This is a genomic window from Candidatus Leptovillus gracilis (assembly GCA_016716065.1).
GTDB classification, from domain to species: Bacteria; Chloroflexota; Anaerolineae; order Promineifilales; family Promineifilaceae; genus Leptovillus; species Leptovillus gracilis.
Map to the genome: position 1 here is coordinate 1 of JADJXA010000005.1, position 57,671 is coordinate 57,671.

Below are 57,671 nucleotides of genomic sequence, written 5' to 3' on the forward strand. Positions count from 1 at the left end.
GTAAACTGGTGGTTTTAATAGATGTTCAACACGGCGTTAAGGGGGGGATAAGAAGCTGTTAATGGTTGATTAAGACCAGGGAAAAAGATTCAGTAGATCGAATTGGTTTGGGAGCGCAGGCGTCTCGCCTGCCAGTGCGGGCAAGATGCCCGCGTTCCGTTTTGGTCTGCTGAGATGGAGATTGGTTCAATCTCTTAAACGATCGCTGCCAGTTCACGGGGCCGGCTGTGGTTTATAGCGCGGCGGTGGGGATACGGCCGTTCCCCACCCCGCTTCTCCCACGGCAGCCACACCCAAAACGTAGACCCCACACCCGGCGCGCTTGTCAGCCAGATTCGCCCGCCGTGCATCTCTACCAGCCGTTTGGTAATGGGCAGCCCTAACCCAGTCCCTTCATAAACGCGATTCGACGCCCCATCCACCTGCATAAACTCCCGGAAAATCGCCTCCTGCTGCGCCGGTGGGATGCCAATGCCGGTATCGGCCACCGAAAAAGTCAACCCGTCTTCGCTGTCGCTGACAGCCAGGACGATGGCTCCTTCGTCGGTAAATTTGGCGGCGTTGGCGACCAGATTTAACAAAATCTGCCGCAGACGGAGCGGGTCGGCGGAAATGGGCGGCAATCCGGCCGGTACGCTGACAGTCAGCGAGATGGGTTTGCCTTTGAGCAGCCCCTCGGTCGTGGCGGCCGTGACGGCCATCATCTGCGGCACGTCCACTGCTTCGTAGATCAGTTCCACTTTACCGGCTTCGATTTTCGACAAATCGAGGATGTTGTTGATGAGGCCCAGCAGGTGCTGGCCGTTGCGATGCACGGTATCTATGCTTTCGTACTGGTTTTCGTTCAGCGGCCCGTCTATGCCTTTGAGCAGCAGGCGCGAAAAGCCGATGATGGAGTTGAGCGGCGTGCGCAGTTCGTGGCTCATATTGGTTAAGAACTGCGTCTTCATTCGATCCGCTTCGGCAAAGCGTTCGGCGACGGCGATTTGTTCGGCGTAGAGCCAGGCGTGCTGCACCGCCACCGCCACCTGGTTGGCGACGGTTTGCAGCAACGCTACCACGTCTGGGGGGAAGGCGTCGGTGCGTTTGCTTTGCACATCCAACGCGCCAATTACCAACTCGCCCACCAGTAATGGGAAGACGGCTTCGGCGCGGGTGGTTGGTAACAAGGGATGCTTAAAATGCATGGGGTCTTCGGCGACGTTTTGGGCGACGTAGGGTTGGCGGCTGGCCGTTGCCTGCCCCACCAGTGATTGCGATCCGACGTGGAGTTGGTGGCCGCTTTTGCGGAAGATGGCGCCCACCTCACCGTAGGATTCGCGGAGAACGGCCGTATCCGACCCAGGCTCAATCAAAAAAACCGACGCATGATAATAACCAAACCGCTCACAAATCAACGCGACCGACGTGTGCAGCACCTGGTCCAGTTCCAGGCTGGCCGAGGCCGCCTGGGCCACTTCGGCGCTGGTTGCCAGCATGTGGGTGCGCCGGGTGAGGGCCGCCATCGTTTGCTGCAATTCGCCGGTCATGTGGTTAAATGTGGTCGCCAGCAGGCCAATCTCGTCCTGGCTGGCGACGGGGGTGCGCGCATTGAGATCGCCCTGGGCGACGCGGTTCACTGTTTGGCTGAGGCGGGTGACAGGCTGCACCAGATAGTGGGCGACAATCAGGGCCATGACGCCGGTCAGCGCCAGAGCCACCAGACTGGTGATGAACGTGGTGCGGCCGGCGGCGCTGACGGCTTGCAGGGCGGCGGCCCGGTCTTCGTGGGCGATGATCCGCCAGTTCAGCCCGGCCACCGGCAGGCGTGAGCCGGGGTCGGTGGTGAACACAGGCGATTGGCTGATGAGACTGGTACGGCCGTCGTAAACTGCTTCGGAAAAGACAAGGTCGCCACTGGCAAGCTGCGCCAGACGGTTACCTAAAGTCGCGTCGGGGGTCACATGGTTCAGGCCATTGGCCTGGGGGATCATCAGGCCGCCATCGGGCAGGTATAAATCCACCCGACCGGCCCGCCCCATCTCTTCAAAGAGCAACATGTCGGTCAGGGCGTCCAGGCTAAATGTGCTGCGTAAGACGCCCACGACACGCTGCGTCTGACGGCCGTACACCGGCTGCGCCAAAATGACCGCGTCCGCTGCCGCCGTTGGTCCGATAAACAGCGTGCCCCGGCCCTCTTTGTAAGCCGCCCGCCACCATGTTTCATCGCCAAAATAGCTGTCGGGCGTGGGATTGGTGGCCGCGACCAACATACCCTGGTCGTTGGTGACCAGCACTTCAAAATTGTCGGGGAAGTTGTTGCGAAAGCGCAGCAGTTCATGGCTCATGTCGTTGGCGAGGAGGGTTTGCCACTGTTGGGATGAGAGTGCGCCAGCTTCGGATGGGGGAACGGCCGTCTGGCTCTGCGCTTCCAATTCATCCTGCAACACCCGATTCACGCTCAACGCTTCCAGCGTATCGGCCTGTTTTGCCAACAAATCGCCCACTGCCTGCGCTTTGGAACCGGCCAGGTCTTGCAAATCCTCGCCAACGTCGCTGATGAGCTGGCGGCGAATGGTCTGGCCGTTGAATGCGGCGACGATGGTGATGGACACCACCACTATCGCCAGAAACGCCCCCACCAGCTTGAACCGCAACGAAACAGGGCGCAAGCGCTTCACTCTTGCCCTTTCAGTAAGAGATCCGCCAGAGAAACACCCACTGCTGCGCCGGACCCGGCAAAAATGGACCCGGTTTGGCGGGCCGTAAAACGCTCTTGCGCCAGATCGTAAAGCGGATCGGTGAGCGGGATATACCCTACGTCATCCACTTGCTCGGCCGCATTGGCCAGGTAATAGGCCACAAATGCGTCCAGGGCTGGTTTTTGCGCCAGGCTGGCCGTATTGATGTAAATAAACAGGGGCCGGGAGAGAGGCTGATAAAGCCCTCGGGCCACGGTCTCGGTGTTGGGTTCCACGCAGCCTTGCCCATAATCCACGGCCAGCAGTCTCACCTGGCCCCGGTTGCGGTCATAATACGACAGGCCAAAAAAACCGAGGGCGGTCGGGTCGGCGTGGATGCCGGTCAGCAGCATCTCATCATCTTCATTGGCCCAAAAGTCGGGGCGGCTGACGCCCTCTTCGCCCACGATGGCTTCGGTGAAGTAATCGTAGGTGCCGGAGGCTGTTCCCGGCCCGTACAGGGTCAGGGGGTGGTCGGGGAAGCTGGCGCGCACCTGCTGCCAGTTGGTGATGGTCTGCCAGGCGGCCGGCTGCCACATGGTTTGTAATTCGGCGCTGGTCAGGCAGTCTACAAAGTCGTTGTCCAGGTGGGTTAACACGGCAATGCCATCAAAAGCGACCGGCAGTTCGATGAATTCGACGCCGTTTTGTTGGCAGGTGGCTATTTCGCTCTCTTTGATGGGGCGGGAGGCGTTGGAGAAGTCGGTTTCACCGGCGCAAAACTTCTTAAAGCCGCCACCGGTGCCGGAAATTGCAATTTCGATGGCGGCGTCGGGATTGGCCTGGCGGAAGTTATCGGCCATTTGGCTGGTGATGGGGCCGACGGTGCTGGAGCCATCGGCCAGGATGGCCGGGTTGGACAGGGTGGTGAGCGGGGAAGGGGTGGGGGGTAGGGAAGTGGCGGGAACGGCCGTTTCCTCCCCCCCACAACCACTTAAGAGCATAAAAACCAGGACGCCGATTAGGCCGACAACGTGGCGGTAATGAATGGGTCTCATTGAGTCTCCTTGCCTCAAACAGCGGATTAAATGGTGACAATTGCACCAGGCTGCATTGTACGCCGGAGTAGGCCGCGGAAAATCATCGGCTTGTTAAGAATGGTTTAAGGTTACGTTAACAGGAAACAGGGAACAATGGAGCGGTGGAGTTAACAAGACTATACCAAACGTTGGCATGGTCCAGCTCATATGATATGTCCTTTACAATTTGTAGCCGCGGTATCCTTACCGCCCTGGTGTCTTCTCACGTTTCGCGCAGCATACCGCCAATTCCACAAGAACTACTGTTTTTTCGTTGTTGAATTTGGCAAAGTATAGTGGGAAAAATACGGTCGTGTCCACAACAGCCATGCGTCAGTTGGGCGACAGGAGATAGATTGGGTGTGGACTTTAGGGTTTTCACGCTTTTGTGCGCTGGTAATGCCGCATCACCTTGGCCCGATTACCGCAGGTTTCCATCGAGCACCAACGGCGGCGGCGATTGCGGCTGGTATCCAGAAACAGCCAGCCACAGCCACGAACATTGGCGCACTGGCCGACCCGCTCCAGCGAGTCGCCGGTAAGAAGGTCGGCGGCATCGCGGATCACCGGCCAGATCATCTGTTCCAGCGCGGCGGTATCATCCCAGCCCCAGGAAAAACCATCTTCATGCGACACAATTTGATGGTGACTCAGCATACCGGACAATGCCGTATTGAGCGCGTCCAGATCAGTCGGTGCAGGGGATTGCTGGTGGGCGATGGCGGCGAAAACGCCATAGAGCACCTGGCGCAGCGCCCAGGCGGATTGCAGAACGGCCGTAGCTTCGTCGGGGTGTTGATTGGCCTCATGGCGCAGCGATTGGGCGGTAGAGAAATCTATCACTTCCAGCGTTTGCGCCCACTCGACAAGATCAGCATATTCTTTAAGCATTTCCTCGTGCCTCTCGCCGGCGTCTACGTTAAATGCGTTGGCAAAGGACAGGCACAATGCCCCTGAGATGGTGTCAAATTCGGTGCGATGGTTATCCATTTACGTGACCGTTTTAACCTTCAAAAGCCTTTTGACCAGTTAGACAAACAATGATATAACCATTATAGACGATTTAGAAGGTTAGAACAAGATGGATTTTTCACCTGTCAGCCCGAAAATTAAAACGCCGCGGGCTGAATTCTGGTCCGGCGTGGAGGCTACCTCGCCGCTGCTGGCCGGCGATCTGCCGTTCGGAATGCTGTATGGGGCGTTGGCGTTGACCACTCTCGCGCCCCTGCCCGCGTTGGCGATGTCTAGCATCGTGTTCGCCGGGAGTGCGCAGATTGTGGCGGCGCAGCTCTTCGCCAACGCTACGCCGGAGTGGTTATCATCCTGACCACCTTCGTGGTGAATCTGCGCCACCTGCTGTATGGCGCGTCACTGGCCCCCCAACTGAAGCATCTGTCCGGCCGTTGGCAGTGGCTGATCGCCTACCTGCTCACCGATGAGACGTATGCGATTGCCATCACGCGCTACGAGCGCCCAGATGTAGCGAGTCAGGGTGCGGCGGGCACCAATGCGCACTGGTACGCGCTCGGCAGTGGTCTGACCCTGTGGCTAAGCTGGCAGATCAGTACGGCCGTTGGGATTTTGCTCATCTCGCGGCTGGACATCCCGCCGGAATGGGGGCTGGATTTCATTTTGCCGTTGACGTTTATCGCCCTGATCGTGCCGGTACTCGCGGATAGAGCGAGCTGGCTGGCGGCGCTGGCGGCGGGCATTATGGCGCTGCTCTTCACGGCGCTGCCCCTGAAGCTCGGCCTGATCGCGGCGACGCTGATCGGCATCCTCGCCGGGGTGCTAGTTGAGCGTCTGCTGCCCGCCCGACGCGCCACGAAACGGGCGGGTGAAACGCTACCGGATGTGGAATAGGCGGGTGGTATGAGCGTGTGGCTGGTTCTAATCGGCGCAGGGCTGGTGACCTTCGGCCTCCGGCTGGCATTTATGCTCCTGGTCGGGCGCATGACTTTGCCGGACAGCCTGTGCAGTCTGCTGCGCTTTGTGCCCCCAGCCATATTCGGTGCGATTATTTTCCTCGGCGTGCTGATGCCGGAAGGGGTGCTGTTGCTCTCGCCGCGGGAAAATGTGCGGATCATCACGGCAGGGCTGGCGGTGCTTGTGGCGTGGCGGACCAAGAAAATTCTGCCCACCATCCTGGTGGGCATGATCTCGTTCTGGTTTTTACAGGCGGTGTTGGGGTGAGTCCCTCGTCAGTGTCAACGCGGTAAGGCTACCGCGGCTACAGGCTCGAATTTGTAAAGAGACTTCTCGCCTGATGAACCATGCCACTATCGCGTATACGTCTCCGGTAAGACGGTCTGCGTCATGATGTTGGTGAACGCCTCAAAATGCTCAAAGGCGGGGGCATGGGCGGCGTTATCAAAGGTGAAGATGCGTTTGATGGGCGCGTCTACCTGATTAAACCATTCCAGCGCCAGGTCACGGCGGGCATCCAGTTCGGCCGCGCCATCCAGCACATAGAGCGGTACATCCAACCGGGGCACATCTTGGCGAAAATCAATGCTTTTCAACTGCGGATACACGATAGACGCCGTGTCCAGAAAGCCGCGAAAGACGTTCACCTTTTCCACCAAGTTATACTCGCTGCCCAAGACATTCCACGGCCCAAGATTGGCTGCCCGCCCTTTTTCCAGGAACGCCTGCGGTGGTGTGTACGGCTTGTACAGCTTTTCGTACTGCCCCATGACAAAGGCGTAACCGTAAAGATCGGCGTAGGGCGGCTCGCCAAAGGCGCGCATCTGGGCGGCCAACTCTTCATCCCCTGTGCTGGCGGCATATTCCAGCACATCTTCATAAAGCAAACGGTCGGTTTCGCGCTGGCTGACCATCTGCCCGCTGCCGATGATGGCGTGGTACAGGTCGGGACGCTGTTGGGCCGCCAACACCGCCAACGTCGTGCCCCACGATTCACCGAGCAGGTAGATTTTTTCCTCGTCGAAACGTTCGCGCAGGTAATCGGTGACGGCGATGGTATCGGCGATGGTTTGCTCCAGGGTCAGCGTCTCGTCCGGGTCGAGGGCGGCGTAGGATTTGCCGGTTCCCCGTTGATCCCAACCGACCAGGATGAACTCCCGCGACAACTCATCAAACAAGACGCGCGGCCAGGGCAGGCTGCTTTGGCCCGGCCCGCCGCTGAGGTAGAGCAGCACAGGTTTGTCCGCGTCGTAGGCCCGGATCATGAGCGCCTGCTGGCTGCCGTTGACGTCAATGGTGGTCAGTTCGGCGATACTGCCGGGTAATGGCTCGCCATCTGTTCCCAAAATAGGCGGGGTGCTGGCGGGCTGGAGAATGAGGAGAAGCAGGGCAAGAACGAGCAGGGCGAGAACGGCCGTTGGTATCCATCTGACTACCGTTTTCATACGGCTGCCGGAAGTGGTCGCGCCGCTCAACTGCCGCGCCGCCAACACGCCCACTTCCACGCCCAAAATCATGGGCAGGAGCCCCACCAGCCCATGAAAACCGCGCCCCAAAATGAAGGCCAGGATGCCAAAGGTGTTGTCGAGGCGAATAGCGTCTACTGTGGGGCCAACGGCGTCCAGCCGCGCCAGTTCGATGGCGATGATGTAGGCGACAGGGGCCAGCAGCATGGCCCAGCGGCTGCGCATGAGCAGCCCGGCCAACAGGCCCACAGCCAGACTGGAAGCCATGACTATCAACGCTTGCACGGCCGTTGCCGGGCCGCGCGGCATGGTCAGGGCAACAACCAGTCCTGCCAGCGCCGCTGCGCCCAAGCTAATACCAAGAATCCACCAGCGATGATGCCATAATTGGGTTAACGGCCGTTGCACCGCGCCCGTATCCGTTTCCCAGACCAGGTTTCCCATTGTGCTATTCCCCTTTGGCGCGAATGTAATCGGTCACATCCACGTTTATAGACGATTTCTGTGGCAGTGAAGGCGGCCCACGATTTGCCCTGATCCAGACAGGCAGCCTCATCTGTCATGGTAGAGGATACAGGTGAAGGGGAACGGCCGTCGTCTAACCAAAGTTATGTTGAGGGTTATGTTTGGGGAGGGAGGGGAGAAACGGCCGTTCCTTATTGCATGGGAAATGCAGTCCCACTATACTGTCCTCCACTGTAGGTCCTATATAAGGCGTTTAAGGACGATTGATGCCTATAATCTTTTTACTTCTTGCAGACGTTATCATGTTTCTTTATCGCGATGAATATTACCATCCTGATACTACAGAACGACCGAATATTGCCGAACTCTTCATAGCCAAACATCGCAATGGGCCAACTGGTGCAGTAGACCTCTATTGGCACCCTCAATTGGCCACTTTCCGAAACTTGGTACGAACAGAAATAAGTCTCTAGCAGGTGCTGGCTGCCATCCTTGCCCAATAACCCAATGCAAGTTACCTGTGATCGGATTTATTTTTGTAATTGGCAACGGCCGTTCCCTCCCCCTACCAAATTTACCGAAAAACGAAGGGGAGGGACAACGGCCGTATGCGTTTGTGATGGGGAGGTGGCAGTTTACTCAGAAGCAAGCAGAGTTTGCCAACAGGGACGAAAATATTGTCATCGCGCCACATGAGATGGTGCTAGAGGTAATCCAATGAACGATTTTGATGAACAGTATGCAAATATAGCCAGGTGGGTGCAAGACGGCTGGATTGAGATAGGTCAAGATGATTTTAGTCGTTCGTTTATCCGCGTGCTGGACAAGCGGTGGTCTCGTGTGGGAAGGAAAAACCACCTACGATACTGTAGCGGCAGCATTGGCAGAGGCTGACGCAGCAATCGGCCGTTGGATAGAGGGGGAGGGATTATAGGGGAAGTTACGGCCGTAACACAACATACTCCTGGCGAGCGGCTTATGGCGCCAGTTCAATCGAAGCGTAGTAAGTGTCATGGGCGATCCAGGCTAATTCCAGATTACCATGAGAAACAGTCTGCGGGGCAGTCAAAAAAGCAGGGTCATTCAAGTAGAATTGCGCTTCATCGTAACCCACCACCACAACGGCGTGCCACGTTTCAATTGCCCAATAAGGTAAATCACCTGTCCAGACGAACAAGATAACTGGCTGATCGGCGTCAAGGGCGCGAAACACATCAGCCAATATTCCTTGACGATACGTCACCTGAATACCGGGAATTTGATCTTGCAGTTGGCGAATGTTACGGTGTGGCGTTCCCCACGGCCTGGTATCCAGCACAGCAAGGAGGGCATCATAATCCGCTGTTACCCCAATCGCCGCCAGTGCCATAAAAGCACAGGATGCCAGACAGTCAGATTCAAGACGCTGCGGCTGGTGGGGAACTGTTAAGAAGCGCCTGGGCATGAGTTTTTAATTGGGTGTGAAAATCGGGGGGCAAAAGCAGTTGGCCGGTACGGGCGTCAATATCCAGGTGCGCCACCTGGCCCAAGATTCCCCGGCGCGGCGAAGAGAGCAAAATGGGCACACGCCAGACCACCCGCCCCTGGGCAAGCATGAGCGCTGGGTCGCCGCCGCCCATCATATGGCTGATATGGCTGCCGACATAACCGCTGGCTTGCTGGCGGGCCGTGTAAGCCGTAATGTTCACAATCGGCTCGCCAGGGGCGGAAATCAGGTATTCATTTTGACGTAGCGTTGTCGTAATGTCCATCGCATGAAATCTCGCGCTGCATGAAATGATGACCTGCATTATAACATGACGCGGTAGTTTCGCATCATGCCTGCTTTATGAGCTTCGTGGTGTCACGGCCGTTCCCTCCCCCCTACCAAATTTGCCGAAAACGAAGGGGAGGGACCACGGGCCGTGTGCGTTTGGGATTAGTCGTGGGATGAGGGGGAGTTTACGGTCGTGAACCTACACAAAATCAAAACTTTCTTCTTGCAACCATTCCAGACATTGTTCCAGCCGCCTCAGCCGAACGGCGGCTAACTCTTTGGCAGCGGGCAGCGTAAACCGATCCTGTATCTTTTCCCGCCGGGACAGGACGACTTTGTAAGCGCTGATCAGGTCTTTCGGCCCTCGGCCAACCTCGCGTACCAGGCCGATGATGCCCAAGAAGCCCAAGAAATCGGCTTCGCGCAGCAGCACCGCTGTGGTTTAAATACACGTTCATTTGTATTCATAGCAAACCCGTTCTGAAAATAATCAAAGATTACGCAGATTACGCAGATTTCACCGATTAAAAATCTGCGTAATCTTCGATAAGTTAACCCTCCGCGAACTGCTCGGCGCGGCTGCGCAGCGTCAGCAGCATTTTGCGCTCCATGATGAACTGGACGAAATAGGTCAGTTTAATGGGCAGTTCCGGCTTCATCGCCATGTTGGAGCGCAGCAGCAGCCGGGTTGAGCCGTCCGCCTGCGGCAGCAGCACAAACTGCCAACTGTCCACGCAGGGATCTTCGGCTTTGCCTTCCATGCCAAAGCACAGCAGGACCGCTTCGTTTTGCCGCAGTTGACGCACATACAAACCGGGGCCGGGATTCAGCACATAATCTTTAGGGGTAAAACGCCAGAAGTCGCCAATCTGCACGTTCTGGTATTCCGGCACAATGCGATCTGTGGTATGGACGTTCAGGCCAAAGAGGTTTTCCAGCCAGTCGTAGCTGTACATGCCGCCCCGGTCTACACCGATTTGCAGCAGCCAGGGGTAAATCTGGGCCGGACTGGCCTGGATGGTAATGCCTTTGGTGAAACGCAAATTGGCCTGGGCCACCATGTCGTCGCCCGGCAGGTCGGCACTGGTTTCGGCGTCGGCTGCGCCCCAGTTTTTCATCCAGGGCCAGAGGAAGAGCAGGTAAACGGCCGTTGCCACTGCCCATAAGCCTGCTATGAAAGCCAAAATGCGAACAAAACGGCCGTTTCGAGGCTTTTTCCGCGCCAAATTTGTGGTTGGGTAAGGTTGAGATGTCATGAATCAACTCCCTGGGTCTAATTGAGATGAGATTGGCGGGTTTGCTCCAGCCCGGCGATACGCCATCGTCCCTGGCGCAGCGTGGCGCGAACCACTGCACAAGATGTTTCGAGAACGTGGGCGATCTCGTCGAAATTCAATTTGCAGCCATAGCGTAAAGCCAGCGCTTCCCGTTCAGGAAGCGGCAGGTTGTTAAACAGGGATTGGATGTCGGCAACGGCCGTTTCCGTCACAAATCCGCCGCGCTGGAGCTGATCGCGACAGCGGCGGCGGGCTGTCGCCAGCACGTTTATCAGGGAAACGTCCGGAAAATGAGCGCTGGCGTCTAAAAAAGCGGTCTCGGCCACCATTTCAGCGACACGGCCGTTGGCCAATATGCGGTAACAGAAAGTGAAAACGGCCGTTTCATGCATTTGCACAAACTGGCTAAAAGAAGAACATTTAGCCCGCACAGGCGGTTCATTTTCCACTCGCGTCATAGTCAGGTCTTGGGTCAGCAACACGCCAGCCTCCATCGAGTTTGCCAAACATCTTATTACCGTCCTCAGGGTACCAGCCTGACGCAAAACTGTCGCCTAACTTTGGTTACATTCTGAAAACCATAACCGGGGTCATAACCTAAGTTGAAGGTAGGCTGCACTGCTTTATAACACACTATGCCGGACTCATGACGTTTGCAGGAATCACCTGGTTAGCGGGCAACATCTCCTTATAACAAGAACGTATGACAAAGCGACAAATATCAGGCAGAGCGGACCGGTTGGCGCAAGATGGTTTTTAGCTTGGCGGCGGGCACGCGGCGTGGGTCGCTGAGGTAGATCTCGTGGTGACGGCCGTTAAAGACCAGCCCATTGGCCGGCATAAACTCGTGGTGGAGCTTGTGCAGCATCGGCGTCTCGTCGTCGTATGAGCCGGTGTGCATGACCTGGACCGACAGCCCTTCGTGGTAGCTTTCCAACCGCAGTTGATCCAGGGCAGGTAAGGCCTTTTGTTTTTGCACAACGGTCGCAGCCGCCGCAAACATCTCCGCCGTAATCCACTCCGGCTGCATGATCATCATTGTCCAACTCCATTGGCTTTTGTCGCGCTGCGTGGTAAAGGCGTCTATATCGTCGGCCCACCACAGCCCTTCCAATGGCATGACGGCATAATCCTGGCCCATCTGCTGTTTGCTCATAAATTTGAGTTTGTAGGCCAGACCATACAACGCTTCGACGGCTTGCTGGTAAGCAACGGCCGTGTTCGGGTCGCCGTGGCCGTCAATCATCAGGAATTGCAGGGTTGGCACATCCACCAGCGTAAACTGAACAGCCGGTTGGTAAAGATGTTTAAGATCACGTTTAAAATCTATTTTGTCCATCATTTATAGCTCCCTACGGCACACGGCCGTTCCGTCTGTGCCCTATCTTCAATCAGTTGAGCCAGTTTATACCCCAAATATGACGCCCTCTGTCAACTATCCGCATACGTCATAATCCGACATCTTCATCACCCTGTCACCTTGTCACCTTTATCTACGGGGCAAACAATTGGGCGAACAGGCGGGCATTTTCGGCAGCGGCAAACTGGCTAAAAGCAGCCGCCGATTCCACTTTGGCTTGGGCTTTTTTCTGTTCCAGGTTAGCCACCAGCCAGCCAATCGCCACCAGCGCCCGGCGGTTGCGCTGGTGGCGCAGGGGCAGTTTGTCAGCGACATGCAGCAGGTAAGCCTGCTGCACGTTCAGGTCATTCAGGTCGCCCAACCGGTTTTGCAACTGCTTAAGCTGCCGGATCAGCAGCCCCATCTCTTTCGCTGGAAACAGGCTGGCGAAAAATTCCATCAGGTAGCGCAATTTTTTGCACTCAATGCGCAAAGCGTGCATCTGACCATGCTGCTCTTCAGCCAGGATGGTCCGCCCGGCGCGAATCACCTGCTGATAACGCTTGTAGATGCGGCGGCGGGCTAAAATCAGGATAGGGGTGGCCGCTTTACGGGGTACGGCCGTTGCCCCCTTTTCGTCCACCGGTTCCGCCAAAACCCTCTCCCAATCGGCCACAATCTGCTGATATTCGGCGGAAGTCAGTCCGGCGCGGACCTCTTGCAGCGCCTCGGCCCGCTGTTGGCGCAAATAGATAAACAGCGGTTCGATTTTGCCCCGCAGAAAATCCGGCAGTTGGCGCTTGTACTCCTCCTCGGCCAACAAATAAACGTCCAGATCGCGCAGGCGATTGGACAACCGGCCGATCACCTTAAACCCATGCCGGAAACGCTTGAGTTCGGCCGGCGGGAAGACGGCTTTGATCTGGCTGAGGGCGGAGCGGGTGCGGCGCACGGCCACGCGGTAATCGTGCAAAAACTCCGGGTCCAGGTCTTGCAAGATGTACGCTTCGTTGGCGCGCATCACCTGGAGCAGGTAAGACAAGATTGCTTTGGTGGCTTCGTCAGCGCGCATAGCGGGGGCAAGTTGGATGTCTAACCGGGCGGAGTAGGCCCCTGGCGTTTGCCCGGCGGCGGCCAGGGCAGTGTGGTAGATGTCTGTGGTGACGGCCGTTACACCCACCAACGCCAATCTTGCGGCCATCTCGGCCACGACCGCCTCCTGCCCGGCGACAGGTTGAATGCTCAGGGTGAAAATGGGCGCAGTGGCGGGGTAAGCGGACGGCCGTATCTCTTGCATCAGCAGCCGGGCAACCGGCTGCCCGGCCACGTCGAGCGCCTGACAGGGGGTCGTGTGTATCACCACATCGGCCTGCGGCAGCAAAGCGCGCACTTCCAGGATTGGGTCCAGCCGGGCGCGCAGCAAACCATGCGGCAGGTCCCAAACATACACCGGAGGATCTGGCAAGACGGCCGTTGTTAGCACCCTGTTGGCCGCCAAATCGTGCAGCGTAAACCGCTGCCCCACCCCCATAAAGGCCAACAACTGCCGATAAAGCCGCCAATCAAAGGTGTCATAAATCGTCAGATGTTCGGCGCCGGACGGCGCGTCCAGCGGTATGATGCAGTACGGCAGCCATCGAGCCAGGTCGTCGGCTGTGGACTCTGGCGGCAGTAAAAATTTCAGCATGGGTTTCCTCTAAAAATCATACAAAGGTACAAAGAGACAAGGGAAAGAAGGTCCAAAGCGGGCAGATTGGAGCCATGATTCTATTTTACTCCACCGACGGCCGTGTTAACAGAACCATAACAATGAACCAGCGGTTCTCAAGTTGTCATGGTGTGTGGTATAGGGGCGGGACGGCGCGTGCAGGGAACAGCCGCAGCGAACGACATTTTCCCGCGCCGTCTCGCCCAACAGGATCCAAAGAGGGGCGAGACAGGCGGGGGGCAAGGCATTGGTGATTGGCAAAAACGTTGCGCCGCCTGTCCCGCCCCTACGGCTGGGTTTCAAAATGAGAATTGCTGACAATGAACAGCAGACAATCGGGTTCGCGGGTTGCCAGGGAGCCTGTGGCAGACCCACCTTTTCTGGCTGTCCTCACGCCGCCCTATTTTCCTTAACTCTGATATAATCTGGCGACAGTAAACTCTTTATCGGCTGTCGGAGTAGTTTAAGCATATGGCGCAACCCGATTTCAGGCAGGAAGCAGAGAATTTATTCGATTATATGGTGGCGCAGCGGCGCGATTTCCACCGTCATCCTGAGTTGGGTTTCCAGGAGACGCGCACGGCCGGAATCGTGGCCGAGACGCTGCAAGAATTAGGGCTGGAAGTGCAGCGCGGCGTCGGGCAAACCGGCGTGGTCGCGCTGCTAGAAGGGGCCAAACCCGGCCCCACTGTCCTGGTTCGTTTCGACATGGACGCCCTGCCCATCCAGGAAGAAAACCTGCTCGATTATGCCTCGCAAAACCCCGGCGTCATGCACGCCTGCGGCCACGACGGCCACACCACCATGGGGCTGGCCCTGGCAAAAATCCTGACTCGCTACCAGGCAGAGATGGCCGGCGCCATCAAATTTGTCTTTCAACCGGCCGAAGAAGGCATGGGCGGCGCATTTGCCATGATCGCCGACGGCGTGCTGCGAAATCCGCGCCCGGATGTAGCCCTGGCGATGCACTTATGGACGCCAGAGGAGTTTGGCAAGGTGCGTGTGGTCGAAGGGCCGTGCATGGCCTCGTCGAGTGTGTTCACGCTGACGGTACAGGGACATGGCGGGCATGGCGCTGCGCCGCATCTGGCAGTGGACCCTATTTTGGCGGCGGCGCAAATCGTCTCCGGGCTGCAAAGTATTGTCAGCCGCAACGTCAACCCCCAGGACAGTGTGGTGGTGTCTATCGGGCAGTTTTCGGCCGGGACCACCTTCAACGTCATTCCAGACCGGGCTATTTTGAAGGGCACGGTGCGCAGCTATAACAACGACCTGCACCGCATGATTTACCGGCGTATTTTGGAGATGGCTCACCATCAGGCCATCGCCTTTAGCTGTGAAGCAACAATGGAGACCATTGCCATTGTGGCCGCCGTGAACAATGCGCCGGAGCCAACGGCCGTTGTCCGTCAGGCGGCGGCGCATATGATGGGCGCGGATAACATTGTCGAACACCGCACCATGGCTTCGGAAGACATGGGTTACATTTTGGAAGAAATCCCCGGTTGTTACTTTTTTATCGGCGCGCGCAATTCCGAGAAGGGATTCACCTTCGCCCACCACCACCCCCGCTTTAACTTCGACGAGCGGGCCATGCTGGATGGCGTGGCTGTCATGGGCCAGGCAATTGCCAATTATGTGATGACTGAGAACGGCCGTAAGCCGTAAACGGAACTCGGAATACGGATCGCCCCATACAAATACCGCTCTATGGAACCATTAACCGACTTAAACATCGTCTGTCTGGCTGGCGGCGTGGGCGGCGCGAAGCTGGCACAGGGGCTGGCGCAAATCGTGCCGCCGGAGCGCCTGACCATCATCGTCAACACCGGCGACGATTTCCAACACCTGGGGCTGACCATTTGTCCTGATCTAGACACAGTGATGTATACCCTGGCTGGCGCCGCCAACGCCGTCACCGGCTGGGGACGGGCCGATGAAACCTTCCGGGCCATTGCCGAAGTGGGGCGGCTGGGCGGGCCAGATTGGTTTCGCCTGGGCGACCTGGACCTGGCGACGCACCTGACACGGACACATCTGCTGGCGGCCGGAGAGACATTGACGGCCGTTACCCAACACCTCTGCCGTCATTTGCACATTCAGCCCGGCGTGCTGCCCATGAGCAACCAGCCCGCGCCCACCATCATCCAATCTGGCGCGCGGCGGCTGCCTTTCCAGACCTGGTTTGTTGCCGAACACTGGCAGCCGCCAGTGGAGCAGGTCCTTCTGCCGGACAACGTGCGGGCGACGGCGCAGGTGACACAGACATTGGAAAACGCCGATATTGTGATTCTGGCACCATCGAACCCATTTGTGAGTCTGGACCCGCTGTTGAATGTCTACCCTATCCGCGAAATGGTCATGGATTTGCCGCAGGCTGTGGTCGGCGTCAGCCCCATCGTCGGCGGGCAGGCGGTGAAGGGACCGGCGGCCAAGATGATGCAGGAGATGGGCATGGCTGTTTCGGCAGCGGCCGTGCGCGCGTATTATGGTGATTTGCTGGACGGCTTCGTCTATGACGTTCAGGACGCCGCTGCCGAACGGCCGTCCGGGACGACGTTGTGCGTAGACACGATGATGACCAACGAAGCCGACCGGCGGCGGTTGGCGCAAGACGTGCTGATGTTTGCCCAGCGTATCATCGCCGCCACGGCTCATCGCCGCCACGGCTGAATAACAGTCACCGCCGAATCAATGGACGAACGGCCGTTTGCCCCGATTGTCTGGGCCATCATCCCGGTGAAGCCGCTGCTGACCAGCAAAAACCGGCTGGCGCATGTGTTGTCACCTACGGCGCGGGCGCAGTTGATCGGCGCGTTTTTGGCGCGGATGTTGGCAGAATTGCAGCAGGTGGCTGGTCTGGCGCAGATTTTGCTGGTAAGCAGCGACCCGAGCGTGGCCGAGATTGCCCGGCAGTTTGGCGTGCGGCTGTTGGTGGAAGAACGGCCGTTGGGCCTGAATACGGCCGTCAGCCGGGCCGCCCGCCTGGCCGCGGCGCAAGGAGCTGATGGCGTTCTGGTTTTACCGGCCGACCTGCCCTTTTTGCAGGCGGCCGACGTGGATTGTTTGTTGGCCCAACTAACGGCCGTGCCCACAATGGTCATTTGCAGCGACGGCCGTGCCGATGGAACCAACGCCCTGCTGCTCAGCCCTCCCCGCGATTTCATCTTTCAGTACGGGCCAGGCAGCTTGCAAAACCACCTGCGCGAGGCTGAAAGCAGAAAAATGGTCCACAAAATTGTGCAATGTCCCGGCCTGCAATTCGACCTGGACACAGAAAATGATTGGCAAGTTTATCAACACGCCCGGTACGGGGTTTCAGGTGCAGAGATTCGGGTTTCGTAATCCGTTGTCCGTAATCCGTAATCCGTCTACGGAACACACCCCTACCGGGCCACCCACTCAAGGAGGTTCCCATGTCTCAAGACCGCGTAGCACTTTATTTGCAGGATGCCCACTCGCTGCAAGAAGGGATGAAGTTGGTCCAATATGCCGAGGAGAAGGGCTTTGAAGCCGTGTGGCAGGCGGAAAGCCGCCTGGTGCGCGACGCCATTGTGCCCATGGCCGCTTTTGCCGCCATCACCAGCAAAATAAAAGTCGCCAGCGGCGTCACCAACAACTGGACGCGCAACATTGGCCTGCTGGCGGCCACATTTCTGACGCTGGACGATCTGGCCCAGGATCGCATTATTTGTGGCATCGGCGCGTGGTGGGATCCGCTGGCGAGCAAGGTGGGTATCAACCGCCGCAAGCCGCTGACGGCCATGCGCGAGACGATTGAGGTGATGCGCAAGCTGCTGGCGATGGAACGGGTGACGTTTCATGGCGAGTTCCATCACGTGGATGACATTATGCTGGATGTGGTGCACGGCCGTACCGAACCGCGCAACGTGCCCATGTACATTGGGGCCACCGGCATGAAAATGATGGAACTGGCCGGTGAAATCGCCGACGGCGTTTGCCTGAACTACCTGGTCAACCCCAAATACAACCTGGAGGCGCTGGACGCCCTGGAAACTGGCGCCAAACGCGCTGGCCGCACCCTGGACGACATTGACCGGCCACAATTGATGATTTGCTCCGTAGACCATGACCGCAAGCAGGCGCTGGACAAAGCGCGTAAGATGATGACCCAGTATTTAGGCCAACAGCCCCATCTGATGAAAGCCAGCGGCGTCAGCCAGGAATTATTGGACGACATTCATCAGGTCCTCACCTGGCCGGCCACCGACGAGGAAATTGAGGCGGCCATGCACCTGGTTCCCGATGATGTGGTGCAGATGTGTACAGCCAGCGGTTCGCCGGAGGAAGTCAAGGCAAAGGTGCGCGAGTACATTGACAACGGCTGCACCTGCCCTATTTTATATCCACTGGGCGACCCAATGTTGATGATTGACATTTTCAGCGAAGGCTACAGCGGATAACCGATAGCCAGCAAGGGTTTTTGCAAAATCGGCAGCGCATGAAGAAAGCGCCTCAGGCAATGCCTGGGGCGTTTTTATATCATCTGGTAACAGTATTCAGTATTCAGTTTTCAGTGCGTATCTTCCAGAGGTAACACGGATTGAAAACTGGTCACTGATTACTGGTCACTGATTACTGATTACGGCTGCCAGGTAGTACCCTTTTCCCCGTTATAGTGAACCGGTTTAACAAGTATAATGACCATGGGTCATTCAGGGAAATAAGCATTGCACAGCAGCGACCGCATTTTCACCTGCTCTGTACGCAAAAAATCGAGAGACCCGTATACAATTAATGTCATTATCTTTGGACGACTGGCGTCTGATGATAGATTGGTGCATAGGCTATCATGATGGATCAAAGCTATCCGCAAGAACTCCGGGCTGATTCCAGCCAGCTTATTTTCCCCTTCGCGGCAACACTTGTTTTGCTTGGTTCTATGACGGCCGTTTTAACCATCTCCACTCTCTCAGGAAGCTGGCCGTTTGTCCTATATGGCCTTTTGGGGACAGCTGGCACCTTGTACGCCGGCAAACTCAGCAAACAAGACAAGCAAACGGCCGGCGGCGCGTTGTTCATCCTGCTGCACCTGATCATGCTGACGTTGATACTAACTTTCACCTATCAACCGGGCGTGGTTGGTCCGCTGCCGTATTTGTACGGTGTGGTCATCCTCATTAGCGGCATGGTTGTACGGCCGTCGGCCGCTTTTACGACCTGGTTTTTGTCACTGCTGCTCATGGGGGCTGGCATCGGACTGATAGGAGAGTGGGGTACGAGCAGTTTGTTGGCTTATCTACCGGCCATCTTCATCAATTTTTTGCTGGCGGCTGTCTCTTTTTTGTCGGCAGTGGAATGGCAAACGGCCGTAGAATCCACCAGCTATCTGCATCGCCGCGTCCAACAGCGGCGCGACGAACTATTCGCCATTCAAGAAGAATTAAGCCTGACCAACGCCCGTCTGCAATTTCTCAACGAACAATTGGAACTCGCCCGCGCCGCCGCCGAAAATGAACGCGACATGCGCACCCGGTTTATGAACAACGTCAGCCACGAGCTGCGCACACCCCTGAACGCCATCGTCAATTTTGCCCATATCCTGGCTCTCGGTGGCCGAGGACCGGTTACTGAAGAACAGATAGATTATTTACAGCGTGTGGAACAATCTGGCTGGCATTTGTTGGAAATACTCAACGATCTCTTGGACATGGCCCAGATTGAATCTGGCGAGTTCAAGCTGCACCTGGAAACCATCCACCTCTACCACGTCTGCGAAGAAGCCATGACCAGCACCCGCGGCCTGCTGTTGGATAAAGAAGTGGAACTAGTGCGCGATTACCCAGACGAATGGCCCCTGGTGTATGTGGACCAAATGCGCCTGAAACAGGCGTTTATCAATTTGTTGGGCAACGCGGCCAAATACACCGAACAAGGTTATATCGCTATGCGCGTCCAACCCAACGGTCAGAGCGTTAGAATCATCGTCGAAGATACGGGCATTGGCATTGCCCCGGAGCATCATCAGGCCATTTTCCAGGAATTTCGCCAGGTGGATGAAACGGCCGCGCGCAAACGTATTGGCACGGGTCTGGGGCTGCCCATCACCAAACACCTGATCGAACGACACCACGGGACCATCACCATTGAGAGCGAAGCCGGGCAGGGAAGCAGGTTCATCATTCAACTGCCAATTTACCAGCCGCAGAAGTTGTAACAACACGGCATTAGCGCCCTGGGATTAGTAGCAGAAATCAGTTTTCAGTTTTCAGTTTTCAGTGTTCGGTTTTCGGTACACGTTTTCCACAGGCAACGCCGACTGAAAACTGGTCACTGAATACTGATGACGACTACTAATGCCGCCAGGCAAAATCCAAACCTTATTCCGCCTCTGGGGTTTGCAGCACAAGGCGCAAATTCTGGAATGTTAAGCGCCAACCGCCATCCCGCCCGTTGGTACATGGCTCAATGCGCAAGCCGCTGATTTCCGGGCTGCCATCCACCAGGGCAACCGAATATGAGACGCTAGGGGTCATGCTAAAGTCGCCATAACCGGCCCCTTGTTCCGGCTTGAAGCCAGTAAAAAAGCGGTCTTCGCCGCTGTCCCAACGCACGATGACTTCCACGCCGGGCAATTGGTTGAGCAGCGCGTCCAGCGTTTCTACCTCGATGCGGCTGACGGCCGTTCCGGCTAAACAAACCCTTTCTTGGGCTAACAGACGGTAATTAGGCTGCGGCGTCGCCGTGGCGGCGGTAGTGGCTGTGGGGGTGGCCGAAGGTTGGGCGGTGGGGCTGGGTACGGCCGTGTGTGTCGGCGTCGGCGCAGGTGTGTCGGTGGCCGCGGGGGTGGGGGTTCGCGTGGCGGCCATGTCTGGCGCAAACAAAGCGACGGCCGTGCCCTGTGCGCCCAGCCGCTGCGCCAACTGCGCCAGATGCTCAATGTCGGCGGCCGGCCGCTGTGCGCGCAAATAGCCCTCTAGCTGCGCGTCTACCCGCTCAGCCAGCGCCTCGTCTCCCAGGGCCGCCAGCCGTTCGCTGGCCCGCTGCCAATCACCATCAGCGGCAAAACTTTCGCTGACCAGATAGATGTATTCCGCTTTGTATCTTTCGCTAAAGCGGGCAGGGCTGGCGTCGGTATAGACCACCGGCGCGATGACCCAGGCATAATACAGCGCACCAATCAGTCCGATGACCAGCCCTAACAGAAACAACCCGGCCGCCGAAATCTGGGCAGACCGGTCGCCGCCGGCAGGGGATTGGGAACGACGACGCCGTCGGCTCATGGTTCCCCCGGCTCCGGCAATGGCGACAGAAAGGGCTGCAAAGCGGGCGAGTCCAGCCCTAAATCGTAGGCTAGCTGAGCCAGGCGGCGCGTATCATCGCCCCGTTCGCCCCGCAGGATTTGGTCTAGTACGTAGTCGTTGAGGAAGGTACGGCCGTCTTGCCCCAACATCATCAACCGCTGCTGCGCAGCCGGCAAGTTGCCATCGGCGGTGTAAATGGTCGCCACCATCAGCAAATACTCTTGTTTATAAGGGGCGGCCAATACAGATGGGTTGGCGTCAGTAAACTCGGTGGGCCAGGCAATCCAGCCCAGGTAAAGACCCAGTAGAATTCCGGCGGCCAACCCCATCCCAACCAGGCCAATGATGCGAAGCCAACGTTTCATCGTCAGTAAAAGGTCCGTTTTACACAAAAAAAGGCCACCTTGTCCTGGTAGCCTGCTTTTGCCATTTGCCCGGCTCTGCCCCGGCGCTTATAATCCGCTGCGGTCTAGATTTGGTGCCGAAGGTGGGAATCGAACCCACACTCCCGAGGGAACACGATTTTGAGTCGTGCGCGTCTGCCTGTTCCGCCACTTCGGCAAGGTCCAAAATTGGACACGGACGGGAGTATAGAGCAAGCAGAAAATTCTGTCAAAAACAGTAAATGGCGTATGCGCCTGTCATTTAAAGTTGGTTTGTTGGTTGGTTTGCCACCCGGCAAACCAACCGGCCAACTGACGAACGAACCAACAATCGCGCAATGGACGAAGCTGTACTCATCAGGCAGGCCCAAAACGGGGACGTGAGCGCTTATAACCGGCTGGTTTTGCAATATCAAAGCCTGGTTTATAACGTTGTCTACCGCATCATGGGCGAACCGCAGGGGGCGGAGGATATGACGCAAGAGGCGTTTATCTCCGCTTATCAGGCGCTCAATCGCTTTCGCGGCGGCAATTTTAAGGCGTGGCTGCTGCGCATTGCCACCAACGCCTGTTACGATGAGCTGCGCCGTTACAAACGGCGGCCGCAATCTTCGCTGGATGAGCTGACAGAAGAGAATGATTCATTTGCCTTCTTGCGCAGCCCGGAGGAAGGGCCAGAAGCGCAGCAGCAGCGCCTGGAGATGATGCGGGCTATCGAACACTGCCTGGGTGATTTGCCGGAGGACCAACGGATTACGGCCGTACTCCGCGACGTAGAAGGCTACGATTACAACGAAATCGCCGACATCACCGCATCATCCCTGGGCACGGTGAAGTCGCGCCTCAGTCGCGCCCGCACCAAGCTGCGCGACTGCCTTCAGGGTTTTGCGGAACTATTACCCGCCGAATATCGTTTACAGATCAACAACAGCTAACAGCCCATCCTTCGGCAAGCTCAGGACCAATCGTCAATCGCCTTACATCTGCCAACTATCATGTTTAACTTTGTACGTAATCTCACCAAATCGGAACAGGACAGACGACAGGAAGCGCTCAGCGCCTATCTGGATGATGCCCTGTCTGCCCGTCGTCGCCAGGAATTCGAGCGGCTGCTGGCGATGGATGCCGATTTGCGTCGGGAATTGGAATTGCAGCAGCAGATTCGTCGGCAGATGCAGGCTATGCCGCAGCGCTCTGTACCGCGTAGTTTTACGCTGGACCCGGCCGCTTATGGTCCGCCGCGCCGCGAGCCGTTGGTGCGGGCGTACCCTGTGCTGCGTGGGGCTACCGCTCTGACGGCCGTCTTTTTTGTCGTCGCTTTGGCGGCCAGCCTGTTTTCGTTTAATGGAACGGCCGGCATAGCTTCGCCCGCGCCAATGGCTCAGGAAGCAGCCTCGTCAATGGAAGGTGAATTGGCTGCTGCGCCAGAAGCAGCAGCCGACTCGGCCCGGATTGAAGAAGCGCTGGCGGCGGATACGGCCGTTTCCGAAGCCGCCGATTCTGGCAGTATGGCCGCCGAAGAGTCCGCAGCGTTTGCCATCACAGAAAACCCGCCAGAAACGCCAGCGGAAGAGATGGGCGCGGCGGGAGATGCGCTGGCTTTGCCTGCGGCTACCATGTCTGCGACGATTGCGCCGCCCATGCCAACGGCGATGCCTACACCCGCCGCTGAGGCGCTGCGGCAATCTGAGTTCAACGCAACGGCCGTCGTGAGCGAACAACCGGCGGCTCCCAGCCCATCACTCGCCGCAGAGGTTAATCCGGCCGACGCAGCGCCGACGCCCAACGAGCCACCGCAGCCCAAAACAGCGCCGACTTTGCCCACCCGCGCATTCTGGCCGCTGTTGGCCGTTGGTTTGGGTGGATTGCTGGTCGTTTTGGCGCTGGTGACGGTTGCTGCCAGGCGGCGACAATAAGCTGAATTGAATGGCGGCGCGGGGTGATTTGTGGCGGATAAGGGGAAAGAGTGGCCTCAGACGTGATGACGGTCGTTGAAGCCGGTATGTAGATCGTGGTAGTAAGACACTTCTGGCTCGCCGTAGCGCCAACAAAGGTACACGTCACGGCCGTTACGGTCACACAAGAAATCTAGCAATCCGACGTTGATGTCTTTGACAACACAGCCCATCTGCTGCAACTGCTCGATCAATGCGCCGATGGCCGCAAAATCCTGGGTCATTTGCGCCGGAATGCGACCACCCACGTCTACACGCAGGTCAGAAAACAGCGGTTCGTGGCGTTGATACAGGCTGACAACTCTGGCTCTTTTTTCCAGAAGCTGCGCCATCAGTGGCTCAATAATGGTTAGAAGCGCGTTGGCCTCAGCAACCGTGAAGTATTTTGCCGACACGTTGTCTCTCTTAAAATAGAGTTGTCACATCTTAAGGAAGTGACAACTCTAACCCTAACAAAAACGGGGCGACTCAATGCGCCCCGTTGTGTGAATCATCTTCTACAGCCAGCGAGCGACATTAGCCGCAGCTGCTGCAACCACCACCGGCCGCGCCGGCGCTGTCTTTTGTTTTGAAGGACGTGCCACAACCACAGGCCGAGACGGCGTTGGGATTATCAATTTTGAAGCCGCCGCCCATGATGCTGTCTTCGTAATCAATGGTGGCATCCGCCATATACATCATGCTGGTGGGATCGATAAAAACCTTCACGCCATCTTTTTCGATGACATTGTCATAGGGACGCGCCTCGGCTTCCAGGGCCATGCCATATTGCAGGCCGGAGCAGCCGCCACCAGACACAAAAACGCGCAGCCCATAATCGGGTACGTTCTTTTCTACGAGAAGCTTACGAACGACGGCAACGGCCGTATCCGTCAGATTAATTGTGGTTGTTTGTTCTAAAACGTCGTCCATGTCTTGACCCATCCTTGTTACATAGGAATTAGTATGCAGATTCTAGCAATAAAGCGGACCGGTGTCAATTTTTATCAAGTTTTTCTTAATAATAGGTCAGTAGGTGGTGGTTAGAACCTGCCCAGAACCCGTAAGCGCCTCTTCAAGTTATGTTATAATCCAGGCTACCCTATGGATAAACAGTCACGAGGTAAGACAGTGGAAACAGTGAAGCAAGTCATCAACGCAAACAGGCTGCAAATTCCTCAGATGTGGGCAGCGCTCGATTCACAAGGTCTGGTTGTTTGGGAATAACAGCTTGTCCTTCTTAACCCCTGCCTTCCTCCTCCTCGGCCTGCTGGCCGCGCCCATCATCGTCATGTACATGCTGCGCCTGCGGCGGCGCGAAGTGGCCGTCAGCAGCACCCTGCTCTGGCAAAGGCTGCTGCGCGACCGCGAAGCCAACGCCCCCTGGCAGAAGCTGCGCCGCAACCTGCTGCTCATCTTGCAGCTGCTAATTCTGGCGGCGTTGGCGCTGGCCCTGGCACGGCCGTTTCTGCCCGTCCCCTCAGTCATCACCGGCAACACCGTCGTCCTGCTGGACGCCTCTGCCTCCATGCAAGCCACCGACGTCGCCCCGAACCGCTTCGCCACCGCCCAGGCCGAAACCGCCAACCTGATCAACGACCTCGGCGGCGGCAGCCAGATGACCCTCATCCAGGTCGGGCAGACGCCTGTCGTCCTGGCAAGCGCCAGCGGCGACAAAACCGCTCTGCGCCGCGCCCTGGACAGCGCCCGGCCAGAATACGGCCCGTCCGACTGGCCCTCTGCTCTGGCCCTGGCTTCCGGCGCGGCGCAAGGCTTTCAGGACGGCCGTATTGTCATCATTTCCGATGGCGGCCTGCCCAGCGACCTGCCGCCACTGCCCACCGCGCCCATTTATCTGCCCATCGGCGCCAGCGGTGAGAATCTGGCAATTTCCGCCCTGGCCACCCGCGCCACGGCCGCCGGTCCGCAGTTGTTCGCCAGCGTCACCAATCACGGTTTGGCAGACCGTCCGGCGCTGCTGACGTTGGCGCTGGATGGCGCGCTGTACGATTCGCGCCGCGTGAACGTGCCGGCCGGGAGCAGCGCCAATCTCACCTGGGATTTGCCGGAGGGGACGGCCGTTATCAACGCACGCCTTTCCGACCACGATGGCGACAATTTGCCGTTGGACGACGTGGCTTATGCCGTCCACGAAGGCGGCGTCACCAACCGCGCTCTGCTCGTCACCGAGGGCAACCTCTTCTTGGAGCAAGTTTTTAGCGTGCTGCCAGGCATCGAAGCATTCAAAGCCGCGCCCGGCAGCGACCTGACCCAGGAGGATTTTGACCTGATTGTCTTTGATGGCGTGCCCTTGCCCGACCCACTACCCAAGGCGGATCTGCTGATCATCAATCCGCCCGCCGGCAGCGGGGGGGATTTGTTCAGCGTCACCGGCGCTTTTTCGGACACGGTGGCTATCCGGCTGGCCGATTCGCCGCTGCTGCAATTTGTGGATTGGCGGGATGTCAGCGTGCGGCAGGCGCAAAGGGTAGAGGCGGTCTGGGCACGGCCGTTGGTGGAAGCCCCAGGCGGCCCGCTCATCCTGACCGGCGAGCAAAATGGGCGGCGCATTGGCCTGATCACCTTCGACTTGCGCGACTCTGACCTGCCGCTGCAAATTGCTTTTCCCATTTTAATGGCTAATATTACTGGCTGGCTCAGCCCTGGACGCGCCTTCGACGCCCCAACCGGCTTGCAGCCAGGCGACCCGGTGACAATTTCTCCGGCGGCCACCACAACGGCCGTTCTGGTGGAAAAACCGGATGGCAGCATCTGGACGGCCGTGCCTGGCGAGGAAGCCACTATCTTCACAGAAACCGGCCAATTGGGCCTTTATCGGGTGAATTTGCGCGACGATAACGGGACGCGGCCGGCCGGCAGCTTTGCCGTCAACCTGTTTAGCCCGGCCGAATCGACCATTCAACCAACTGCCGCGCTGCAAATTGGGCAAGTAGCCGCCGAAGCGCCGGCCGAAAGCAACGTAGGCCAGCGCGAATGGTGGCCCTGGCTGTTACTCATGGCCGTATTGATTTTAATGGTCGAGTGGTGGGTACAACACCGCGGGCCAACCCTACCAAAGCTAACGAAAAGCTAACGATTCGATGAGTCAGGAGAATGCCGCGCTCGCTTTTTTGCGTCAAAATCGCCGTTTGTGGTGGCTATTGCCCCTGCTGGCCTTGCTGCTGCTCATCCTGGTGTTGGCCTTTGTCCTGCCCGGTGCGGGCGAAGCCCAGGGTTTAAAGCCGTTCCGCCCCACGCGCGTGTCGGGTGAATTAACCGTTGTAGGGGACGCCGCCCTCGTTTCCTTCACCGATCTAAACGCTGCTCCCGAAGCGTACCGCGATCAACGCCTGCGCGTCACCGGCGATTACCAACGCCTGACGCCGCTAATGTGCCGTCCGCACAACGGTCCTCTGTTCCAATGGTCATTGGTGGCTGAGGCATTACAACTCAACGCCATCGGTTTTGAATCGCTGCTGCGCAATATGCCCGATGGCCTCAGCCTGACGGTGGAAGGTATCTGGCGTTTGTATGATGGGCCGTTGGGTTGTGGCAAAGGCGCGCCGCGCGGCACTGCCTGGTATCTGAGCGTCGAGCGGATTATCGCGCCCAATCCGCTGCCCAATTTTAGAGCAACGCTGCAACCAACCGGCGCGCCAGAACTCATCGGCGACGATACGGTGACGCCCACGCCCACAGACGGCGGGCCAACCGAGGTGAACGCCACACCAACGCCGGACCCAACCATCCTCATAACACCACTGGCGACGACTACGCCGGCCCTGGTTGGTACACCTATCGGCGTGACCGCCACAGCTACGGCCGGACCAGGGACCGTGTTCCCCTCGGTAACGCCGTTGGTTACGCCCACCAATCTGCCACCAGGCTTCCCCACGGTGACGCCGCCCGGCGGGGCTACGGCCACGCTGCCAGCCACCGGCGGCACACCCGCACCAACGCTGCCGCCGCTGCCCACCAGCCCTGGGTATCCTGTCCCAACGCCAGGCGGTTCAACCAGCACGCCCACACCTTCGCCCAGCCCATACCCCTCGCCATGAACGAGAATTTTGTCGCCGCTATCACCCCGCCAGATAACCAGGCCAGGCCAGCTCTCTGGTTTTTGTTTCACCGGTTCGACATGCTGGTCTTTCTGGACGAGGCGTCGGGCGCGGCGCGGCTGCCTTGTGTGGTGAATCCGGCGTCATTGAATCTGGCGGACTTTATGGTGACGCGGCAGCATTATTTTGGCTATCTGCAAGATGCTGCCCGTACCCACTGTTTCGCCGCTGAACTGATAGCGACAGCCGATTCGCCGGCCCTGCCGCCGGGCATGGCGCTGCTGGACTTGCGCCGTCTGTTTGGCCGATTGGCTGAGGCGTCTATCTGGCTGGCGGGGCGGGCGGTGCAGTTGGTGGATTGGGACCGCACGCATCAATTTTGTGGGCGCTGTGGCGCGCCCACGCACACCGCGCCCAACGAGCGGGTGAAGCAGTGTCCCAACTGCCAGCATACCAGTTACCCACGCCTGTCGCCGGCGATGATTGTCCGGGTGACGCGGGAGGGGGCAAACGGCCGTCCTGAAATTCTCCTGGCGCGCAACCGACGGGCGAAAATTCCCATGTACAGTGTGCTGGCCGGGTTTGTGGAGCCGGGTGAAACGTTGGAAACGTGTGTGCGCCGCGAAGTGGGCGAAGAGGTGGGGCTGACGGTGAAAAACATTCGTTACTTTGGCAGCCAGCCCTGGCCTTTCCCCAATTCATTGATGATCGCCTTTACGGCCGAGTATGCGGGCGGCGACCTGCGCCTGGAAGAGACAGAATTGGTAGACGCCGGCTGGTATTCGGCAGATAATTTGCCACCCTATCCCCCGGCGCTGAGCATCGCCCATCGGCTGATTGCCGACTTTATTCAACAGCAGGCAGGTATAAGAAGATGATTCGGGTTTTGCATTGTCAGGAACAGGCAATTTGTGAAACAGGGCTGACGTTGGCCGAGGTAACGGCCGTGCTGCAATCTGGTCAGGGGATGATGTGGCTGGATATGTGGGGCGAATCGCCGGCCGAAAGTGAAGCTGTTTTGCACGATATTTTCCACTTTCATCCGCTGGCCATAGACGACGCCCTGAACGAGACCCACGCGCCCAAGTTGGATGATTGGGGCGATTATTTGTACATTGTGCTGCACGCCATCCAATACAACCCGCCGGACAATTTGGACATCCATCTGCCAGAGGTGGATATATTTGTGGGGCGCAGTTACCTGGTGACCTATCATCAACAGGCGATTGCGCCGCTGGAACGGGTGTGGGCGGCCAGCCAGACGGATGGCCGCATTCGCAAATATGGCATTTCCCGCCTGCTCTACCGGCTGGCCGACGAGCTGATGAATGAGCATATTACGGCCGTTGAAAAAATCGAAGAAGAGCTGGAAGCAATTGAAGACGAAATCTTCAACAACCCGGACCATGAAACGCTGGAGCAGTTGTTCATCCAAAAACGGCGCGTGCTGCAAATGCGGCGCACCATTGGGCCGCAGCGCGCCGTGTTCAACTCGCTCAGCCGTAACCATCATGCGGTCATTGACCTGGAGGCACAAGTCTTTTTTAGCGATATTTACGACCACATGATACGGCTGTATGATCTGATGGACAGCCTGCGTGAGTTGTCTACCTACTCCCTCAGCACGTACCTGTCCATTGTCAACAACCGCATGAACAATGTAATGAAAACAATGGCAATTGTCACCGCGTTGTTCTTGCCCCTCACGTTCATCACCGGCTTTTTTGGCATGAACTTTTTTGCGCCGACGGTGAACACCGATGTCTGGACTGGCTGGGTCTCGTTTTTCTTAATGCTGGTGACGATGCTGCTGCTGCCGTTTGGGATGTTTTGGTACATCCGGCGGCGGCGCTGGTTGTAACAATGCGGCGCAAAATCATCAAAGTTTTACTGGCGTTGGTGGCCTTGCTGTTGGCCTTTTTTGGCCTGTATGGGCTGTGGGTTCGGGTGCAGTTAGGACTGGGCCAATCGCTGCAAGAGGGATTGGTGCAGGCAGATGCGTTGAACGGCCGTCTGATTTTCCCGCAGACGGCGCTGGTTTACGGTCTGCTGGCCGGTTTCTTCCTGCTGCTCACGTTGGTTCTCATCGGGGTGGTGTACCGATTGGTGAGGCAATAGACACGATTGAACGAATCCTTTGGTCCGGCCACAATTGCCGCCGCCCGCCAATTTGTGCGTTGGCGCTATGCGCCACCCTATGACATCTATAACATGGTGACCGACCCAGACGATGCCAACCTGGTGGAAGCGGCGGCCAATTACTTTCTGGACCCGGCCATCGGCTGCCATGCCCTGACCGATGAGTGGGGCAGGGTGCTGGCATTTTGCACCTTTGGCGAGGATGCGCAGGTTCCTGGCGGCGATTACGGCCGTATCGCCCTGGACATTGGCTTTGGTATGCGGCCAGACCTGACGGGGCAGGGATTGGGTCGGGAGTTTGTGACGGCCGTCATCCATTTCGCGCAGCAAACTTTCCAGCCAGACGTGCTGCGCGTCACTATCGCCGCGTTTAATCGGCGGGCGCTGCGCGTCTGGACGCAGCAAGGATTTGCGCCAGTACAAGAATTTGAGGGGATGATCGCAGGGAAACGGCCGTTCATCATCCTGGAAAAGAGCGAGAGCGGAGGAACTATGCAGGTTGAATTTTTAGGCAGCGGCGGAGCCTTTACCACCCCCCGCGCCGGATGCTTTTGCCCCATATGCGAGCAAGCCCGCGCCAAAGGCGTGCCCTACAGCCGCTCTGGTCCGGCCATCCTCGTCCACGGCCCAGATATTCTTATAGACACCTCCGAGCAAATTAACGAGCAGTTGAACCGGGCGCGCATAGGCCACATCCCGGCTTGCATCTACTCCCACTGGCACCCAGACCATACCGCCGGCCGCCGCATCTGGGAGATGAACATAGATTGGCGGCATTGGCCGCGCCACAACCGCCCCACCGATATTTATCTGCCGCCGCAGGTGGCCGCCGATTTCGCCACCCAACTCGGCCTGCGCGAAAACTTCGCCTACATGCAGCAGATGGGGGCCGTTCGGGTCCACCACTTGACCGAAGGGGAACCAGTTCATCTGAACGGCTGGCAAATCACCCCCTTCCCGGTGGCCGAGGCGTATGTATATGCGTTTTTGTTTGAAGGTGACGGCCGTCGCGTCCTCATTTGCCCGGATGAACTGTTCGGTTGGCAGCCGCCCACCTTTACGCAGGGCGTAGACCTGGCGGTCGTGCCCATGGGCATTGTGGAATTTAACGTTTGGACCGGCGAGCGCATCATCCCCGCCGACCATCCGGTGCTGCAAAGCGAGGCCACCTTCCGCCAAACGTTGGACATGCTGCGTCAGATTCAGCCGCGGCAGGCCATCATGACCCACATCGAAGAGCCAGACGGCCTGGGCTACGACGATTTGCTGCGCCTGGAAGCCCAATTGCAGACCCAGGGCTATCCGCTGCGCTTCGCCTACGATACAATGCAGGTGAAGATTGAAGATTAGCGCCCAAACAGTCTGGCGCTGCAATCCAAAATCGGAAATCCGAAATCCCTCAGGAGGTCAGGATGATTACCCATGTGGTGATGTTCAAATTGGAAGACGGCAGCGATGCCAGTATTCAACGCGCGATAGAGAAGATTCACGCTCTGGCGGGCAATGTCCCCTCGCTGCGCAGCCTGGAAGTGGGTCAAAACGTCATACCCTCGGCCCGCGCCTATGACCTGGCGCTGATCGCCCGCTTTGATGACCTGGCCGGGTTGGAGGCGTATCGAACGCATCCAGAACACCTGCCGGTGCTGGCGTATATGCGGGCCGTATCTGAAACATCAGCGGCCGTAGATTTCGAGTCTTAGGGTTCAAATGTTTTTAACCTGGTGAGATTGGACCAATCTCCAAGATTGGTCCAATCTGGAAACTCCAAAGTTAATTGCAAACGAACCCTTAACGGACAACCCTTAACCATAACCCATGACTGAAACCTGGTTCTCCCTCGTTTTCCCGCTGCTCTTTGCGGTGATATTTGTCCTGGCTATCAGCGAATTTCTCTTATCCTCGTTTTGGGCGCCGGTTTACTTTCGGTATGGCATTCCACTGCTGCGCCGCAGTTATACCGTACCCGCCGATTTGGACCTGGCGGCGCAAATCCCGCACCTGGAAACAAGTTTGCCACGCACCTGGTGGCGGCCAGGTGTGGTTTTTCGCGCCCTTAGTCCAACGGAACTCGCCTTTCGCCATCGCTTTGGCACACGCAACCCACTACAAGGGCTGGTGCGGTTGGAACCGGGACACGGCCGTATGACCATCACCGGCTACCTGTACAGTTTCTACCTGGTCTTTCCGTTTCTGATCCTGTTTTTTGTTTTGGTCGCCGGAGTACCCTGGCTTTTCTTGCTGTTCATGGCGGCTGTTTTTGCCTTTACGTTTGGGCTGCAGCGCCGCCATTACGCGCAAATCGCCGATATTATCGCGGCGACAGTCGGCGCACAACCAGCGGTGGGTACGGCCGTTTCCCGCCCATCCTTCCCCCCACAATCTACCCCCTACAAACCCGACAGCCAGACAACACCCTGGTCGCCGGAGACCAACGACCCCTTCGCGCCCAAGACCAGTTCACCCGGCGCGGGTTTGTCTAACCTGGAACTGTTGTTGATTGCGCTGCTGGTGGTGCTGGCTGGGGCCGTGGGCTGGTTCCTGCTGCTGCTGTTCACCGGGGCCTGAGCCTGAGGCTAAAGCCCCAGGCTAAAAAACAACACCCCGTAAACGGGGCTAACCATCTTTTACAGCCGGGTTTACCCGGCGTTGTTTTTTGCCGGGGTGTTTACGCCCCGGCGCGTTTGCTGGTAATTCAGGCGTCGCGTTCCAGGAAGATGTTTAGCTCGGCGTCGGTCAGCGGTTCGGCCGATTCGGCGGCGTAGTAGCCCGTTTCCCACAAGTTGGCGGCCACGCCATACTCCTGCTGGATAATTTCTTCGGCCCCATTTTTGAACAGATAAGCCGCCCAGGCGCTGTCTCGCCCCGGCGGGCAAACGACGACCAGATGCACCAATTCTGGCTGCACGGCCGTATGCCGCAAACGGCAGCCATTCACCGTCGCCAACCGCTCCAGAGCGCGGCGCAGCGGGATGTGCAAAGCCGGTGGCAGGTTTACCACCGGCCGCCACACGATGGCGTAAGATTTGTGGTCGGCGGAATCCTCGGTGGCCGGCGTTTCGGCGGCCGTCGCAAAGGACGTAATCCCTTGCAGCGCGTTAAGCAGATGGCTGCTCAACTGCCCGGTCTGACGGCGCAGTTCCGCCAGGGGCATCTCTGGGGCGGCGACCATCGTCAGCAAATAGGCATCGTCCAGGCAAATGGTGTACAGAAGCCACTCCCCGGCGCGAGGCGGCAGATGGAGAAACTGCACGCGCGATTTATACCCTTCCTGAAGCCACTCGCGCCCGGTGTGCAGCGCCACATTGGCTACTTCCGTATCATTTAACGTGCCCCAATGGGCCAAAACCTGGGTCCCCTGGGCAAAAATCACCGTTTGCAAAAGCTGGCCCAACTGCGCCTGCTGCAAAGCGGCTAACAGCACGGCCGTATCCGGCGCGCCGGTCTGGTTTGCTGCCACTTCACTACCAGGGCTGTGAAACGATTGGCTGCTCGCCTGCTTCAACACCGAGGGCAAATCCACGCTCAGCAGGGATTTGATTAACACCGCCTGCACCTGGCCGGAGTAAAAATCGGGCACAGCCACGTCTGGCGTGGGCGTAAGGAGGATAAGCCGCAGGTCTGGCTGCACCGCCCGCAGCGAACGCACAATCTGATCATCGGCGGCCAGGGGGATAAAAGCCAGGTCTTGCGGCTGCTGCACCAGATGCAGCGCCGCCTCGCGCACGGCCGGCGTCAGGCTGACCCGCGTGGGTTCCAGCTCTTTTAAGGCTTTCGCCAGCCGCAGGGCAAAGTTGCGGTCTGTTTCTAAAATGAGGACGTTCTTTTTCTGATCCACCAGGCGATTTTACCTATCTTGGCGGCGGCGCGCTACCAGAGCGGCCAGCAGCATCACCGCGCCTACGCCGCCAATCGCCCACAGCCAAAACCAATGGGAGGACGTTTTTTCTGTGGTCTGTGGCCCAAACAGCGCCAGCGGCAGGTCGTGGTCGGTAGATTTATACGACAGTCCGGTCGGGCTGAGGTCGTGGCCCAGGCTGTCTGGGAAGTCGGCGTTGACGTGCTGGATGGTAACGGCCGTCATCATTTCCACCAGCGCCGGGGAAACCAGCAGGCCATCAATCAACTGCGCCGCGCCGCCGTAGACGTAGCTGTATCGTTCCGGCAGGGGAACTTGCGCCAGGAGGTTGACAAGACGGCCGTCGGCCGTCAGTGTTTGCAGCGTCGGCGAAAGCTCATAATCATTAAAATCCCCCAACACAATCAGCCGCGCCGCCGGGTCGGCGGCCAACTGCGCCGCTGCCAGGGCATGGACATGGGCGGCGTGGGCCAACCGCTGCGGCTCCGTTTCCGCTTCGCCGCCCAACTTGGATTTGAAATGATTGACATAAACGGTAAGCGGCTGCCCATCTATGAGCAAATCAACCTGCAACGGCGGGCGGGAGAACAGTGGGGATTGGCCGGTGGGGCAAACGGCCGTCGCATCTGCTATGCCCGTTTTGATGTCTGTGCAGGTCTGGCGCAGGTGGGCGGCCTGTACCTGCGCCCGGTTAGGGTTGCTTAACAGGGCCAGGTCTATGCCACGCGCGTCCGGGCTTTCCCGATGGGTCACATCGTAGAGAAAGCCGCAGGTGGCCGCCAATTCCTGGGCCAGACCGTCCAACAGGCTGGCCTTTTCCACTTCCTGAATGCCAACCAACGTCGGGCAGCCCAGCGTCTGGCCGATGGCTGACGCCAGTTTGGCCTGCTTGATGCCGATTTCGGCCGGGCTGGGTTTGGGTTCGGCGTCGTCGCCAGTGTCGTCCAGGGCATCGAAGTGGTTTTCCAGGTTGATGGTGGCGACATTGAACTGCTGTGGACCGGGTTGGGGCGGAGTGGGCAGCGGGGGGAAGGGCACGGCCGTTACCTGCAAATCGTCTGGCGTCTGGTGGACCAGCTTGAACTGGTCAAAATGGTAAATCAGCGGGCCAACCAACCCGCTCACGCTGTCGCCGGTTTTTACGTCTGGGAAACCGGCGCAGTCTACGTCTGTGGTGTGCAGGATGGGGATGATGCGGCCAATACCGTCGGCGGTCTGTTGGCGCACCAGGCGGGCGGCGTGTTCCGGCCGGCTGACGGCAAAGCCACAGCCGCTAAACGTGGGACCCGTCACCTGCGCCGCGCCTGCCACCATCACCCGCATTCCTTCCAATGGTTCATAGTAGGCAGCCAGGGCGTCGTTTTCGGCCGGTGGGTCCAGGGCGATGGGCGCGGGCAGGGCGTGGCCGCTGGCTTCGATGGTGATTTCCAGGTTGGTGTCGGCCAGTTCTGTCAGGCCGAAGAATTCCGTCACCTGGCCGGTAACGCGCACCAGATCGCCTATTTGCGCCGACGGCCGCTGCCGCCCCAAAAACAAGGCGATGCCGTCGGATGTGGCCGGGTCGCCGTCTTCGTCGCCGGGGGCGTCTTGGACAAACAGGGTGTAATAGGTGGTCCCTTTGGTGTTGCGGTCGGCGTAAGCGCCGGTGACAACGCCGCGAAAGGTGACGATTTGGTTGATATAGGGCGAAAATTCGCCGCTCCCCTGAATCTGACCAATGGATGGCAGGCTTTGCTGCGCGGCTAAAACCGCCGGGTCCAGGCAGTCGCCGTCGAAGGTAAGTTGGCCGGGGGTGGGGGTTTCGCGGGGCAGCCAATCGGCGGCGCTGTTGGTGTCGCAGTCGGCAGGCACGCGCTCGATGCTGTGGCCGGTGAAGACGCCGGCGATGGCCGGCCGGAAGAAGGTGGTGCTGCTGCCATAGTTCAGGCTGTCGCGCACGGCCGTTTTTTGCACCAGCAGCACCTCATCGCCATCGTTGGCCAGGGCCAGGCCGCCGCTGGCCCACACCAGGAAGGTGCGCATGTTGGGCACTGTGGGGTCGGTGTCCTGAATTTCAAAGTCCGGGTTGTGGCCGAAGAGGGCGCGAAAGCCAACGGCCGTTTGCGCCACCACCAATGCCTGGCCGGGAGCAATGCTGGCGCCTTCGGGGAAGCGGGCCATGCCTTCACTGCCGCCAACCGTCTCCTCGTCGCCAATTTTGTAGTCAGACAGATCAATAACGGCCGTGCCCACATTGGCAAGTTCCAGCCATTCTTCCCGGCTATCATCGCCGGGCGTGTTGTAATACACCTCGGTGATGAGGATGGGAGATGGCTCGCTGTCCTGCGCGAAAACCGATGGGGTCAGCAAAATCAGGATCATGGTTGCGATACTGGCGAAGCGGAACATTGGCATGGGTCCTCCTGAGGGAGAATGGATGACAAAGGAACAAAGGTTTGAATGGTATGAAACGGCCGTTTGGGCATGAGATTTACCTCAATTACGGTACAATTGTGAATGAAGGTCAGGCAGATTGCAAGCAAAACGTTGTCAGGCGATGGGACAAATCGCGCTGGGCGTTTAGACGAGGTCAAGGCATTGGCAAGAAAGTCAGAAATGTTCCGGTCAGGCGCGACAACTGGTCGGCCCATTGTGGCGGGCGACCGGATCATCGTGCCCGAAGCGCAAGTTTTTGCGCTCAATACACGGTTTGGCGGCCATATTCATCTCCCTGCGCCGCATCGGCCGCCGCGCCGAAGAATTGAAGTAGGTTGGGATGGGGCGTCAGACGCCGCCTGCTGCCCAAATGTTTACACATTTCTGATATAGGACTATCACCTTATTTATACAAACCGGTCAGAATACCAATGGGCTATTGTTGCCTGCGTCATTGAAAGACATACTACTTTCAGACGCTAACATGACTCTGCCTACAAGGCAAAGGAACAGGTTCATGACCGAACGAGCGAAAAATAAAACAAAATCAATACCGGTCGTCCCGCTAAGAGGCGGCGCGGTATTCCCGGGTATCACCACCACCATTTCGATTGGTCGGCGGAATTCGTTGGCGGCAGCGCAAACGGCCGTAGACCAGGGCGGCGACCTCCTCATCCTCGTCCAGCACGACGCTGAACTGGAAAACCCCAACGACAAAGACCTGGCCCCCATCGGCGTGCTGGCAACCGTGCGCGACGTACTGCGCGCGCCCCACATCGGCGTGCAAATGCTCGTCGAACTGCACCGGCGCGTGCGCTTCCATCACCTGGAAGCCACCGAACCTTACCTGGTCGGCGCCTACAGCGAAATAACCGACCAACGCGACACCGATGACCCTCTTCTGGTCAACAAAGCCATCGCCTATCTGGAGCAATATGCCGAAGCCCTGGGTGAAGCCAACCAGCAGGTGATGAGCGTCACCCGCAACAAAGCAACCGCCGGTGACCTGTCCGATTACATCGCCGGACTCATCAACCTGCCCTTTGAAACAGAACTCCAACTTCTGCTTACCCTGGACGGCGGCGAGCGGCTGCTCATCGTCACCGAATATCTGGAACAAGAGCTGCGCATCACCGAAATCCGCAAAAAAATCCAACAAGACGCCCGCGCCAGCACCGACAAAGCACAACGGGAATATGTGCTGCGCGAACAAATGCGCGCCATTCGCAAAGAATTGGGCGAAGAAGGTGAAGACCTGGTCGAGCAGCTGCGCCAGAAGATCGAAGCGGCTGAAATGCCGCCAAACGTGGCCGAACGTGCCCATAAAGAGCTGCAGCGCCTGGAATACCAGGGCCAACAGTCGGCCGAAGCCAGCGTGATTCGCACCTATCTGGAGTGGCTGGTGGAACTGCCCTGGAACAAAACCACCGAAGACAACCTGGACATTCGCCACGTGCGCGCCGTGCTAGACGCCGACCATTACGGCCTGGACGACGTGAAAGAGCGCATCGTGGAGTACGTGGCCGTGCGCAAATTGGCCGGGACCAACATGCGCGGCGCCATCCTGAATCTGAATGGCCCGCCTGGCGTTGGCAAAACGTCCATCGCTACCTCGGTGGCGCGGGCGATGGGGCGGGAAATGATTCGCATTAGCCTGGGCGGCGTGCGCGACGAAGCGGAGATTCGCGGCCACCGGCGCACCTACATCGGCGCGCTGCCGGGGCGGATTATCCGCGCCCTGCGCGACGCCGGCACGCGCAACCCGGTGATTGTGCTGGACGAAATTGACAAAGTGGGCGCAGATTGGCGCGGCGACCCCTCATCGGCGCTGCTGGAAGTGCTGGACCCGGAACAAAACCACAGCTTCAGCGACCATTATCTGGAAGTGCCCTTTGATTTGAGCCAGACGATTTTTATCACCACGTCGAATCAACTTGGCACAATTCCCGCGCCCTTATTGGATCGCATGGAAACCATCACCATGCCGGGTTACATTGAAGACGAAAAGATTGCCATTGCGCAGGGCTATCTTTTGAAGAAGCAGCTTGTGGGCCACGGCTTACACGACGTGGACATTACCATCGAGGATGCTGCCCTCCAGAAAATGCTGCGCCACCACACGCGGGAAGCGGGCGTGCGTCAGTTGGAGCGGTTGATTGGCTCGGTGGTGCGTAAGCTGGCGGTGAAGATTGCCGGTGGGGAGACGGGGCCGTTTGTGGTAACGGCCGTTACCATCGCCGACTTCCTGGGACCCGATAAATTCCACTACGGCATGGCCGAAGAGCAGGACGAAATCGGCGTCGTTACCGGGCTGGCGGTTAACGCCTTTGGCGGTGACACCCTGTCCATTGAAGTCAGCCTGAGCGAAGGCTCCGGCCGCATCACCATGACCGGCTCGCTGGGCGACGTGATGCGCGAATCGGCGCAGGCCGCCCTGACCTATGCGCGGGCCAACGCCCGCGGCCTGGGTCTGGAACCGGCAATTTTTGACCAGGTGAACCTGCATATTCACGTGCCGGAAGGGGCCGTGCCCAAAGATGGCCCCAGCGCCGGCATTGGCATGGCGACGGCGATTATTTCTGCCTTTACGCGGCGGCCGGTGCGCCGCGACATCGCCATGACCGGCGAGGTAACGCTGCGCGGTAAGGTGTTGGCGATTGGCGGGTTGAAGGAAAAGGTGATTGCCGCGCATCGGGCGGGCATCCATACCGTCCTGCTGCCCAAAGACAACGCCAAAGACATCCCCGACCTGCCGGAACGGGTGCGCCAGGATTTAACGCTGATCCCGGTGGGCCACCTGGACCAGGTGCTGCCGATTGCTCTGCTGGAAAGCAATGGGCCGCCGTTTAGCGTGGAAACAAAAGCGGCAGCGTGGATATGCCCGCGCCGCCGGTCAATGGCAGCCACAAGGAACGGGCCATCCACGCCGCCCACGAATAGAGTGCGGGCGTGACGCCCGCGCTCCCAGGGGGCTATCTTGGGCAGGGGTGGACCTGGATGAGCCAACAGACACGGCCGTCATCCAGCCAATCTATCTGCCAGGTGGCGGTGGGGAAGCTGCGGCGCGCGCCGCGCAGCAGCATTTGCAGCCGTTGGGCAAAGGGGGGCAGGCCCGGATCGGGGCGGGCAAAGCGGCCTAATTGGGCCAGGTCGAGCGATTCTGGGGCGGCGTCCGGGGGGTGGTAGGTGATGTGGTCCTGGGAATGGAGCGCGGTGACGGCCGTTCCCAACATCTCTGCTGCTACCATTTTCATCACCAACACATCTCGCCGCAGGTGGGTCGGCGCGCCGGCCAGAGACCAGACGCGCTGCAAGCCAGCGGCAAGCTGCGCCGGGTCGGTAAGGTGGATGGCGCGCTGTGGCGCATACAGAGGGTCGCCGGGTTGATCCGCGCCATCCAGTGAAAACGCGGCGCGCATAATCATCGGCGTATCCAGCCGGGGAAAGCGGGCGCTTTCATAGAATGTTTCATGGAGCCAGTCGGCGTCTACGGCCGTCACCAACCCATTTTGCACGGCAATCACACCCGCATCCAACAGCAGGCCAAACAATTCGTCCAGCAGAACTGCGCCGGGTGGCACAGGCAGGCTGGCCTGGGCGGCGTGGTCCAGCAGCCGAACCTTGTCGCCGACCGGCCATTTACGCGCCCGGTTTGCGCCCAGCCAGAGGAAAGGGGTTTTGTTCATGTGGGGTGAAGATAGGATAACCTTGCAACGGTCATAATCTGACACTTTTATCACCTTGTCAGATGTCACCTTGTCATCCTTGTTAATTCCGGAGCAGGTTTTGTACGGCCGTTTGCGCCTCTGGGTAGCAGAAGGTGAAACCGGCTTCTTGCAGGCGTTGGGGCAGGGCGCGACGGCCGTTTAGCACCACGTCGGCCACTTCGCCCAGAAGCAGGCGCAGGGCAAAAGCAGGGGCAGGCACGAAGGACGGCCGTTTCATCACCCGGCCCACCACTTTGGCCATCTCTCGGTATGTGAGTGGTTGGGGAGCGCACAGGTTATAAGCGCCAACGGCCGTGTCCCGTTCCAGCAAAAAGCGAATTGCCCGCACTTCGTCTTCCAGGTGAATCCAGGACATCCATTGACGGCCGCTGCCCAACGGCCCACCGGCAAAGAACTTAAAGGGCAAAACGAGCGTCTGAAACGGCCCACCTTCGGCGCTAAAGACCACACCGCTGCGAATGACCACCTGGCGCACACCCTGCGCGGAGACGGCGGTGGTAGAGGCTTCCCAATCAATCGTCACATTTGCCAGAAAACCATCTCTGCCTGGCGGCGACGCTTCTGTGACGATCTGGTCGGTCAGCGCGCCGTAATAATCTACGCCCGATGATTGGATGACCACCTTCGGTTTATGGGCGGCGGCGGTGATGGCTTCGACCACCGCTTTGCCGGCGTCCAGGCGGCTTTGCAGGATGCGCTGCTTGCGTTCGGCCGTCCAACGAGAGGGCAGCAGACCGCTGCCGGCCAGGTTTTCACCGGCCAGGTTGACGATGGCGTCGGCGCCGTCGGCGAGGTGGCCCCAGGAGACGGCCGTTTTGCCATCCCATTTTGCCGCCCGCACCCCAGTTGGCAGGCTGTGGCCGCCTGGATTGCGGCTTAAGACAATCACTTCGTGACCATCTTTGGCCAGACTTTGCGCCAGCGCGCCGCCAATCAGGCCGGTCCCCCCGGTAATAATGATACGCATAAAACAATTCCTCTTTAAGTTAGTTAAGGCAGGTTGGGTACTGTGTTGTCCAGTGTTCAGTACACTGGACACTCGACACTGAACACAGTCATTCCCTTAACGGTGAATGGCTTCGTGGATGTTGGTAAACCAATCACGCAACGGCCGTCCGCGTTCGTCCAAATGTGTTTCAACCGCCTGGCGATAGGCGGCCATGTATGGTTTCATGGTATCTTCTGGCATCCGATAATGAAAATTCATCAATAGACCATGCACCCATTCCAGGTTGGCGTCTAGCAAATTAATGCTGCCCAGACTCAACGCAGCCTGCATGTTATCCCCCAGGTCTCGATTGGCGTTCTTCAGGAAATGAATTGGAATATTCAATGACGCCATCGCTGCTAAGATGTCGGCTTCCATGGCGGACCGGTTTTCGACAAAATGTTTGAGCGCCGCCTGGTAAGCCGGCGAGGCCAGTTGGGCATGAGGTTGGGGCAGCGAACCACTCATGACCTGTTCCGCGACCTGGGGTGCGGCGCGCAGATCATGCCCCAGATAATAAGCCGGTATATGCGGGATAAGCTCGGGAATGGCGGTGAATACACCGCCACCATAGGCCATCACCGTGCTGCTCTGTCGGGCCAGGGCGGCAATGTCTGGCAGTCGGCTGGCCGTGTACAGCGTTTGGGCTGTCACGATGAGCAGTTGGGGGTGAATGCTGGCCAGAGTGGTCTCCAGCCGGTCTGGCGGCACGTCGGCGCCCAGGTAAATGACATCCCAACTGCGCTGACGCAGGAGTAAAGTGAGCAGCAGGGCGCTAAAGGTGTGCTGTTCTTCGGGGGCACAGGCAATGATGATACGGCCGTGTCTGTTTGGTGGGGGTGTGGCATTCAGCAAAGCCTCTAACTGGCGAATCGCCAGGGCCGAGGCAAAATGCTCTTGCTGCACTGTAATCCGTCCCTCGTACCAGCCAATGCCAATAGCCACCAAAGCATTTTGTATCAGTTCAAAACAGACAGTTTCCAGCGGAAACAAGGCAAATGCCTGCGCCTGAACTTGCCTTGCCTGTTGTTCATCGAACACCAGGCAGGCGGCGATCCATGCTTCGCGGAGCTGGTTAACTGACTCACCACCGATGAAGGACGTCGGCGCCAGTTCCTCAGCATCACTGCTATACGTTTCAAATGGAGACTCGCCCTCCGTTTCTAGCTGCCGCCATAGGTCCACCGCCCGGCTGATGCTTAACCCCTCATTTTGCCGTTCCTGGAGCCATTTCAGCATGTCTATATCGTATTGTGAATAGAGCCGATGACGGCCGGGTGTGCGATCTGGCTGGGGCAACCCATAACGCCGTTCCCAGGCGCGCAGCGTATCTGGCTTGACGCCGGTTTCCTGTACGACCGCTTTTAAATTAAAGGAAGGGGTTTTATTCGCATTTGTCACGGTTTCTCTTTTCCTCAGTACTGAGTTATCTGCAAAGATTTATCGCCTGTCGAAATTCTTTGAAGAACGCGCCAGACTTCTGTGCTTATTATAGACATTCAGATAATGATTTTGGGTAGGGGCGACCCTTGTGCCCGCCCATTCGCCAGAGGGCGAACACAAGGGTCGCCCCTACCAGCCAAAATGTTTTTCTGACAATCTATAGCACCTATATTACCACAGTTGTATAGATTTTGTCCACATTTTGCGAGACAAAAATGCGGTGGCGCTGTTTGGCGGCTAACGAATAGCCCAACGACGCTTTGGAAAAAACGCGGGGATTGTACAGAGAACGATCACGAGGGGCGTCCTCTTGGGCACACCTTATGCTGACAAACCGAAATAACCTTTCACATCCGGCCAAACTGTCGCGCTAATTGGCCCACAGACAGGTAAATGAGGGTGGGACGGCCGTGTGGACAGGTGTGGGGGTTTTGGCACGCTTCTAACTGCCAGACCATCGCCTCCATTTCCGCCCTGGACAGGGTTTGGCCGGCCTTCACGGCCGCCGTCTTGCACACGCGCAAGATGATTTTGCTCTCGATTTTGCCTTGCAGCGGCGCATCGCCCCGCTCCAAATCTTCCACCACGGCCGTCACCGCTTGCGCCGGGTCCATTTTGGCTAACAGGGCCGGGATGGCCCGCACCATGAAGGCATTGGGGCCAAACGGCTCAATCTGAAAACCAAGCCCGGCCATCACCTCCAGGTTGTCGGCCAATAAGGTGGCTTGCGGTGGGGACAAGTAGACGGCCGTACCCGTCACCAACCCCTGCGATGCTACCTTGTTTTGCTCCCAGGCGGCCATAAACTGTTCGTAGAGAATGCGCTCATGGGCGGCGTGCTGATCAATCAGAAAGACGCCATCTGGCCCTTCGGTGATGATGTAGGCGGCGCCCACCTGCCCCACCACGCGCATGATGGGCAGTTTATCGCCGGCCAGAGTGGCCTGGGCTGATGGTTCGGGCGGGGGAACGGCCGTTTCCCCTTCCACATCGGATCGCAGGGATGGGGGCGTCCAATCAAAAGCCATCTCCGCCTGTGGCCGGCCGGCAGGCGCGATTTCGTCGCGGTGGGTAAAGGCCTGGTCGTCCAGGTCGCCGGACCAGCCGGGTGAAGCGGCCGACCAGCCGGATACGGCCGTGCCGCCCGGCGGCGACCAGACCTCCAGGCCGCGTAGGGGCGTGGTGTCTATGAGAGTGCGGCGCACCGCCTTTTGCACCGCGCCAAAGACGGCGCTGCTGTGGTGAAAGCGCACCTCGGTCTTGGTCGGATGCACGTTCACGTCCACTTCGGTGGGCGGCACGCTGATGAACAAGATGCCCAACGGATAGCGCCCGGTAGGCAGCAGGGTGTGGTATGCCTGGATGACGGCATAAGTAAGGCTGGTGTCTTTGATCAGACGGCCGTTCAAAAACAGCGTAATCTGGTTGCGATTGGCCCAATGCAGGCTGGGCGGCCCCACATAGCCGGATACGCTGATGGGGATGCGGTGCGGGCTGCTGTCGGCGGCCGCCTCTTCAGGCGCGGGTTGAAGGATGGGCAGCAGTTGGCGGGCCGTTTCCGGGCCATAGACGGCCACCAGCACATCCAGCACACTGCCGCTGCCATTGGTTTGGAAGGTGATACGGCCGTTATGAGTCAGCCGAAAGCGCGTATCTGGGTAAGCCAGGGCGTAGCGGCTGACAAATTCGTCAATCAGCCGCTTTTCCGTGGTGATGGATTTGAGAAATTTCAGGCGGGCGGGCAGGTTGTAAAAAAGATTCTCCACAGCGATGACCGTGCCCTGGGGCGCGCCGACCGTATCGCGGCCGGTCACAATGGCCCCGGCCAACGTCAGGCGAGAGCCGGCCGCTTCGCCTTGCGCCCGCGAGACCACCGTCACCTGACTAACAGCGCTGATAGCCGCCAGCGCCTCGCCACGAAAGCCGAGGGTGTGAATAGCGTTCAGGTCTTCGGCCGATTGTAGTTTGGAAGTGGCGTGGCGCATGAAAGCGGTTTCGATCTCTTGGGCAGAGATACCCTCGCCATCGTCGGCCACCTGGATGCTCTGGCGGTCGCCTTCTTGTACACTGATGTTGATGGTGCGCGCCCCGGCGTCCAGGCTGTTTTCCACCAATTCCTTGACGACAGAAGACGGCCGTTCCACCACTTCCCCCGCCGCAATCTGCGACGCCAACTGCTCTGACAAAACATGGATTTTCATGCAAAGTATTGTACCACGTCCCCCCGTCACCTTGTCACCCCGCCACCTTGTCACTATACTTTCACAAAAAACCTGGGAACAAAGTTATGCCTTTTCAACCACCCTATGAAGTACCTATTGAGCGACAAGCGTACACGTTTCATGCCCTGCCGCGTGAAGGCTGGGGCAGTATTGGCTGCCTGATGCTGCACGGCTTCATGGGCAGCCCGGCCAGTTCGCGGGACATGGGTGAATATCTGGCGCAAAACGGCGTCACTGTTCACTGCCCGCTTTTGCCCGGTCATGGCAACCTGCCTTACCAGATTCACAACCTTTCCCGGCAAGATTGGATTGACGAGGCTGAAGAAGGCTTAGAAACCATCAGCAAATATTGTGACCAGGTCTTTTTGATCGGGCATTCAATGGGCGCGGTGCTGTCGGCCCATCTGGCGCAAAAAACGAAGGACATCTGTGGCCTTATCTTACTGGCGCCGCTGTACGATGTACCCGATTGGCGCATCAAGATGGCCTCTTTCGGCCGTTATTTCATGCCCTGGTTTTACCCGTTGAAGAAAAAAGATGTGGATCGCGATATTTTTATAGGGCGCGTGTTGGATTTTAACCCCAACTTGGACCCCACCGACCCGGCGTTGGCTGACTTTTTTGTCGAGGCTTCGCGGCTGCCTATGGATGGCATTGACGAAATGCGCAAGATGGCGAATCTGGGGCGCAAGCTGTGGCCGCGCATCTACCAGCCGGTGATTATCTTCCAGGGTGGCCACGATCCGGCGGTGAATTCGGGCAACACCGAAAAATTATTCCAAAAAATTGGCGCGGCCGACAAAGAAATGAAATTTTTCCCCCAGGTGGGGCACGAGCTGATGCGGCCGGTGGAGCCGATTCACCAGAGGGTGTGGCAGAAAATCCTGGAGTTTATTGAGGACCATTCTGAGTTTGGGCAGAAAGCGCCGACGCCGCTCAATGCGCCTTCGCTGCTGGTGACAAAAAAAGAAGACGGCCGTATGCGGTAAACGGCCGTTTCCTGCCAATCGTTCATCTTGTAGAGCAGTCGTATACCCGGTTTTGGGTCTGTTCCGCCCGGCGCTAAAGCCGCGGGGCGGGGTGGGCAATGCCAGATTAGCCGATGGAGCAAGTATGCGATTGCCCTGCCTCATCTTGCTGTGAAAAGGCATTACCACTATAATCAGAACTAAGTTGCAACTTTCACAATCTGTTAAGGATGATTGCGTGACCAGTGATGAAACCGTTAACCATCTTAACGATTGGAAAGTTTGTTGTTTATGAAAGGTTGGAGAAACATTTCAAATAGGAGAAAACATGAAAAAAACGACCTTGCTTTTTATTGCCCTGTTCCTGGCCCTGGCGTTGGTAGCCTGTGGCGGTGGTGGCACAGAACCGGCCGCCGCCCCCACTGAGGCCGCCGCCCAAACGGCCCCGGAAACGCCGGCCGAAGCCGCCGCCGAAACAGACTGCGCCAGCGAAGCGCTCTTCTGCGTCGGGTTGGTGACAGACGTTGGCGAAATTGACGACAAATCGTTCAACCAGTCAGCCTGGGAAGGCGTCCAACGGGCTGCCAATGAATTAGGCGCAAAAGTGGAGTACATCGAAACCGGTGACGCCAAAGATTACGTCGCCAACATTGACCTCTTCGCCAAAAATGGCTACGACGTCATCGTCACCGTTGGTTTTGCCCTGGGCGAAGCAACGGCCGAAGCCGCCGCGCAATACCCCAATGTCAAGTTCATCGGCGTAGACCAATTCCAGGGTGAAGCGGTGGCCAACGTGGCCGGCCTCATCTTCCCCGAAGATAAAGCCGGGTTCCAGGCTGGCGCTCTGGCCGCCATGTTGAACCAGAGCGGCACGATTGCGGCCGTTCTGGGCACGGACCTGGTTCCGCCAGTTGTCGCCTTCAAAGAAGGTTACGAAGGTGGCGCGCGCTACATCAACCCAGACATCAATATCATCTCCACCTTCCACCCCGGTGGCCTGGACGTAGCCTTCACCGACCCTGAATGGGGCGCTACCACGGCCAGACAAGCCGTTGACCAGGGCGCGGATGTCGTCTTTGGCGCCGGTGGCAAGACCGGCAACGGCGCGCTCATTGAAGTCGCCGGTGTTCAAGGCGCTTTCTGCATTGGCGTAGACAGCGACCAGTGGGAAACCGTTCCCGAAGCGCACGCTTGCCTGGTCTCCAGCGCCATGAAGCTGATCACCCCCGGCGTTTTTGATCTGATCAAACTGGCGCAAGATGGCGCTTTCCCAGGCGGCAATTTTGTTGGCGATACGGGTCTGGCCCCCTTCCACGATTTTGACAGCCAGATTTCGCAAGAAATCAAAGACAAACTGGCGGAGATTGAAGCCGGTCTGGGCGACGGTTCTATTTCTACCGGCTATGCGCCTTAAATCCGGAGATTAATCCGGCATAGGTATGATTATTAAAAAGTGCGGTGTGCCTTCTGGTACGCCGCACTTTTTTTAAGTGGGAAGGCAAACCGGACGCCTATTAAGGACCAAAAGGAGGCACAGACTATGGCGACAGAACAAACAAGCGATTCGTCTGGCGGGGTGGTAGGCAGGTTGCAGCGTCTATGGCGGGCGGCGAGTGTGCCGCTTTTTTCGGTATTTTTGGCCGCGTTGATTGGCGCCATTCTCCTCTGGTTATCCGGCTCTAACCCCCTCACGGCGTATACAGCCTTGCTACAGGGGGCTTTGGGCAGCGCATCTGGCCTTACCCGCACATTGGAAAAAGCGACGCCGCTGGTCTTTTCCGGTTTGGCTGTCGCTTTTGCGTTTAAGGCGGGTTTGTTCAACATCGGTGGACAGGGGCAGTTGTTGATCGGCGGCATTGTAGCGGGATATTTGGGCTTTGCCATCGAAGGCTTGCCATTTATCATCCACATGCCGTTGGCCTTGTTGGGTGGCGCTCTGGCCGGCGCGCTCTGGGCGGCTGTTGCCGGCGCGTTGAAGGCATACACCGGCGCGCATGAGGTGATCACCACCATCATGCTGAATTATGTCGCCATCAACCTGACCGATTTTCTGGCGAATGGTCCATGGAAAGCGGAGGGGATTATTGCGCGAACGCCGAGAGTATTGGAAACGGCCGTTATTCCCAAATGGGGTTTTGTGCCGGTCGGTTTTCTGATCGCTGTGTTGATGGCTGTTTTGACCCATTATTTGCTGTTCAAAACAACCTGGGGGTACGCCATCCGCACCACCGGTCTGAACGCCGACGCCGCCAAATACGCGGGCATTAAAGTAGGGCGGATCATTGTCTTGACCATGTCGTTTAGTGGGCTTCTAGCTGGCATGGGCGGTTCGGTGGAGACGTTGGGGGTGATCGGGCGTTATCAACCTGGCTTTAATGTAGGGTTGGGGTTTGATGGCATTACCATCGCCCTGCTGGCAAAAACCAACCCGCTGGGGGTAATTCCGGCGGCGCTGCTGCTGGGCATGATGGACGCCGGCGGCAGCCAGATGCAGTTCGACGCCGGGGTACGCTTCCAAATTATTGACGTGATCAAGGCATTGATCCTGTTCTTTGTTTCCGCCGACGTGATTGTGCGCAAGATTTTGGGAGCACGGGCGGTAGATGAAGACAAGGTGACACTGAGCACGGGATGGGGTGGTTAAGGAGGACGAAGATGACGACGACAACGATAACCAAATTAAACAATGGGTTGAAGTTAGACGCCGCCTTCTTTGGGCGCGTGGCGGTGGTGGCCGTGGCTGTGGCGGCGCTGGTGTATTATTTCTTACATCCACAACAGGCAGCGGCCGTTTATGCTTCCGCTTTGCGCCAATCTACACCGCTGGTCCTGGGGGCGTTGTGCGGCCTCATCGGCGAGCGCACCGGCATCATCAACATTGGCATTGAGGGGCAGATGCTCATGGCTGCTTTTATCGCCTTTCTGGTCAATGTCTACAGCGGCAACTTGTTGGTTGCCGCGGTGGCCGGCGTTCTGGCAGGCGCATTTTTAGGGCTGTTTCTGGCCTGGATGTCTATTACCCTGAAAATGGACCAGATCATCGGCGGGACGGTGATCAACATCCTGGCATTGGGTCTGACCAGCTTTTTCTACGTGGCTGGCCTGACCACCAAAGGCAAACTGCAACCCATTCCGTTGGGACCACTGGCAGACATTCCCCTGATCGGCCCTATCTTTTTTAACAACGCACCGATCACCTATTTGACTATCATCCTGGTATTCTTCTTCCAGTTTGCGTTGTTCCGCACGGTGTGGGGACTGCGCACGCGCGCTGTTGGTGAACATCCCAGCGCCGCCGATACGGTGGGCATCCGGGTGAACAGGATGCGTTACCTGAATACCACGCTGGCCGGCTGCCTGTCTGGGTTGGCCGGGGCCTACCTGACTCTGGAGGCGGTTGGCTCGTTTGAACGCGGGATGACCAACGGCCGTGGCTTTGTGGCCCTGGCGGTGATGATTTTTGGCAAATGGACGCCGCTGGGTTCCTGGGGGGCGGCGCTGCTGTTTGGTTTCGCCACCGCTTTGCAGACGCAGTTCCAATTCCTGGGACTGGATTTCATCCCCCACCAGTTTGTCGGCATGTTCCCTTACGTGCTGACCATCGTGGTGCTGGCCGGCTTTGTCGGCCGCTCACGACCACCGGCGGCTGAGGGTAAAGTGTATGACCCTGAATAGGGGCAATGAGCCGTGAGCCGAACACGGAACACGGAACACGGAATACGGATAACGGACGACAGACACCAGGCCTGATTGTTGAAAGATGAGGGTAACGATGAGCAACGTAGATAAGTCAACTGTTGTTTTAGAAGCTAGAGGCATTACCAAACGCTTTCCCGGCGTGTTGGCCAACGACAACGTGGATTTAATGCTGTACAAAGGGGAAGTGTTGGCGCTGTTAGGGGAAAATGGTGCGGGTAAAAGCACGCTGATGAACATGCTCTACGGGTTGTATCATCCCGATGAAGGCGAAATCTGGATAAAGGGCGAGAAAGTGACCCTGAAAAATCCGCGCGATGCCATTGATCGCGGCGTGGGCATGGTACACCAACATTTCCAACTCGTGCCGGTGATGACGGTGGCGGAAAATGTGATTCTTGGGTCTGAAATCACCAGTCGGGCAGGCATTCTGGCCCGGCGCGCCGCCGAACAGCGGGTGAACGAACTATCGCAGCGATATGGACTGGAAGTAGACCCATCGGCTATGGTAGAAGATTTGCCCGTCGGCACGCAGCAGCGGGTGGAAATCATTAAGGCATTGTACCGCAATGCCGATATTTTGATTTTGGACGAGCCAACGGCCGTACTGACCCCCCAGGAAGCCAACGAACTGTTCCGCATTATGCGCGACCTGACGGCGCAAGGGGTGTCTATCATCTTTATCACCCACAAGTTAAAAGAAGTGCTGGCTGTGGCCGACCACATTGGCGTCCTGCGCGGCGGGCGATTGGTGGGCATCGCTAAACCAACCGAATCCACCGAAGCCAGTCTGGCCGAAATGATGGTCGGCCGCAGCGTTATCCTGACGGTGGACAAAGAACCGGCCCAACCAACTGACGTGGTGCTACAGGTAGAAAATTTGCACGTGAAAGATGATCGCAGCCATATGGCAGTGAAAGGCGTGAACCTGGAGGTGCGCGCCGGGGAAATTGTGGGCATTGCCGGGGTGCAGGGCAATGGGCAGCGGGAATTGGTAGAGGCGCTGACCGGGCTGCGGAAGGTGGAAGACGGCCGTATCACCATTGCCAACGTAGACAGCACCCATTACACCCCGCGGCAAAACACCGAACTAGGCGTGGCCCACATCCCTGAAGACCGCGAAAAACATGGTCTGGTGATGGCTTATACGCTGGCCGACAACATGGTGCTAAACAATTATTACCTGGAACCGTATGCCAGAGGAATTATGATGGACAAAGAGGCCATTGTGCAACATGGCAAACAGCTTGTTGAGGAATTTGACGTGCGCCCGCCTAATGCCCTGACGACCGCTGGCAAATTATCTGGTGGTAACAAGCAGAAGGTGATTGTGGCCCGCGAATTTTCCCGCCCGACCAAGCTGTTGATTGCCGCGCAGCCGACGCGCGGCATTGATGTGGGTTCCATCGAGTTTATCCACAATCAAATCGTGGCGCAGCGCGACCAGGGGGCGGCGGTATTGGTGGTTTCAGCGGAGTTGGACGAGGTATTGGGGTTGGCGGACCGGGTGGCGGTGATGTTTGACGGCCGTATTGTCAAAACGCTGCCTATAGAAGAAGCCACCCGCGAGCGCGTAGGGCTGTTGATGGCCGGGTCGGAGGTGTGACCCGTAAATCGTAGACCGTAGACCTTAGACCGTAAATCGTCAGCCGCAGGCGGTTCAACAACCTGTGTCACACATCACCAGGGCCATTGTCGCGGCGATGGCGTGGTTGATGACGGCGATACGGCCGTCTAACAAAGCGCGTTTAATGTGTTTCAGCGGCACCCACCTGACGCTCCCGTCTGGACTGATGTCACCCTCAGTTCGGTGGAGATCAGCGGCAAGCTGGGTCCGCTGGGCGCAAAAGAAGTGGCCTACCCCCAGGTGTTCTACCTCGTCGGCCACAAACGTGCCCAGGTAAAGCCATTGTTCAGCCGTGTAGCCGGTGCGCTGCAAGAGGGCGGTTTGTACGGCCGTTAACGGGTCTTCGTCAGGTCGCAGATAGCGGCCGATCATCTGCCAACTTCCCCAGGCATTGCCAGTATGAAAACTCTCTAAAACCATCGCTTCGCCGGACTCATTCACCACGAAAGCGTTTACATAATCACGAAATTCCAAGAGCGGCCAACGATTCTCTTCTGGCTCATCCAGAGACAACTGCGAAATGACCGATTCTTGTGGCTGCGAAGCAAAGATGATTTCTGGTTGACGCAAATCCACAGTTTCTTCTTGCATGTCAGGTACCCTTTTCAGGAGATTGGCGGCTAAACCACGCGGATACGACTCTTCCTAAAAAAGGATCATACCGACGCGATATTACAAAGCGCCTTTCTACACCAGCAGCTTCGCACCGGTTCGTGAATCAGGGGATTCGACAGAAATATAGGGGCAGGATATACTTATTTTATTCAGGTAGGTGATAGTAAGAAAGAATTGAACGATAACCCCGTTTTTGCGGGGTTCTTTAATTTCTTGCGCCTAACCCAACTGTCATCCGTTTATTAGATTTCAGCCGAGTCTGGTGGAGAAATAGAAAGATGAGCGAAGAGAGTGTTATTTATATAACCGAAGAGGGCCTAACCAAAATCAAAGAAGAGTTGGCGCACCTGACAACGGTGCGCCGCGATGAGATTTCAGCAAAACTTCAAATTGCCATCGCCCAGGGCGACCTAAAAGAAAACGCCGACTATCATGCTGCCAAAGAGGAGCAGGGCTTCAACGAGATGCGCATTCGTGACCTGGAGGATTCCTTGCGGCGGGCCAAGATCATCACCGACGATGGTCCCCGCGACCGGGTGCGGGTTGGCAGCAAAGTGACGGTAGTTGAAGTGGGATATGACGAACCGGAGACTTACTTCATAGTTGGGGCGCATGAAGCCAATCCAGCCGAGGGCTGGATTTCTAACGAATCGCCTATTGGCAGCGCCTTGTTGGGCGCTAAAAAGGGCCAGCGCGTCACGGCGCTGACCCCAAGTGGAACCATTACCTTTGAGATCCAATCTATCGCCTAAACATCAGGCGATTTATCTGAAAAAAGGCCACTTTTACGTGGCCTTTTTTTGTATTGAGAGGCTGGCATCGCGCGAGCCTTTAGTTGTTGGCCGGCATAAGCGGGTCTGGCGGCTGATCTGTTGGCATCGGTTTGTGAAAGTGTCCATTTGGTCTCCGCACAGAACCAGCCTGCCAATGGTTGACGGCCGGCTGCGGCTGTGCGCTCATGACGGCGTAGGTCGGCACGTGCAGCGTTACCCCATGCTGCCCTAATTCCTGCAACTGCCGCAGTTGCAACAGCCGTTCCATGTCGTTGTCCGAGAACTTGCTGACAGCCTGATGCAGCCGTTCCAGCGCCCTTGCCTCGCTGTGGGCCAGCAGCTCTTGTTTGTGCGCCGCTTCCACCGCCGCCATCACTTCGGCCGGCAGGACAATGCTCTTCAGTATCACCCGGTAGGTTTGCACGCCGAAGGGAGCCAGGCGTTCCGCCACCAGGCCGCGCAGTTCCCGTTCCAGGCGCTGCCGGGCGCCCTGGTCGCATACCGTTTCAACCGTGTGCTGATCAAACAGGTAGGTGATGCAGTTGTTGACGTGGGTGTGCAGCAAGGGTTCGATGCTTTTCAGCAGCATGTTGGCGACATTGGGCTGCAATTCCTCATCCACGGCCGTCGGATTGAGACAGTAAGCCAACGACCATTTGGCCGCAACGGTGACGCCGCCATTGGTTTGGGCGCGGCCACATTCGCCGCTGACAAAACTGGGGGCGATGGGGGCCATCTTTTGGACGTGTTCTAACGGCCGTAACCAATGGCGTCCGGGCAGTAAAAAACGGCTGAAGGCTTTGGTCTCCACGTTATACACCAGCCCGGTACTCAGGGCCGGCACACGCACCCACAGGTATTTGTTCACCAACCAAGGGACCAAAACCATCAGGGAGGCCACAACCAGCAAGCCTGTAACAACCCAATTCCCCGTGAGCGCCGCAGCCAAAAGGCTGAATACAAATGTCAGAGTTGCGATCATGCGAAAAGTGTTCATGATTCTTTCTCCATAGGGCAGCGCACTTTCAGAGTGCGCTGCCCCGGCTTACGTTAACGGATAGGCGGTCTGGCGAGCGAGATACCCAGGCTCATGCCAATGATGAGGGCGATCAAGGCGATAATGACGATGGTTGAGAATTCTATCTGGATCATGCTGCCTCCTCTTGGCGCAGATTGTTGAACCTTGAAGGTCGAAGCAATCTGATAACCGAGCTTTTTGCCACTGGTTTTATGATAAAACGGGAAGAGGCAAATGAAAATGGTAGGCTGCTGACAGTAACGCGACAATTTACTGACAATTCTACTGTTTGTGTCTTGGTTATAGAAGATTAGAGCAGCTAAACGGCTTATCCCGGAAATTCGCTGTGATCACTCAGGTTTAATTTGTATCCCTGACCATGCAGGTTTTCCAGAAAACGGGGGTTTTGTGGGTCTACTTCGATCTTTTTGCGCAGGCCGGAGATGCGGGCGTGCAAGGCCATATCGGACACACCCTCTTGCGCATGAGGCCAGCCCGCGCTGAGCAGTTCGTCATTGCTCAGAATTTCGCCGGGGCGGTGGTAGAGTGCTTGCAGCAGGCGAAACTCGGTGGGGCTGAGACTGGCTTTAGGTTTATTCAACACCCAGACCTGCCGGGCGGCTTCGTCCAGGTAAAACGGCCGTTCCCATTCCGCTTCCTGGTTTCGGGCAAAGTGGGCAAACAGAGGCGCAAAAATGGTGGGCGGCTCGTCTAACGTTAGGATACCTTTGATTTGTAACGGCCGTTTCGCCACCCCGCTCGCCACATCCATAGGCAGCCCATGGGCGCAAGTGGACAACATCTGCTGTTCCGTGCGGCTCAGGCCGCGCCACACTTTTTCGCATTCCATTTGCACCCCAGGGAGCTGCATCAGGGTGGTTACAGCAGCCTCATCAGCCTCTGGGCAGTTCGCCTCGTGGCGGGCCACAGCCAGGTAGGCGGCGCGCAGCAGCCCGGCATGGCCGCCAGACAGCCGGATTAGGCGATTGGCTAAAACACCATCCACCGGCAGATCATAACGACTGGCAATGCGTTGCAGCAAGGAATGGGCATCGGTGGGGGTATACGGCCGTAAGCCGATCACATTCAGCGCCATCAGCTCATAAAACTCTTCACGGGCCAGGTCCATACCGGCCAGGTCTGGCAGCAAATCGCGGGTGAAGGTGACGTAAGAGAGCCGGTTCTTGTAGGCTTCGCGCAGACCGCGCAAATTCATAAAAATGCGCGGCTCTGCCTCGCGGCAAACATCGTCGAACTGGTCCAGCAGGAGGATGAGGTGGCGTTGGGCGGGTGAAGAGAGAAACGGCCGCAAAGCCAATTTAAAATGACGTTGCACTTGCAAGGAGTCGGCGCCAGCCGACAACAAACGCTCGTGCTGCTCGCCGACCGCGCCAAACACTTCGGGCGTCAGACCCCACCGGTCCGCCTCGCCGTCTAACAACTCCAGTTGTTCCAGGATCAGGCTGTAAATGGTGCGGTCGGTAAAATCGGGCGCGTAGTGGAAATTGACGCGCACGATGATCATACGGGCGGCGTCTTCGCCCAGGTAGGCTGCCTGGGTTTGGGCGTCGCAAAGGTGGTTAAACAGGTTAGATTTACCCGCGCCGCTGACGCCAACAACCGAAGCCGATTCACCGGCGCGGATGCAGGCAAACAACCGCTGCGTTTCTGCCAAACGGAAGCCTGATGATTGTGTGGTACTAACGATGGGCATAGGGGTCCTCGCTTGTTGTAGTGGTTAGTTGTTAGTGGTTAGTGGGTGCTGCGGGTTGTTCCCGACCGGCCAGTTTATCCAGTTCGGCGCAGATAAAGGAAGCGGAAAGTATGGCCTGTAATTTACGCGCTGCGGGGATGTGGCGCAAGCGGGCGACGTTTAATGTTGCCATGAGCAAGCTGATCAGATATTCGCGGCGCGTATCCTGGCGCGCGCCGTTACGATCACGGAGAAATTCGTAGGCGATGCGGTGCAGGGCTAACAACACCTGGGCGGCTTTGTAGGTGGTGGGGGGCAGGGTGACGGCCGTTGGCACGTCTATCTCGGCCGGATTGGCTGCCAGCAGGGTATGTTCCAACCGGGCAAATGTCTCATCGTCGGGGGCGGGCAGCAGCCGGTATTTGATGTCGGTCTCCAGGATGACAAAATCGCGCAAAATATGGCTTTCATGGGTGCGATAAAAATCAATCAGCCAACAGCGCCCTTGCTCGCTGACCATGATATTGCGGCCGGTCAGGTCGCCGTGCGTGATGCAGTGGTACACAGCCATGACGCATTCTTCTCGGTGCGCCGTTAACCAGAAGATAGGGTTGAGTATCTGAGTATTGTCCGGCGGCAGGTGCAGAAATGGCTGCTCAGGGGTGAAGTCGGGCAGGATTTCCTGGATACGGCCGTGCAGTTTCGCCTCGTCTAGCTGAAAGGCAGCAAAATACAACTGTGTCAAATCGGCAAAGCGGCGATCAGGATTGTCGTACCAATAACGGCCGGTATTTTGAAATAAGTTTTGCAGGCTGGTGATAATCGCCTCTGGCGCGTGGTGTTTGTAAAATTCGTCAAATTCCTTGAGCGGACTAAAGTCGCTTTCGGCAAAACGGTATTGCAGAGCGCCCAGATGCCGCGTGAAGGCCACATCCACCTGCGTCGTCGTATTGGGTGGGAGATAAGGCTTTACAAAGTCTTCGCAGCGCTGCGCCTCCAGTTTCACCTTGTCGCGCCGCCCAATTTTAACGACGTAAGAAGGTCCCATGCCAAAATTCAAGGTAGGGCGCGCCAATACGACGGCCGCTCCGGTGAGACCCGGCGTCAGTTTGGCGACATACAGCCGCCTGGCCCTGGCAAACAGCCGCCCAAACAAGTCGTAGACCTGGGGAATTAAAACAGCCGCGGCCGGTTTGGGGGGTGTTTCCCAGTTAATGTCGGCGGCAATCTGGGGGATCAATCGTTCAGTGCCTACATCATAGACCAGGCCAAAGTTGATGCCGATTGTTTCGTCGAACTGGGTGTGAACGGCCGTTAACAACTCCGAACGAAAGCCGACTGGTGTTTTCTCTATGAAACGCGCCACATGCCGCACTTGCGTCGCCGTGAGGATATTTTCCACATTGGCATAAGCTGTCAGAACAATACACGGCATCACCCCATTGATTCCCTGCCTTTCGATTTCTTCCAGCAGCTTCATACCCTCCTGATTCTGCGGATTGTCGTCCTCAAGGCGAATATCTACGATGGTCAGGTGATAGTGGCCTGTTTCCAGGCAAGTCAGCGCGGCGGCCAGCGAAGAGGCCAATGTTACCTGGTAGCCCTCTTCTTCCAGCCAGCGGGTAATGGGCGCATAAAACGCCTCCTGGTCCTCTACCAGAAGTAAACTTTGGGGATGAGATACTTCGTCCATGTCTTAGATTCTTAGTAACTATTCACCACAGAGGCACAGAGGGCACGGAGATTAAACCTATAAAACGGCCGTGTTTACGATTCTATTTCTTGGCCAAGCGGATCGTAAAGGCACGGCAAGAAGATGGTAAAGGTTGTTCCCGATCCCAATCTGCTGTCTACTTCTAAATTGCCGCTGTGTTCTCTGGCAATTTGCCGGCAGTAATAGAGGCCAATGCCATGAATGCCCAACTGATTTTCTTTGGTTGTGTAATCTGGTTCAAAAACGCGCGCCATATTTTCCGCTTCAATGCCCTGGCCGTTGTCACGGATGGCAATCTGTGCCTGCCCGCGCTGCACCGTCAGGCTAATCTCTACCTTGCCCTGGCGTTGCGGAGGAATGGCGTCCCAGGCATTGGTGATGAGGTTGTGCAGCAGGCGAGCAATCAGCAGCCGGTCGGCCCAAATCTCCGGCGCCTGGTCGTTGTCCTGAAAATAAACAGCGACGTGGGGCGGCTTTTGTTCCTGAATTTCGGCTACGGCCGCCTGAATCAGGCTGTTTAACGGGATGATTTCCGGCCGGAACTGCTGGTGGATAACCAGGTCGCGCAGGCGCGCGCTCAACTGCCCTGTTTTTTCCGCATTGCGGCGCAAATCGGCCAGGGGAGCAGACACGTCTTTGCCCGCCTGAAGTTTGGTTGCGATTTCGGCCGTCAGGTCGGGGATACTGGCGACGGCGCTGTTGATGTCGTGGATCATGCCGGTGGACAGTTGGCTGATGCGCTGCCACAGTTCTCGGTCGCGGGCGTGCTGCAATTCGGCGTTCAATCTGGCCTGATGGATGGCCATGGCTGTCAGATGAGCGAACAACGAGAGCAGGCTGCGCTCGCTCTCGTCAAAGACATGGGGGATACGGTAGTTGAAGAACATGCAGCCCACCCGTTCTTCTTTGACTTGCAGAGGGAACACGGCCGTAGATTGAATGCCTTCGCGGTGAACAAATGGACCGCTGAGGAGTGGGTCCTGGCGAACATTCTCGGCAAACAGCGGCTCGTCGAGCTGCCATATCTGGTTGATGACGGTGCGCGTATACGGTGGTTGTTGGGTCACGGCCGTGTCCCGCTGCACCCCGGCCATCTCACCCAACACCAACTGCCCCATCAGGTCTTTATGGTACAAGGTAATGGCGCTGACCGTGCGCATGGCGGCCATCGCCTGCCGCACCAAAAAATGCAGAATGCCGGGCAGCTCTTTTTCATGGGTTAACTGCCAGGAAATATCCAACAAACGGCGTAAAGCCTGCGTCCGTTCAATCTGCTCCATGGTCACCGCCAACCGGCTGACAACGTGCTGCAAATAATCTTTGTGTTCAACAGTCAGCCCACCGGCGGTTGGCGTTTCCAAACGAAAAACGGCCAGACAATTGCCCGTCACCATGACTGGCATCTCCAACAGGCAGCAAGTATCTTGCTGGTACAACAGCGGTTGCGGCAAGGTGGTCGC

51 protein-coding genes, 1 tRNA gene and 1 pseudogene (1 of these 53 running past the window's edge) are annotated in these 57,671 nt (G+C 57.7%); 26 read left to right on the forward strand and 27 right to left on the reverse strand.

The annotated features are described in order from the left end of the window. Positions 1-194: 194 nt before the first annotated feature. The 3 genes from IPM39_14580 to IPM39_14590 form a co-directional block, all read right to left on the reverse strand. Entirely contained in the window at positions 195-2,651 is a 2,457-nt protein-coding gene (locus tag IPM39_14580; protein ID MBK8987279.1) for a HAMP domain-containing protein, read from the reverse strand. Positions 2,652-2,656: 5 nt separating this feature from the next. Next, positions 2,657-3,718, reverse strand: a complete 1,062-nt coding sequence (locus tag IPM39_14585) for a PstS family phosphate ABC transporter substrate-binding protein (protein MBK8987280.1) — start codon at positions 3,716-3,718, stop codon at positions 2,657-2,659. A gap of 399 nt (positions 3,719-4,117) precedes the next feature. Next, a complete protein-coding gene (locus IPM39_14590; GenBank protein MBK8987281.1) occupies positions 4,118-4,729 on the reverse strand; it encodes an ABATE domain-containing protein in 612 nt (203 codons plus the stop codon). A 91-nt stretch (positions 4,730-4,820) separates the two neighbouring features. Here IPM39_14590 and IPM39_14595 point away from each other — a divergent pair. Both IPM39_14595 and IPM39_14600 read left to right on the forward strand, forming a co-directional pair. Next, positions 4,821-5,602: pseudogene (locus IPM39_14595) on the forward strand (AzlC family ABC transporter permease). A gap of 9 nt (positions 5,603-5,611) precedes the next feature. Continuing rightward, positions 5,612-5,932: an AzlD domain-containing protein gene (locus IPM39_14600; GenBank protein ID MBK8987282.1), complete on the forward strand. Its 321-nt coding sequence runs from the start codon at positions 5,612-5,614 to the stop codon at positions 5,930-5,932. An 86-nt stretch (positions 5,933-6,018) separates the two neighbouring features. Here IPM39_14600 and IPM39_14605 read toward each other — a convergent pair whose 3' ends face one another. Beyond that, entirely contained in the window at positions 6,019-7,575 is a 1,557-nt protein-coding gene (locus IPM39_14605; protein ID MBK8987283.1) for an alpha/beta fold hydrolase, read from the reverse strand. Between the two features lie 287 nt (positions 7,576-7,862). Between IPM39_14605 and IPM39_14610 the strand changes: the two genes are divergently transcribed. Together IPM39_14610 and IPM39_14615 are read left to right on the forward strand one after the other, a co-directional pair. Next, positions 7,863-8,069 (forward strand): hypothetical protein, encoded by a 207-nt coding sequence (locus IPM39_14610; GenBank protein ID MBK8987284.1) that lies wholly within the window; start codon positions 7,863-7,865, stop codon positions 8,067-8,069. Positions 8,070-8,116: 47 nt separating this feature from the next. Continuing rightward, positions 8,117-8,317: a hypothetical protein gene (locus IPM39_14615; protein MBK8987285.1), complete on the forward strand. Its 201-nt coding sequence runs from the start codon at positions 8,117-8,119 to the stop codon at positions 8,315-8,317. Between the two features lie 255 nt (positions 8,318-8,572). Here the strand turns inward: IPM39_14615 and IPM39_14620 are convergent, their stop codons facing one another. The 7 genes from IPM39_14620 to IPM39_14650 all read right to left on the reverse strand — a co-directional run bounded on the left by IPM39_14620 (position 8,573) and on the right by IPM39_14650 (position 13,655). Beyond that, a complete protein-coding gene (locus tag IPM39_14620) occupies positions 8,573-9,040 on the reverse strand; it encodes a C39 family peptidase (protein ID MBK8987286.1) in 468 nt (155 codons plus the stop codon). Next, complete coding sequence (locus IPM39_14625) at positions 8,994-9,347, reverse strand: hypothetical protein (GenBank protein ID MBK8987287.1); 354 nt, start codon at positions 9,345-9,347, stop codon at positions 8,994-8,996. Before IPM39_14625 ends, IPM39_14620 begins: the two co-directional genes overlap by 47 nt. A gap of 204 nt (positions 9,348-9,551) precedes the next feature. Then, the gene (locus IPM39_14630; GenBank protein ID MBK8987288.1) at positions 9,552-9,785 is read right to left on the reverse strand and encodes a hypothetical protein; all 234 of its coding nucleotides are present in this window, start codon (positions 9,783-9,785) and stop codon (positions 9,552-9,554) included. Between the two features lie 118 nt (positions 9,786-9,903). Continuing rightward, positions 9,904-10,608 (reverse strand): hypothetical protein, encoded by a 705-nt coding sequence (locus IPM39_14635; protein MBK8987289.1) that lies wholly within the window; start codon positions 10,606-10,608, stop codon positions 9,904-9,906. Positions 10,609-10,625: 17 nt separating this feature from the next. Beyond that, positions 10,626-11,111 carry a sigma-70 family RNA polymerase sigma factor gene (locus IPM39_14640; GenBank protein MBK8987290.1) on the reverse strand — a complete coding sequence of 162 codons (486 nt, stop codon included), beginning with the start codon at positions 11,109-11,111 and terminating at the stop codon, positions 10,626-10,628. A gap of 239 nt (positions 11,112-11,350) precedes the next feature. Further along, positions 11,351-11,971, reverse strand: coding sequence for a GyrI-like domain-containing protein (locus tag IPM39_14645; GenBank protein ID MBK8987291.1), 621 nt, complete (start codon positions 11,969-11,971; stop codon positions 11,351-11,353). A 151-nt stretch (positions 11,972-12,122) separates the two neighbouring features. Further along, positions 12,123-13,655, reverse strand: a complete 1,533-nt coding sequence (locus tag IPM39_14650) for a CHAD domain-containing protein (protein ID MBK8987292.1) — start codon at positions 13,653-13,655, stop codon at positions 12,123-12,125. A 492-nt stretch (positions 13,656-14,147) separates the two neighbouring features. On the opposite strand from IPM39_14650, the gene IPM39_14655 reads away from it, so the two are divergent. The 5 genes from IPM39_14655 to IPM39_14675 all read left to right on the forward strand — a co-directional run bounded on the left by IPM39_14655 (position 14,148) and on the right by IPM39_14675 (position 19,854). After that, complete coding sequence (locus tag IPM39_14655; protein MBK8987293.1) at positions 14,148-15,344, forward strand: amidohydrolase; 1,197 nt, start codon at positions 14,148-14,150, stop codon at positions 15,342-15,344. 42 nt (positions 15,345-15,386) lie between these two features. Next, positions 15,387-16,349: a 2-phospho-L-lactate transferase gene (locus IPM39_14660; GenBank protein ID MBK8987294.1), complete on the forward strand. Its 963-nt coding sequence runs from the start codon at positions 15,387-15,389 to the stop codon at positions 16,347-16,349. 21 nt (positions 16,350-16,370) lie between these two features. Further along, positions 16,371-17,021: a 2-phospho-L-lactate guanylyltransferase gene (gene cofC / locus IPM39_14665; protein ID MBK8987295.1), complete on the forward strand. Its 651-nt coding sequence runs from the start codon at positions 16,371-16,373 to the stop codon at positions 17,019-17,021. Positions 17,022-17,092: 71 nt separating this feature from the next. Next, positions 17,093-18,100 carry an LLM class flavin-dependent oxidoreductase gene (locus IPM39_14670; protein ID MBK8987296.1) on the forward strand — a complete coding sequence of 336 codons (1,008 nt, stop codon included), beginning with the start codon at positions 17,093-17,095 and terminating at the stop codon, positions 18,098-18,100. A gap of 389 nt (positions 18,101-18,489) precedes the next feature. Continuing rightward, positions 18,490-19,854 (forward strand): hypothetical protein, encoded by a 1,365-nt coding sequence (locus IPM39_14675; protein ID MBK8987297.1) that lies wholly within the window; start codon positions 18,490-18,492, stop codon positions 19,852-19,854. 163 nt (positions 19,855-20,017) lie between these two features. Here the strand turns inward: IPM39_14675 and IPM39_14680 are convergent, their stop codons facing one another. The 3 genes from IPM39_14680 to IPM39_14690 all read right to left on the reverse strand — a co-directional run bounded on the left by IPM39_14680 (position 20,018) and on the right by IPM39_14690 (position 21,502). Next, the gene (locus tag IPM39_14680; GenBank protein ID MBK8987298.1) at positions 20,018-20,920 is read right to left on the reverse strand and encodes a hypothetical protein; all 903 of its coding nucleotides are present in this window, start codon (positions 20,918-20,920) and stop codon (positions 20,018-20,020) included. Further along, positions 20,917-21,306 (reverse strand): hypothetical protein, encoded by a 390-nt coding sequence (locus IPM39_14685; protein MBK8987299.1) that lies wholly within the window; start codon positions 21,304-21,306, stop codon positions 20,917-20,919. Before IPM39_14685 ends, IPM39_14680 begins: the two co-directional genes overlap by 4 nt. Positions 21,307-21,417: 111 nt before the next feature. Then, a tRNA-Leu gene (locus IPM39_14690) sits at positions 21,418-21,502 on the reverse strand. A gap of 160 nt (positions 21,503-21,662) precedes the next feature. Here IPM39_14690 and IPM39_14695 point away from each other — a divergent pair. Together IPM39_14695 and IPM39_14700 are read left to right on the forward strand one after the other, a co-directional pair. Then, positions 21,663-22,259 (forward strand): sigma-70 family RNA polymerase sigma factor, encoded by a 597-nt coding sequence (locus tag IPM39_14695; GenBank protein ID MBK8987300.1) that lies wholly within the window; start codon positions 21,663-21,665, stop codon positions 22,257-22,259. 60 nt (positions 22,260-22,319) lie between these two features. Beyond that, entirely contained in the window at positions 22,320-23,240 is a 921-nt protein-coding gene (locus IPM39_14700) for a zf-HC2 domain-containing protein (GenBank protein MBK8987301.1), read from the forward strand. Between the two features lie 56 nt (positions 23,241-23,296). Here the strand turns inward: IPM39_14700 and IPM39_14705 are convergent, their stop codons facing one another. Continuing rightward, positions 23,297-23,674, reverse strand: a complete 378-nt coding sequence (locus tag IPM39_14705) for a DUF2203 domain-containing protein (GenBank protein ID MBK8987302.1) — start codon at positions 23,672-23,674, stop codon at positions 23,297-23,299. A gap of 121 nt (positions 23,675-23,795) precedes the next feature. Further along, positions 23,796-24,191: an iron-sulfur cluster insertion protein ErpA gene (gene erpA / locus IPM39_14710; protein MBK8987303.1), complete on the reverse strand. Its 396-nt coding sequence runs from the start codon at positions 24,189-24,191 to the stop codon at positions 23,796-23,798. Between the two features lie 298 nt (positions 24,192-24,489). On the opposite strand from erpA, the gene IPM39_14715 reads away from it, so the two are divergent. The 8 genes from IPM39_14715 to IPM39_14750 all read left to right on the forward strand — a co-directional run bounded on the left by IPM39_14715 (position 24,490) and on the right by IPM39_14750 (position 32,020). After that, positions 24,490-26,352, forward strand: coding sequence for a VWA domain-containing protein (locus tag IPM39_14715; protein MBK8987304.1), 1,863 nt, complete (start codon positions 24,490-24,492; stop codon positions 26,350-26,352). Positions 26,353-26,359: 7 nt separating this feature from the next. Continuing rightward, positions 26,360-27,316 carry a hypothetical protein gene (locus IPM39_14720; GenBank protein MBK8987305.1) on the forward strand — a complete coding sequence of 319 codons (957 nt, stop codon included), beginning with the start codon at positions 26,360-26,362 and terminating at the stop codon, positions 27,314-27,316. Beyond that, positions 27,313-28,194 carry an NAD(+) diphosphatase gene (gene nudC, locus IPM39_14725; GenBank protein ID MBK8987306.1) on the forward strand — a complete coding sequence of 294 codons (882 nt, stop codon included), beginning with the start codon at positions 27,313-27,315 and terminating at the stop codon, positions 28,192-28,194. The genes IPM39_14720 and nudC overlap by 4 nt, the downstream gene beginning before the upstream one ends. Next, positions 28,191-29,177 (forward strand): magnesium/cobalt transporter CorA, encoded by a 987-nt coding sequence (corA, locus tag IPM39_14730; protein MBK8987307.1) that lies wholly within the window; start codon positions 28,191-28,193, stop codon positions 29,175-29,177. The genes nudC and corA overlap by 4 nt, the downstream gene beginning before the upstream one ends. A gap of 2 nt (positions 29,178-29,179) precedes the next feature. Continuing rightward, positions 29,180-29,434, forward strand: a complete 255-nt coding sequence (locus tag IPM39_14735) for a hypothetical protein (GenBank protein MBK8987308.1) — start codon at positions 29,180-29,182, stop codon at positions 29,432-29,434. Between the two features lie 6 nt (positions 29,435-29,440). Beyond that, positions 29,441-30,805 (forward strand): GNAT family N-acetyltransferase, encoded by a 1,365-nt coding sequence (locus IPM39_14740; GenBank protein MBK8987309.1) that lies wholly within the window; start codon positions 29,441-29,443, stop codon positions 30,803-30,805. A 62-nt stretch (positions 30,806-30,867) separates the two neighbouring features. Continuing rightward, positions 30,868-31,155 carry a Dabb family protein gene (locus tag IPM39_14745; protein ID MBK8987310.1) on the forward strand — a complete coding sequence of 96 codons (288 nt, stop codon included), beginning with the start codon at positions 30,868-30,870 and terminating at the stop codon, positions 31,153-31,155. Positions 31,156-31,270: 115 nt separating this feature from the next. Further along, entirely contained in the window at positions 31,271-32,020 is a 750-nt protein-coding gene (locus IPM39_14750; GenBank protein MBK8987311.1) for a hypothetical protein, read from the forward strand. A 127-nt stretch (positions 32,021-32,147) separates the two neighbouring features. On the opposite strand, the gene IPM39_14755 is transcribed toward IPM39_14750, so the two are convergent. Next, complete coding sequence (locus IPM39_14755) at positions 32,148-33,290, reverse strand: hypothetical protein (protein ID MBK8987312.1); 1,143 nt, start codon at positions 33,288-33,290, stop codon at positions 32,148-32,150. Between the two features lie 9 nt (positions 33,291-33,299). Continuing rightward, the gene (locus IPM39_14760; GenBank protein MBK8987313.1) at positions 33,300-35,705 is read right to left on the reverse strand and encodes a lamin tail domain-containing protein; all 2,406 of its coding nucleotides are present in this window, start codon (positions 35,703-35,705) and stop codon (positions 33,300-33,302) included. Positions 35,706-36,243: 538 nt separating this feature from the next. Here IPM39_14760 and lon point away from each other — a divergent pair. After that, positions 36,244-38,679 (forward strand): endopeptidase La, encoded by a 2,436-nt coding sequence (lon, locus tag IPM39_14765; GenBank protein MBK8987314.1) that lies wholly within the window; start codon positions 36,244-36,246, stop codon positions 38,677-38,679. Positions 38,680-38,698: 19 nt separating this feature from the next. On the opposite strand, the gene IPM39_14770 is transcribed toward lon, so the two are convergent. From IPM39_14770 to mutL, 4 genes are all read right to left on the reverse strand, one after another. Beyond that, positions 38,699-39,457 (reverse strand): hypothetical protein, encoded by a 759-nt coding sequence (locus IPM39_14770; GenBank protein ID MBK8987315.1) that lies wholly within the window; start codon positions 39,455-39,457, stop codon positions 38,699-38,701. Between the two features lie 37 nt (positions 39,458-39,494). Next, on the reverse strand, positions 39,495-40,421 hold the full coding sequence (locus tag IPM39_14775) for a TIGR01777 family protein (protein MBK8987316.1): 927 nt from the start codon (positions 40,419-40,421) through the stop codon (positions 39,495-39,497). A 96-nt stretch (positions 40,422-40,517) separates the two neighbouring features. Next, the gene (locus IPM39_14780; protein MBK8987317.1) at positions 40,518-41,843 is read right to left on the reverse strand and encodes a MerR family transcriptional regulator; all 1,326 of its coding nucleotides are present in this window, start codon (positions 41,841-41,843) and stop codon (positions 40,518-40,520) included. Positions 41,844-42,232: 389 nt separating this feature from the next. Next, positions 42,233-44,086 carry a DNA mismatch repair endonuclease MutL gene (mutL, locus tag IPM39_14785; protein MBK8987318.1) on the reverse strand — a complete coding sequence of 618 codons (1,854 nt, stop codon included), beginning with the start codon at positions 44,084-44,086 and terminating at the stop codon, positions 42,233-42,235. Between the two features lie 86 nt (positions 44,087-44,172). Here mutL and IPM39_14790 point away from each other — a divergent pair, with 86 nt between their 5' ends. From IPM39_14790 to IPM39_14810, 5 genes are all read left to right on the forward strand, one after another. After that, a complete protein-coding gene (locus IPM39_14790; GenBank protein MBK8987319.1) occupies positions 44,173-45,096 on the forward strand; it encodes an alpha/beta fold hydrolase in 924 nt (307 codons plus the stop codon). Between the two features lie 307 nt (positions 45,097-45,403). Beyond that, positions 45,404-46,489: a BMP family ABC transporter substrate-binding protein gene (locus IPM39_14795; GenBank protein MBK8987320.1), complete on the forward strand. Its 1,086-nt coding sequence runs from the start codon at positions 45,404-45,406 to the stop codon at positions 46,487-46,489. Between the two features lie 126 nt (positions 46,490-46,615). After that, positions 46,616-47,719 (forward strand): ABC transporter permease, encoded by a 1,104-nt coding sequence (locus IPM39_14800; GenBank protein MBK8987321.1) that lies wholly within the window; start codon positions 46,616-46,618, stop codon positions 47,717-47,719. 11 nt (positions 47,720-47,730) lie between these two features. Then, positions 47,731-48,750 (forward strand): ABC transporter permease, encoded by a 1,020-nt coding sequence (locus IPM39_14805; protein ID MBK8987322.1) that lies wholly within the window; start codon positions 47,731-47,733, stop codon positions 48,748-48,750. A gap of 97 nt (positions 48,751-48,847) precedes the next feature. Continuing rightward, positions 48,848-50,377, forward strand: coding sequence for an ABC transporter ATP-binding protein (locus IPM39_14810; protein ID MBK8987323.1), 1,530 nt, complete (start codon positions 48,848-48,850; stop codon positions 50,375-50,377). A gap of 54 nt (positions 50,378-50,431) precedes the next feature. Here IPM39_14810 and IPM39_14815 read toward each other — a convergent pair whose 3' ends face one another. Then, positions 50,432-50,989 carry an NUDIX domain-containing protein gene (locus IPM39_14815; GenBank protein ID MBK8987324.1) on the reverse strand — a complete coding sequence of 186 codons (558 nt, stop codon included), beginning with the start codon at positions 50,987-50,989 and terminating at the stop codon, positions 50,432-50,434. A 302-nt stretch (positions 50,990-51,291) separates the two neighbouring features. On the opposite strand from IPM39_14815, the gene greA reads away from it, so the two are divergent. Next, positions 51,292-51,765 (forward strand): transcription elongation factor GreA, encoded by a 474-nt coding sequence (gene greA, locus IPM39_14820; GenBank protein MBK8987325.1) that lies wholly within the window; start codon positions 51,292-51,294, stop codon positions 51,763-51,765. A 79-nt stretch (positions 51,766-51,844) separates the two neighbouring features. Here greA and IPM39_14825 read toward each other — a convergent pair whose 3' ends face one another. From IPM39_14825 to IPM39_14840, 4 genes are all read right to left on the reverse strand, one after another. Then, positions 51,845-52,783 (reverse strand): hypothetical protein, encoded by a 939-nt coding sequence (locus tag IPM39_14825; protein MBK8987326.1) that lies wholly within the window; start codon positions 52,781-52,783, stop codon positions 51,845-51,847. Between the two features lie 349 nt (positions 52,784-53,132). Continuing rightward, positions 53,133-54,518, reverse strand: coding sequence for a winged helix-turn-helix transcriptional regulator (locus IPM39_14830; GenBank protein ID MBK8987327.1), 1,386 nt, complete (start codon positions 54,516-54,518; stop codon positions 53,133-53,135). Positions 54,519-54,549: 31 nt separating this feature from the next. After that, complete coding sequence (locus tag IPM39_14835; protein ID MBK8987328.1) at positions 54,550-56,190, reverse strand: response regulator; 1,641 nt, start codon at positions 56,188-56,190, stop codon at positions 54,550-54,552. 74 nt (positions 56,191-56,264) lie between these two features. Continuing rightward, positions 56,265-57,671 carry the 3' end of a GAF domain-containing protein gene (locus IPM39_14840; protein MBK8987329.1) on the reverse strand. It continues 2,502 nt past the right edge of the window, so the window shows 1,407 of its 3,909 coding nt (coding positions 2,503-3,909); its start codon lies beyond the right edge, outside the window; it ends in the stop codon at positions 56,265-56,267.

What these genes read in the sequence shown, in the direction of transcription:
- IPM39_14585 (MBK8987280.1), bottom strand. Translation starts at nt 3,718, where the DNA reads ATGAGACCCATTCATTACCGCCACGTTGTCGGCCTAATCGGCGTCCTG.
- IPM39_14590 (MBK8987281.1), bottom strand. Translation starts at nt 4,729, where the DNA reads ATGGATAACCATCGCACCGAATTTGACACCATCTCAGGGGCATTGTGC.
- IPM39_14600 (MBK8987282.1), top strand. Translation starts at nt 5,612, where the DNA reads ATGAGCGTGTGGCTGGTTCTAATCGGCGCAGGGCTGGTGACCTTCGGC.
- IPM39_14605 (MBK8987283.1), bottom strand. Translation starts at nt 7,575, where the DNA reads ATGGGAAACCTGGTCTGGGAAACGGATACGGGCGCGGTGCAACGGCCG.
- IPM39_14610 (MBK8987284.1), top strand. Translation starts at nt 7,863, where the DNA reads ATGCCTATAATCTTTTTACTTCTTGCAGACGTTATCATGTTTCTTTAT.
- IPM39_14620 (MBK8987286.1), bottom strand. Translation starts at nt 9,040, where the DNA reads ATGCCCAGGCGCTTCTTAACAGTTCCCCACCAGCCGCAGCGTCTTGAA.
- IPM39_14625 (MBK8987287.1), bottom strand. Translation starts at nt 9,347, where the DNA reads ATGGACATTACGACAACGCTACGTCAAAATGAATACCTGATTTCCGCC.
- IPM39_14635 (MBK8987289.1), bottom strand. Translation starts at nt 10,608, where the DNA reads ATGACATCTCAACCTTACCCAACCACAAATTTGGCGCGGAAAAAGCCT.
- IPM39_14645 (MBK8987291.1), bottom strand. Translation starts at nt 11,971, where the DNA reads ATGATGGACAAAATAGATTTTAAACGTGATCTTAAACATCTTTACCAA.
- IPM39_14650 (MBK8987292.1), bottom strand. Translation starts at nt 13,655, where the DNA reads ATGCTGAAATTTTTACTGCCGCCAGAGTCCACAGCCGACGACCTGGCT.
- IPM39_14655 (MBK8987293.1), top strand. Translation starts at nt 14,148, where the DNA reads ATGGCGCAACCCGATTTCAGGCAGGAAGCAGAGAATTTATTCGATTAT.
- IPM39_14660 (MBK8987294.1), top strand. Translation starts at nt 15,387, where the DNA reads ATGGAACCATTAACCGACTTAAACATCGTCTGTCTGGCTGGCGGCGTG.
- cofC (MBK8987295.1), top strand. Translation starts at nt 16,371, where the DNA reads ATGGACGAACGGCCGTTTGCCCCGATTGTCTGGGCCATCATCCCGGTG.
- IPM39_14670 (MBK8987296.1), top strand. Translation starts at nt 17,093, where the DNA reads ATGTCTCAAGACCGCGTAGCACTTTATTTGCAGGATGCCCACTCGCTG.
- IPM39_14675 (MBK8987297.1), top strand. Translation starts at nt 18,490, where the DNA reads ATGATGGATCAAAGCTATCCGCAAGAACTCCGGGCTGATTCCAGCCAG.
- IPM39_14680 (MBK8987298.1), bottom strand. Translation starts at nt 20,920, where the DNA reads ATGAGCCGACGGCGTCGTCGTTCCCAATCCCCTGCCGGCGGCGACCGG.
- IPM39_14685 (MBK8987299.1), bottom strand. Translation starts at nt 21,306, where the DNA reads ATGAAACGTTGGCTTCGCATCATTGGCCTGGTTGGGATGGGGTTGGCC.
- IPM39_14695 (MBK8987300.1), top strand. Translation starts at nt 21,663, where the DNA reads ATGGACGAAGCTGTACTCATCAGGCAGGCCCAAAACGGGGACGTGAGC.
- IPM39_14700 (MBK8987301.1), top strand. Translation starts at nt 22,320, where the DNA reads ATGTTTAACTTTGTACGTAATCTCACCAAATCGGAACAGGACAGACGA.
- erpA (MBK8987303.1), bottom strand. Translation starts at nt 24,191, where the DNA reads ATGGACGACGTTTTAGAACAAACAACCACAATTAATCTGACGGATACG.
- IPM39_14720 (MBK8987305.1), top strand. Translation starts at nt 26,360, where the DNA reads ATGAGTCAGGAGAATGCCGCGCTCGCTTTTTTGCGTCAAAATCGCCGT.
- nudC (MBK8987306.1), top strand. Translation starts at nt 27,313, where the DNA reads ATGAACGAGAATTTTGTCGCCGCTATCACCCCGCCAGATAACCAGGCC.
- corA (MBK8987307.1), top strand. Translation starts at nt 28,191, where the DNA reads ATGATTCGGGTTTTGCATTGTCAGGAACAGGCAATTTGTGAAACAGGG.
- IPM39_14735 (MBK8987308.1), top strand. Translation starts at nt 29,180, where the DNA reads ATGCGGCGCAAAATCATCAAAGTTTTACTGGCGTTGGTGGCCTTGCTG.
- IPM39_14745 (MBK8987310.1), top strand. Translation starts at nt 30,868, where the DNA reads ATGATTACCCATGTGGTGATGTTCAAATTGGAAGACGGCAGCGATGCC.
- IPM39_14750 (MBK8987311.1), top strand. Translation starts at nt 31,271, where the DNA reads ATGACTGAAACCTGGTTCTCCCTCGTTTTCCCGCTGCTCTTTGCGGTG.
- IPM39_14760 (MBK8987313.1), bottom strand. Translation starts at nt 35,705, where the DNA reads ATGCCAATGTTCCGCTTCGCCAGTATCGCAACCATGATCCTGATTTTG.
- lon (MBK8987314.1), top strand. Translation starts at nt 36,244, where the DNA reads ATGACCGAACGAGCGAAAAATAAAACAAAATCAATACCGGTCGTCCCG.
- IPM39_14775 (MBK8987316.1), bottom strand. Translation starts at nt 40,421, where the DNA reads ATGCGTATCATTATTACCGGGGGGACCGGCCTGATTGGCGGCGCGCTG.
- mutL (MBK8987318.1), bottom strand. Translation starts at nt 44,086, where the DNA reads ATGAAAATCCATGTTTTGTCAGAGCAGTTGGCGTCGCAGATTGCGGCG.
- IPM39_14790 (MBK8987319.1), top strand. Translation starts at nt 44,173, where the DNA reads ATGCCTTTTCAACCACCCTATGAAGTACCTATTGAGCGACAAGCGTAC.
- IPM39_14795 (MBK8987320.1), top strand. Translation starts at nt 45,404, where the DNA reads ATGAAAAAAACGACCTTGCTTTTTATTGCCCTGTTCCTGGCCCTGGCG.
- IPM39_14800 (MBK8987321.1), top strand. Translation starts at nt 46,616, where the DNA reads ATGGCGACAGAACAAACAAGCGATTCGTCTGGCGGGGTGGTAGGCAGG.
- IPM39_14805 (MBK8987322.1), top strand. Translation starts at nt 47,731, where the DNA reads ATGACGACGACAACGATAACCAAATTAAACAATGGGTTGAAGTTAGAC.
- IPM39_14810 (MBK8987323.1), top strand. Translation starts at nt 48,848, where the DNA reads ATGAGCAACGTAGATAAGTCAACTGTTGTTTTAGAAGCTAGAGGCATT.
- IPM39_14815 (MBK8987324.1), bottom strand. Translation starts at nt 50,989, where the DNA reads ATGCAAGAAGAAACTGTGGATTTGCGTCAACCAGAAATCATCTTTGCT.
- greA (MBK8987325.1), top strand. Translation starts at nt 51,292, where the DNA reads ATGAGCGAAGAGAGTGTTATTTATATAACCGAAGAGGGCCTAACCAAA.
- IPM39_14825 (MBK8987326.1), bottom strand. Translation starts at nt 52,783, where the DNA reads ATGAACACTTTTCGCATGATCGCAACTCTGACATTTGTATTCAGCCTT.
- IPM39_14830 (MBK8987327.1), bottom strand. Translation starts at nt 54,518, where the DNA reads ATGCCCATCGTTAGTACCACACAATCATCAGGCTTCCGTTTGGCAGAA.
- IPM39_14835 (MBK8987328.1), bottom strand. Translation starts at nt 56,190, where the DNA reads ATGGACGAAGTATCTCATCCCCAAAGTTTACTTCTGGTAGAGGACCAG.